The 56,960-nt window shown below is 66.2% G+C and carries 49 protein-coding genes and 1 pseudogene (2 of these 50 cut by a window edge); 21 read left to right on the forward strand and 29 right to left on the reverse strand.

All coding sequences use genetic code 11. The features are described from left to right. From B9C43_RS36950 to B9C43_RS36965, 4 genes are all read left to right on the forward strand, one after another. On the forward strand, positions 1–433 hold the 3' portion of the coding sequence (locus B9C43_RS36950; protein ID WP_084431463.1) for a sugar ABC transporter substrate-binding protein. It extends 797 nt beyond the left edge of the window; 433 of the gene's 1,230 nt are visible here — the last part of the coding sequence; its start codon lies off the left edge, out of view; it ends in the stop codon at positions 431–433. Positions 434–437: 4 nt separating this feature from the next. Next, positions 438–1,319 carry a carbohydrate ABC transporter permease gene (locus B9C43_RS36955; RefSeq protein ID WP_084431465.1) on the forward strand — a complete coding sequence of 294 codons (882 nt, stop codon included), beginning with the start codon at positions 438–440 and terminating at the stop codon, positions 1,317–1,319. Next, complete coding sequence (locus B9C43_RS36960; protein ID WP_033388941.1) at positions 1,316–2,128, forward strand: carbohydrate ABC transporter permease; 813 nt, start codon at positions 1,316–1,318, stop codon at positions 2,126–2,128. Before B9C43_RS36955 ends, B9C43_RS36960 begins: the two co-directional genes overlap by 4 nt. 68 nt (positions 2,129–2,196) lie before the next feature. Then, positions 2,197–3,843, forward strand: coding sequence for an amylo-alpha-1,6-glucosidase (locus B9C43_RS36965; protein ID WP_084431912.1), 1,647 nt, complete (start codon positions 2,197–2,199; stop codon positions 3,841–3,843). Between the two features lie 83 nt (positions 3,844–3,926). Here the strand turns inward: B9C43_RS36965 and B9C43_RS36970 are convergent, their stop codons facing one another. From B9C43_RS36970 to B9C43_RS36980, 3 genes are all read right to left on the reverse strand, one after another. Next, positions 3,927–6,803, reverse strand: a complete 2,877-nt coding sequence (locus B9C43_RS36970; RefSeq protein ID WP_084431467.1) for a glycoside hydrolase family 9 protein — start codon at positions 6,801–6,803, stop codon at positions 3,927–3,929. A gap of 86 nt (positions 6,804–6,889) precedes the next feature. Then, complete coding sequence (locus tag B9C43_RS36975; protein WP_200825865.1) at positions 6,890–7,477, reverse strand: hypothetical protein; 588 nt, start codon at positions 7,475–7,477, stop codon at positions 6,890–6,892. Then, a complete protein-coding gene (locus B9C43_RS36980; protein ID WP_084431468.1) occupies positions 7,474–9,135 on the reverse strand; it encodes a PHP domain-containing protein in 1,662 nt (553 codons plus the stop codon). Before B9C43_RS36980 ends, B9C43_RS36975 begins: the two co-directional genes overlap by 4 nt. 238 nt (positions 9,136–9,373) lie before the next feature. On the opposite strand from B9C43_RS36980, the gene B9C43_RS36985 reads away from it, so the two are divergent. After that, entirely contained in the window at positions 9,374–11,290 is a 1,917-nt protein-coding gene (locus B9C43_RS36985; RefSeq protein WP_143446862.1) for a glycoside hydrolase family 9 protein, read from the forward strand. A 24-nt stretch (positions 11,291–11,314) separates the two neighbouring features. Here the strand turns inward: B9C43_RS36985 and B9C43_RS36990 are convergent, their stop codons facing one another. Together B9C43_RS36990 and B9C43_RS36995 are read right to left on the reverse strand one after the other, a co-directional pair. Further along, positions 11,315–12,001 carry a TetR/AcrR family transcriptional regulator C-terminal domain-containing protein gene (locus B9C43_RS36990; RefSeq protein WP_235039069.1) on the reverse strand — a complete coding sequence of 229 codons (687 nt, stop codon included), beginning with the start codon at positions 11,999–12,001 and terminating at the stop codon, positions 11,315–11,317. An 8-nt stretch (positions 12,002–12,009) separates the two neighbouring features. Further along, a complete protein-coding gene (locus B9C43_RS36995) occupies positions 12,010–13,314 on the reverse strand; it encodes a cytochrome P450 (RefSeq protein WP_235039070.1) in 1,305 nt (434 codons plus the stop codon). Positions 13,315–13,391: 77 nt separating this feature from the next. Between B9C43_RS36995 and B9C43_RS37000 the strand changes: the two genes are divergently transcribed. After that, entirely contained in the window at positions 13,392–13,955 is a 564-nt protein-coding gene (locus B9C43_RS37000) for an ester cyclase (RefSeq protein ID WP_033388922.1), read from the forward strand. Between the two features lie 5 nt (positions 13,956–13,960). Here B9C43_RS37000 and B9C43_RS37005 read toward each other — a convergent pair whose 3' ends face one another. Next, entirely contained in the window at positions 13,961–15,127 is a 1,167-nt protein-coding gene (locus tag B9C43_RS37005; protein WP_084431472.1) for a PucR family transcriptional regulator, read from the reverse strand. A 280-nt stretch (positions 15,128–15,407) separates the two neighbouring features. On the opposite strand from B9C43_RS37005, the gene B9C43_RS37010 reads away from it, so the two are divergent. Continuing rightward, positions 15,408–15,815, forward strand: a complete 408-nt coding sequence (locus B9C43_RS37010; RefSeq protein ID WP_143446863.1) for a hypothetical protein — start codon at positions 15,408–15,410, stop codon at positions 15,813–15,815. Between the two features lie 119 nt (positions 15,816–15,934). Here B9C43_RS37010 and B9C43_RS37015 read toward each other — a convergent pair whose 3' ends face one another. The 3 genes and pseudogenes from B9C43_RS37015 to B9C43_RS56975 form a co-directional block, all read right to left on the reverse strand. Then, a complete protein-coding gene (locus B9C43_RS37015; protein WP_084431476.1) occupies positions 15,935–16,489 on the reverse strand; it encodes a DUF4142 domain-containing protein in 555 nt (184 codons plus the stop codon). A 133-nt stretch (positions 16,490–16,622) separates the two neighbouring features. Further along, positions 16,623–17,360: pseudogene (locus B9C43_RS37020) on the reverse strand (LLM class flavin-dependent oxidoreductase); the annotation flags it as partial. Between the two features lie 239 nt (positions 17,361–17,599). Beyond that, entirely contained in the window at positions 17,600–17,893 is a 294-nt protein-coding gene (locus B9C43_RS56975) for a hypothetical protein (RefSeq protein WP_160096939.1), read from the reverse strand. A gap of 74 nt (positions 17,894–17,967) precedes the next feature. Between B9C43_RS56975 and B9C43_RS37025 the strand changes: the two genes are divergently transcribed. Further along, positions 17,968–20,403, forward strand: a complete 2,436-nt coding sequence (locus tag B9C43_RS37025) for a tetratricopeptide repeat protein (protein WP_235039072.1) — start codon at positions 17,968–17,970, stop codon at positions 20,401–20,403. 18 nt (positions 20,404–20,421) lie between these two features. Here the strand turns inward: B9C43_RS37025 and B9C43_RS37030 are convergent, their stop codons facing one another. The 3 genes from B9C43_RS37030 to B9C43_RS37035 all read right to left on the reverse strand — a co-directional run bounded on the left by B9C43_RS37030 (position 20,422) and on the right by B9C43_RS37035 (position 22,450). Next, positions 20,422–21,567, reverse strand: a complete 1,146-nt coding sequence (locus B9C43_RS37030; protein ID WP_084431480.1) for a glycosyltransferase — start codon at positions 21,565–21,567, stop codon at positions 20,422–20,424. A gap of 82 nt (positions 21,568–21,649) precedes the next feature. Further along, positions 21,650–21,820, reverse strand: a complete 171-nt coding sequence (locus tag B9C43_RS56980) for a hypothetical protein (protein ID WP_160096943.1) — start codon at positions 21,818–21,820, stop codon at positions 21,650–21,652. A gap of 48 nt (positions 21,821–21,868) precedes the next feature. Continuing rightward, the gene (locus tag B9C43_RS37035; protein ID WP_084431482.1) at positions 21,869–22,450 is read right to left on the reverse strand and encodes a suppressor of fused domain protein; all 582 of its coding nucleotides are present in this window, start codon (positions 22,448–22,450) and stop codon (positions 21,869–21,871) included. 173 nt (positions 22,451–22,623) lie between these two features. Here B9C43_RS37035 and B9C43_RS37040 point away from each other — a divergent pair, with 173 nt between their 5' ends. Together B9C43_RS37040 and B9C43_RS37045 are read left to right on the forward strand one after the other, a co-directional pair. Continuing rightward, positions 22,624–22,950 carry a hypothetical protein gene (locus B9C43_RS37040; protein ID WP_033388908.1) on the forward strand — a complete coding sequence of 109 codons (327 nt, stop codon included), beginning with the start codon at positions 22,624–22,626 and terminating at the stop codon, positions 22,948–22,950. Between the two features lie 228 nt (positions 22,951–23,178). Then, on the forward strand, positions 23,179–25,245 hold the full coding sequence (locus tag B9C43_RS37045) for a HelD family protein (RefSeq protein ID WP_143446864.1): 2,067 nt from the start codon (positions 23,179–23,181) through the stop codon (positions 25,243–25,245). An 18-nt stretch (positions 25,246–25,263) separates the two neighbouring features. On the opposite strand, the gene B9C43_RS37050 is transcribed toward B9C43_RS37045, so the two are convergent. Next, positions 25,264–26,715: an amidase gene (locus B9C43_RS37050; RefSeq protein ID WP_084431486.1), complete on the reverse strand. Its 1,452-nt coding sequence runs from the start codon at positions 26,713–26,715 to the stop codon at positions 25,264–25,266. 143 nt (positions 26,716–26,858) lie between these two features. On the opposite strand from B9C43_RS37050, the gene B9C43_RS37055 reads away from it, so the two are divergent. Then, complete coding sequence (locus tag B9C43_RS37055; RefSeq protein WP_084431488.1) at positions 26,859–28,046, forward strand: cytochrome P450; 1,188 nt, start codon at positions 26,859–26,861, stop codon at positions 28,044–28,046. A 5-nt stretch (positions 28,047–28,051) separates the two neighbouring features. Here the strand turns inward: B9C43_RS37055 and B9C43_RS37060 are convergent, their stop codons facing one another. Beyond that, on the reverse strand, positions 28,052–29,713 hold the full coding sequence (locus B9C43_RS37060; RefSeq protein WP_084431490.1) for an alpha-amylase family protein: 1,662 nt from the start codon (positions 29,711–29,713) through the stop codon (positions 28,052–28,054). Then, positions 29,710–30,678, reverse strand: a complete 969-nt coding sequence (locus B9C43_RS37065; protein ID WP_084431492.1) for a TIGR03885 family FMN-dependent LLM class oxidoreductase — start codon at positions 30,676–30,678, stop codon at positions 29,710–29,712. The genes B9C43_RS37060 and B9C43_RS37065 overlap by 4 nt, the downstream gene beginning before the upstream one ends. A 160-nt stretch (positions 30,679–30,838) precedes the next feature. Between B9C43_RS37065 and B9C43_RS37070 the strand changes: the two genes are divergently transcribed. Beyond that, a complete protein-coding gene (locus tag B9C43_RS37070) occupies positions 30,839–32,902 on the forward strand; it encodes a glycoside hydrolase family 15 protein (RefSeq protein WP_143446865.1) in 2,064 nt (687 codons plus the stop codon). 4 nt (positions 32,903–32,906) lie between these two features. Here the strand turns inward: B9C43_RS37070 and B9C43_RS37075 are convergent, their stop codons facing one another. Both B9C43_RS37075 and B9C43_RS37080 read right to left on the reverse strand, forming a co-directional pair. Continuing rightward, positions 32,907–33,563: an SDR family NAD(P)-dependent oxidoreductase gene (locus tag B9C43_RS37075; protein WP_084431496.1), complete on the reverse strand. Its 657-nt coding sequence runs from the start codon at positions 33,561–33,563 to the stop codon at positions 32,907–32,909. Positions 33,564–33,750: 187 nt separating this feature from the next. Beyond that, positions 33,751–35,247, reverse strand: a complete 1,497-nt coding sequence (locus tag B9C43_RS37080; protein ID WP_033388891.1) for a serine/threonine-protein kinase — start codon at positions 35,245–35,247, stop codon at positions 33,751–33,753. Between the two features lie 183 nt (positions 35,248–35,430). Here B9C43_RS37080 and B9C43_RS37085 point away from each other — a divergent pair, with 183 nt between their 5' ends. Next, entirely contained in the window at positions 35,431–36,267 is an 837-nt protein-coding gene (locus tag B9C43_RS37085; RefSeq protein WP_084431500.1) for an EamA family transporter, read from the forward strand. Positions 36,268–36,273: 6 nt separating this feature from the next. Here B9C43_RS37085 and B9C43_RS37090 read toward each other — a convergent pair whose 3' ends face one another. Together B9C43_RS37090 and B9C43_RS37095 are read right to left on the reverse strand one after the other, a co-directional pair. Next, on the reverse strand, positions 36,274–36,882 hold the full coding sequence (locus B9C43_RS37090) for a DUF3159 domain-containing protein (protein WP_084431502.1): 609 nt from the start codon (positions 36,880–36,882) through the stop codon (positions 36,274–36,276). After that, complete coding sequence (locus tag B9C43_RS37095) at positions 36,879–38,006, reverse strand: FAD-dependent oxidoreductase (RefSeq protein WP_235039073.1); 1,128 nt, start codon at positions 38,004–38,006, stop codon at positions 36,879–36,881. The genes B9C43_RS37090 and B9C43_RS37095 overlap by 4 nt, the downstream gene beginning before the upstream one ends. 103 nt (positions 38,007–38,109) lie before the next feature. Here B9C43_RS37095 and B9C43_RS37100 point away from each other — a divergent pair, with 103 nt between their 5' ends. Then, the gene (locus B9C43_RS37100) at positions 38,110–38,730 is read left to right on the forward strand and encodes a TetR/AcrR family transcriptional regulator (protein WP_033388886.1); all 621 of its coding nucleotides are present in this window, start codon (positions 38,110–38,112) and stop codon (positions 38,728–38,730) included. Here B9C43_RS37100 and B9C43_RS37105 read toward each other — a convergent pair. Continuing rightward, positions 38,727–39,197 carry a MarR family winged helix-turn-helix transcriptional regulator gene (locus tag B9C43_RS37105; protein ID WP_084431504.1) on the reverse strand — a complete coding sequence of 157 codons (471 nt, stop codon included), beginning with the start codon at positions 39,195–39,197 and terminating at the stop codon, positions 38,727–38,729. The genes B9C43_RS37100 and B9C43_RS37105 overlap by 4 nt on opposite strands. A gap of 127 nt (positions 39,198–39,324) precedes the next feature. Here B9C43_RS37105 and B9C43_RS37110 point away from each other — a divergent pair, with 127 nt between their 5' ends. Together B9C43_RS37110 and B9C43_RS37115 are read left to right on the forward strand one after the other, a co-directional pair. Further along, on the forward strand, positions 39,325–40,803 hold the full coding sequence (locus tag B9C43_RS37110) for an aldehyde dehydrogenase family protein (protein WP_084431506.1): 1,479 nt from the start codon (positions 39,325–39,327) through the stop codon (positions 40,801–40,803). A 16-nt stretch (positions 40,804–40,819) separates the two neighbouring features. Then, positions 40,820–41,944, forward strand: coding sequence for an NAD(P)-dependent alcohol dehydrogenase (locus B9C43_RS37115; protein WP_084431508.1), 1,125 nt, complete (start codon positions 40,820–40,822; stop codon positions 41,942–41,944). On the opposite strand, the gene B9C43_RS37120 is transcribed toward B9C43_RS37115, so the two are convergent. The 4 genes from B9C43_RS37120 to B9C43_RS37130 are packed head-to-tail and all read right to left on the reverse strand — an operon-like array spanning position 41,904 to position 44,790. Continuing rightward, positions 41,904–42,659, reverse strand: a complete 756-nt coding sequence (locus B9C43_RS37120; RefSeq protein ID WP_033384769.1) for an IclR family transcriptional regulator — start codon at positions 42,657–42,659, stop codon at positions 41,904–41,906. The two genes, B9C43_RS37115 and B9C43_RS37120, sit on opposite strands and share 41 nt — an antisense overlap. Before the next feature lie 9 nt (positions 42,660–42,668). Then, complete coding sequence (locus tag B9C43_RS37125; protein ID WP_084431510.1) at positions 42,669–43,604, reverse strand: PDR/VanB family oxidoreductase; 936 nt, start codon at positions 43,602–43,604, stop codon at positions 42,669–42,671. Beyond that, positions 43,601–43,768 (reverse strand): hypothetical protein, encoded by a 168-nt coding sequence (locus tag B9C43_RS57810; RefSeq protein WP_200825866.1) that lies wholly within the window; start codon positions 43,766–43,768, stop codon positions 43,601–43,603. The genes B9C43_RS37125 and B9C43_RS57810 overlap by 4 nt, the downstream gene beginning before the upstream one ends. Beyond that, on the reverse strand, positions 43,765–44,790 hold the full coding sequence (locus B9C43_RS37130; RefSeq protein ID WP_084431512.1) for an aromatic ring-hydroxylating dioxygenase subunit alpha: 1,026 nt from the start codon (positions 44,788–44,790) through the stop codon (positions 43,765–43,767). Before B9C43_RS37130 ends, B9C43_RS57810 begins: the two co-directional genes overlap by 4 nt. A 216-nt stretch (positions 44,791–45,006) precedes the next feature. On the opposite strand from B9C43_RS37130, the gene B9C43_RS37135 reads away from it, so the two are divergent. After that, positions 45,007–45,912, forward strand: coding sequence for a sulfotransferase domain-containing protein (locus tag B9C43_RS37135; RefSeq protein ID WP_160096947.1), 906 nt, complete (start codon positions 45,007–45,009; stop codon positions 45,910–45,912). Here the strand turns inward: B9C43_RS37135 and B9C43_RS37140 are convergent. Next, on the reverse strand, positions 45,898–47,613 hold the full coding sequence (locus B9C43_RS37140) for an aminotransferase class V-fold PLP-dependent enzyme (RefSeq protein WP_084431516.1): 1,716 nt from the start codon (positions 47,611–47,613) through the stop codon (positions 45,898–45,900). The two genes, B9C43_RS37135 and B9C43_RS37140, sit on opposite strands and share 15 nt — an antisense overlap. 279 nt (positions 47,614–47,892) lie before the next feature. Here B9C43_RS37140 and B9C43_RS37145 point away from each other — a divergent pair, with 279 nt between their 5' ends. Then, positions 47,893–48,789, forward strand: coding sequence for an endo-beta-N-acetylglucosaminidase H (locus tag B9C43_RS37145; RefSeq protein WP_084431518.1), 897 nt, complete (start codon positions 47,893–47,895; stop codon positions 48,787–48,789). Between the two features lie 50 nt (positions 48,790–48,839). Here B9C43_RS37145 and B9C43_RS37150 read toward each other — a convergent pair whose 3' ends face one another. Next, positions 48,840–49,586, reverse strand: coding sequence for a peptidoglycan recognition protein family protein (locus B9C43_RS37150; protein WP_160096949.1), 747 nt, complete (start codon positions 49,584–49,586; stop codon positions 48,840–48,842). Positions 49,587–49,815: 229 nt separating this feature from the next. Here B9C43_RS37150 and B9C43_RS37155 point away from each other — a divergent pair, with 229 nt between their 5' ends. After that, on the forward strand, positions 49,816–52,515 hold the full coding sequence (locus B9C43_RS37155; RefSeq protein WP_084431522.1) for a PKD domain-containing protein: 2,700 nt from the start codon (positions 49,816–49,818) through the stop codon (positions 52,513–52,515). Positions 52,516–52,897: 382 nt separating this feature from the next. On the opposite strand, the gene B9C43_RS37160 is transcribed toward B9C43_RS37155, so the two are convergent. Continuing rightward, positions 52,898–53,299: a Fis family transcriptional regulator gene (locus tag B9C43_RS37160; RefSeq protein ID WP_084431523.1), complete on the reverse strand. Its 402-nt coding sequence runs from the start codon at positions 53,297–53,299 to the stop codon at positions 52,898–52,900. 842 nt (positions 53,300–54,141) lie between these two features. Here B9C43_RS37160 and B9C43_RS37165 point away from each other — a divergent pair. After that, complete coding sequence (locus tag B9C43_RS37165) at positions 54,142–54,969, forward strand: transglutaminase-like domain-containing protein (RefSeq protein ID WP_084431926.1); 828 nt, start codon at positions 54,142–54,144, stop codon at positions 54,967–54,969. A 39-nt stretch (positions 54,970–55,008) separates the two neighbouring features. Here B9C43_RS37165 and B9C43_RS37170 read toward each other — a convergent pair whose 3' ends face one another. Then, a complete protein-coding gene (locus B9C43_RS37170; RefSeq protein ID WP_084431525.1) occupies positions 55,009–55,305 on the reverse strand; it encodes a hypothetical protein in 297 nt (98 codons plus the stop codon). 272 nt (positions 55,306–55,577) lie between these two features. Between B9C43_RS37170 and B9C43_RS37175 the strand changes: the two genes are divergently transcribed. Next, positions 55,578–56,600, forward strand: coding sequence for a PQQ-dependent sugar dehydrogenase (locus B9C43_RS37175; RefSeq protein ID WP_084431527.1), 1,023 nt, complete (start codon positions 55,578–55,580; stop codon positions 56,598–56,600). 32 nt (positions 56,601–56,632) lie between these two features. Here B9C43_RS37175 and B9C43_RS37180 read toward each other — a convergent pair whose 3' ends face one another. Then, positions 56,633–56,960: the 3' portion of an MBL fold metallo-hydrolase gene (locus B9C43_RS37180; protein WP_033384754.1), read on the reverse strand. The gene runs 290 nt beyond the window's last position; 328 of the gene's 618 nt are visible here — the last part of the coding sequence; its start codon lies off the right edge, out of view; the stop codon is at positions 56,633–56,635.

Raw genomic sequence — 56,960 nt, forward strand, 5'->3', positions numbered from 1 at the left:
GCAACTGGCGAACGCCAAGAAAGCGGGCTTCGAGTACGGCGTCATCCCGATCCCGTCCCGCACCGGAGGCGTCGCGCCCGCGCCGACCGGGGGAGAATTCGTCACAGTTCCCGCGCAGCGCGACAAGGACGACGAGGCAACCGCGGCGAAGATCGCCAACTGCCTGATCAGTCCGGAGACTGTGCTGGCCACGGACACCGCGCTGACCTACGTCTCCGCGGTGCCTTCGGTCCAGGAACAGCAAATCGCCGCCCAGCCGGACCTGAAGGTCTGGGTGGACGCGGTGAAGTCCGCCAAGGGACGCACGAGCGACGGTCTCGGCACCCGTTATCCGCGGATCTCCCAGCCGCTGTGGACGGCCGTGCAGGCCGCGTTGACCGGCTCGAAGTCGCCGAAGGACGCCATGTCGGACGCCCAGGCCGCGGCGAAGTGACGCCGTGCTGCGCAAGCAACTGGCCGGCTGGGCGTTCCTGCTCCCGCTCGTGGCCTACTTGCTGCTCTGCTACGTCTATCCGCTGTTGACCAATATCGACCTGAGCATCCGCGACTACACCGTGCGGTCCTTCGTGCACGGCGGTGCGCCGCTGATCGGCTTCGGCAACTACGTCACCGTGTTCGCCGATCCCGCCTTCGGCACGGCACTGCGTAACACGGTCGTGTTCACGGTGACGTCGTTGGTGTTCCAGTACGCCATCGGTCTGGCGTTGGCCGTGTTCTTCGCCCGCAGTTTCCGGTTGTCGGCGACGCTGCGGGCGCTGATGCTGGTGCCGTGGTTGTTGCCGCTGATCGTGTCCGCGTCGACCTGGGCGTGGATGCTCAACAGCGAAGCCGGTGTGGTGAACGCGGTGCTGGCGTTCCTCGGATTCGGCACCGTGGACTGGTTGACCTCCCCGGACTGGTCGCTTGTGGCGGTGACGATCGCGAACATCTGGATCGGCATCCCTTTCAACCTGGTCGTGCTCTACAGCGGTCTGCGCACCATCCCGGCGGAGGTGTACGAAGCGTCCTCTTTGGATGGTGCGAGCCGGTGGCAGACGTTCTGGCACGTGACCTTCCCGATGCTGCGGCCCATCTCCGGTGTCACGCTGCTGCTCGGCCTGGTCTACACGCTCAAGGTCTTCGACATCATCTGGATCATGACCCGCGGCGGCCCCACCGGGTCGTCCACCACACTGGCCACCTGGTCGTACGAACTGGGTTTCGGCAGCATGCTGCCGCGCTTCGGGCCGAGCGCGGCGGTGGGCAACGTGCTGATCCTCTTCGCCGTCGCGGCAGGTCTGCTCTACGTTCGCGGCCAGCGTCACCAGGAGGCCGCATGACACGGTGGTCGTGGCGCACTGCCGTTGGCCTGCTGCTCACCGCGGTGATGCTTTTCCCGGTCTACTGGATGATCAACGTCTCCCTGACACCCGCGGACCGGATGCGCAAGTCGCCGCCGGACTTCCTGCCCACGGCACCGACGTTCGAGGGGTACGTCCGGGTGCTGAACGAGCAGTTGCCCTACTTCGGGACCAGCCTGCTGGTCGCGTCCGGCACAGCTGTGTTGACGTTGGTGCTGGCCGCGCCGGCGGCGTACTCGCTGGCGAAACTGCGCCCGCGCGGCCGGCGGCCGCTGCAGTTCGCGCTGCTCGTGGCGCAGATGATTCCCGGGATCACCATGGCGTTGGGGTTCTACGGCATCTACGTCAGCCTAGGCATCACGAACACGGTGTGGGGCCTGATCTTCGCCGACTCCACCATCGCGGTCCCGTTCGCCGTACTGATCCTCACCGCCTTCATGTCCTCCGTACCCGACGAACTGCTGCAGGCGGCACGAATAGACGGCGCGGGCGCGTTGCGCACCTTCTGGTCGATCGTGCTTCCCGTGAGCCGCAACGGGATCGTCACCGCGGCACTGTTCGCCTTCCTGTGGGCGTGGTCGGACTTCGTGTTCGCCGCGACGCTCGACAGCGGAGGCCTGTTGAAACCGCTGACTCTCGGCATCTACCGCTACATCGGCAACAACAACCAGGAATGGAACGCGATCATGGCGACCGCCGTCGTCGCGTCCGTGCCCGCGACCATCCTGCTCGTGCTGGCCCAGCGCTTCGTGGCCGCGGGCATCACCGCGGGAGCTGTCAAGGACTGACCACAGTGGAGGGTTGTGTGGACGACTTCTCGGTGCGGGAAATACCGTTCAGCTGTCAAGGGTCGTGGATGGGCATATCCCCAGTCGTCGCACTCGCTACCTACGCCGAGGACCTGCATCTGGTCTCACACCGCAACGGCATGCACGCGGTACTTCAATTGGCACCGGTGTTGAGCGGCGCGCGCGTGCCGACCGAGGTGACGGCGAACCCGGCGGAGCTGACCTGGTCCGCGGGACGCGGGCGGGTGTCGGCGGCGTTCGAGTCGCCTTCCTCGCTCAGGATTTCCGGGCACGGCTTGGGTTTGCGCATCGCCGCGGCCGATGCCACGCTGACGCCCTTCACCGGCACGTACTTCTTCCACGACCCGGTCACCTCGTCGTACGTCTTCACCTCCTACGAGACCGGTCACCGCTACAGGCTGACGTGTCTGTCCGGATCCATTCACGGGCTCGGAGTCGGCGCGCTGGGGAAAGCCGAGCGCGCGGTCGTCATCGGTGATGACGGCGGCGAATGGGAGCTCGTGCTGGAGGAGCTGACCACCGCGTGGAAACGTCCCTCCATCCACGCGCGCTTCGCCGAGGTCGTGGCGGCATCACGGCGGGCCTTCACGGCATTCACCGACGCGGTCGCGCCTTGGCGGGACGACCGGACTCCGGCCGCCGAACTCGCCTGCTACGTGCTGTGGTCGGCCACCGTCCAGCCGTCCGGGTTCATCCAGCGGCCCGCGGTGCTGATGTCCAAACACTGGATGGACAAGATCTGGAGCTGGGACCACTGTTTCAACGCCCTCGCGCTGGCTGCCGGATCGCCGGGCCTGGCCTGGGACCAGCTCCAGGTCGTGTTCGACCACCAGACCGACGAGGGGGCGCTGCCCGACTCGATCACCCACGCCGAGATCTTGCACAACTTCGTCAAACCACCCATCCACGGCTGGGCAGTGAACAGGCTGCGCGAGCGCCTGCGTGGCGGGCTGCCGGGTGCCGAGTTGCCCCGCCTCTACCGGCAACTGGCGGCATGGACGAACTTCTGGCTCGACCACCGGCGGGTACCCGGTCAGCCGTTCGCGCACTACGAACATGGCAACGACAGCGGCTGGGACAACGCGACAGTGTTCGGCGAACAGCGTTTGGTTCAGTCCGCTGATCTCACGGCCTTCCTGGTGATACAGATGAGAGAGCTGGCACGTCTGGCAGGGGAGATCGGTGACGCAGCGGCCGCGACGCGCTGGGCACGTGAAGCCGACACGTTGCTCGCCGCGATGCTTACGCACTTGTGGGACGGCTCCCGCTTCGCCAGCCGCGCGGTGGACGGCACGCCGCGCACCACGGCAAGCCTGCTCGACCTCATGCCGATCGTCCTTGGCCCGCAACTACCTGATGACGTGCACGCCACGCTCACCACGAACGTTGCCAGACACCTGACGTCCGCCGGGCTTGCCACCGAACGCCCCGACTCACCGTTCTATGAAGCCGACGGCTACTGGCGAGGCCCAGTGTGGGCCCCGGCGACGATCCTGATCGAGGACGGCCTGCGCCGAGGAGGGGCCACCGAACTCGCCGACCTTGTCAGTGCCCGGTTCCGTGCCCTGTGCGAGAAGTCGGGCTTCGCCGAGAACTTCGACGCCTTGACCGGACAAGGATTGCGCGACCGTGCCTACACGTGGACGGCCAGCGCCTACCTGCTTCTCGCCGCCGAAGCCGTTGAACGGGCCTGATGTACGTCGGTTCGTCGCCGCCACCGTCGGGGGGAGCGGCTGGTCCCGCAGCTGACTTGGGGGACCAGCCGCTCCATTGCGGATCAGCCCTTCGAGCAGGGCTGTCCGTTGACCGTGAAGTCGGTCGGCTCCGCGTGCGGCGGCGACGACGAGGCGTTGAACCCGATCTGCACCGAACCGCCTGCCGGGACGCGGCTGTTCCACGGCACGGAGGCCGCGCTCACCGCGGAGCCGGTCTGTGACCAGGCCGCCGACCATCCCTGGGTGATCTTCTGGCTGCCTGGCCACGTGAACCTCAGCGTCCACGACGCCCAGTCCGTGTTGCTGGTGTTGGTGATCGCGATGCTCGCGGACAGGCCATCGGTCCACCCGTTCGCCCGATAGGCGATCCGGCAGTACGTCGGGCCGTCCGCTTTGGTCGTCACCGGGACCACGCCGGACAGCGCGGACTTGACTCCGGCTCCGTTGCGCGCCTGTACGGCGAACCGGTAAGCCGTATTCGGTTGCAGTCCCGTCAGCGTGGCGGACGTGCCGGTGACCGTGGTGATCACGCGCTGCGTGTCACCCTCGATCGAGATGACGTCGTAGTCCTTGACGCCGCTCTCCGGGTCGTTCGACGCGGTCCAGGTCAGCGTCGCACCCGTTGCGGTGACGGCGGACGCCACCGGGGTGCCCGGCGTGGTCGGGGGTGTGGCATCGGCCGGGCTCGACTTCTCCGCGGCCCAGTTGGCGACCCACGCCAGCGCCGAGTTCCAGTTGACCGTGACCTCGTTGAGCGAGTACGCCTCGATGTGGTCCACGAAGCACTTCTGCGGCTTGCAACCCTGGAGCATGCGCGCGGCGATGGGGTCTTGCAGCGCGCTGTTGGGGCCGCCGGAGAGCGCACCGGGCGGCGCGATGGGCAGGGTCGGGTCGAGCTGGTTGGCCCAGTGCCGGTGGTGGACGTTACGCACAGGCTGTCCGCCGTACCCACTGACATAGGAGTAGCTCACCGGGTTGCGGCCGAGCAGATAGTGCAGCGCCTCGAACACGCCCTCGCGGTACTTGGCCGCGCCGGTGAAGTCGTACGCCAGCGCCAGCACCGAAGCGTTGTTGGCGACCAGACCGTTCGAGCCCCACACGTATGTGCCGTCGGGCTCCCGGTACGGCGCCGGGTAACCCTGGGACGCCATCTGGTTCAGGTGTTTGTCAGCCGTGGCCACGAATGCGGCCTTGATCGCCGCGACATCCGCCGCGGGCAGGCCAGTGGGCACGAGTGCGAGCGTGATGTCGCCAAGCGGACCGGTGGAACCCCAGTCGTAGCCGCGGTCGTCGATCGACTGTCCTTTGTAGAGCGACGAGCCGGTCACGTCCGCACGGTAGGACGCTTCGCCGGTCGTGGCGTACATCTCCGCGGCAGCCCAGTAGAACTCGTCGGTCAGCTTGGTGTCGCTGTACGCGCCGCCGCCGGTGCCGTCGTTCGGGTCGGCGATCTTGTTCGGGTTCGCCTTCGCGGCCGCGTAGGCCTTCACCGCGGCGGCGAGTGCCTTGGCCGAGAACGCCGGGTCGATGGTCTCGTAGATGCGGGCTGCCTGTGCCGCCACCGCCGCCATGTTCAGCGTCGCCGCGGTGCTGGTCGCCGACAGTCGGCGGACCTGGCTGTCCTGGTGCGGCAGCGTGGGCAGGGCGGTCCAGTTCGCGTCGTGGATCTTGTGGTGCACCATGCCGTCAGGTGCCTGCATCTTCAGCAGGAACTCGACTTCCCAGCGGGCCTCGTCGAGGATGTCGGGCACCCCGTTGGCCTTCTCCGGGATGGCGAGCTTGCCGTCGCCGAGCGCGGCGGCGTCGCCGATCAGCTTGGCGCGCTCGTAGGTGTTGAGCACCTGCCACGCCGAGATGCCGCCGTTGACGACGTACTTGCCGTGGTCGCCCGCGTCGTACCAGCCGCCGCGCACGTCCAGCGTGTAGCCGCAGTTCAGATCGGACCGGCATGGCACGTTGTTGTCGCCCTGGTTCGGCGCGACGTTGAGGTGGCCCGCGGGCCGGGCGTAGGTCGCGCCGACGTACTGCGCCTGGATCTCGATGCCGCTGCGCTGGTGGTAGAAGAACGCCAGCGAGTCGTAGCGCAGCTTTTTGATCGGATCGGCGGAGATGGCGAACGGGAAGCTGGTGTCCGCGCCGACGGTGAGTGTGTAGCCCGTCCCCGCGGTGTCGTACGAGGAGAAGTCGATCAAGTGCACCGGGTCGCCGGACAGCGTGTCGACGCCCTTCGGTGTGGTCTGACCGGTAGCGACAGTCGAGCCCGCGGAGTTCTTCAGCACCCAGGTCTGCGCTGTGGTCGCGGTGGACACGAGGGTGGCGTGCTTCGGCAGACCCGGTAGGTACGCGACCTGGTCCACCTGGACCTTCTTCGTCGGAGCGCCAGGGCCGCCGGGTGGGATGACGCCGCCGATCAGCGACACGTTGTCCACGCAGATGGCGTTGTCCGCGGCCTGTCCGCCGAGCTGGAAGGTGATCTGGCCGTTGCCCGCGTCCGGGAAGTCGAGCTCCGAGGTGAACGTGAAGGTGAACTTCTGCTTGGTGGGGGTCAGCTGGACTTCGTGCCGGGCGATCCCGCGGTACGGGCTGACGCCTTCGCCCGCGTTGGCGGCGATGGGCTGCGGTGTGGTGGCGTAGGCGTCGAATGACATCGTGTACTGCTGACCGGCTTCGAACGGCACGCCGTTCTGGCCGATCAGCGCGTCCCACGGGTTCGTCGTGCCGCCCGTGACGGACGCGCACAACTCGCCGTTGACCACACGGTTGGTCACTCCGGCGCTTGCCCACCACGGGTCGGCCGAGCCCGCGCTGAAGTTGCCGTTGACGATCCGTTCGTAGTCGGCAGCGTGGGCTGGGCCGGCGGTGAGCGCGGCCGTGACGGCGACCAAGGCGAGGGCGGCGGTGGCGTGGCGGCGCCCGCGTGCAGGGAAAAGCGATCTCATCGGGCTGGGTCTCCTCCGTCTGCTCTGACGGTTGGCGAAGCTTCCTGGGAGCGCTCCCAGAGACTCTAGGGTGACCCGTCCCCCATTTACAAGAGCGGGTTCGACTTCCCGCTCGTGCGGTCGTCGCCGCAGCACGGAGTCGGATCGGGTAGTTCGAACGGAGCCACCACGCCGGGCCCGGCCGGCGTGGTGACCAACGTGAGCACGCCGTTGATCCATTCAGGACGGACGTGGTCACGGGTGACGACGGTCGTCGACAGCTCCGGACTGGACCGGTCCGGCAGTACGAGAATTCGGTCGATGTAGGACGTCGCAACGAGTTTCATCGCGGTGACGTTGCCAGTGAGCCCGCGTACGCCGGGATATATGACCGCACGGCCGCTCGTACGCGCCGCATGTCTACCGGCCGCTACGGCGGCACCCGCGACCAGTTCGCGCGGACCGCTTTCCCGCCCGGCGCCGACAATTCCGAGAGGACGGGAATGCGCCGCCAGAACCTCGAGCATCTCGGCGACCCGGGCGGCGGGTAGCCGCAGTGAGCATGCGACGTGCGGAGTGCCTCGCCGCACGAGGTGCGTACAGGCGGTTGCGTCCTCTGGGAGAGGGAGACTGCAGAGCAGGTGATCGGCTTCGGCCAGAGTGGCCGCACCGAAGTCGACGCCGATGACGGTCACGTCGGCAGGGCCCAGATCGGGTTGGTGTAGAACCACAAGTCCCGCCACGGGTCGGCGTTGCCGAGAACGTCCATCGCCGGACCGGCCGGATCGACTTCGGCGCCGCGCAGACCGGGCGCGGTCCGATTGCCGTCAGTGCCGCGCAGACGGACGTAGACCGGCCGGTCGAGCCGACCGAGCGAGTACTTGAGGCTGACGGTTCCGCTCGCTGCCGTAGTGTCGAAGGACTTCACGACCCTGGTCCGCGGCGCGACGAACGTGTCGCGGTCGGCAACCGGGCCCGTGACGTCACCCTGGATGACATCCACTCTGGCGAGCTGCGGCACGAACTGCGCCCAGTTGGGCTGAGCAGCCAGGTCGATCGTGACGACCAACTCGGCCTGCGTGCCTCGCTTGGCGTGCAGTACGCCACCGAGGGTGGCCCAGGACTGTCCCCACCGGCCGGTCGTGCGCAGCCGCACGTCGATGCCGTCGATCAGCTGGCCGTGGTCGACCCAGACCCGGCCCGCCCTGATGCCGTTCATCACCGCGGCATAGGAGAAGTCGCTGGCGCCCACGTGGGTGCGGCTGTAGTACCCGGGCCAGAAGTCTCCTTCGCCGAGGTCGACGCTGCCGCGGTAGACCGGGTCGGCTTGCTTGCCGTCGGCCTCGTAGTTCGAGCCTGGCCCGACGGTCGCGGTGTCGGTGTACACGTGGTGCGAGTCGGAGTTCGCCGTGATCCACCACGGTTTGCCTTCGGCGAGCAGGCTGTCCCAGAGTCCACCGACGGTGGCGGTCATCCAGTCGAAACCGCCGAAGGTCCGATAGCTTTCCAACGGGTAGCCCGGGAATGACTGCGGACCGGGGCTACCGTCGTAGAGTCCTCGGGCCCGGCCCATGCCCGTCGGGGCGGCGATGCCCGCGGCCTGATGGCCAGGAGCACCTTCCATGCCGACGGCGATGTGCGGCTGGGCGTCGCGCCAGTTGCGGATCTCGTGTGGTGAGTCGATTCCTTTGCGGGCTGGGTGATTGGCCAGCATCAGTGCGTCGCGGACGGTGCGCCTGCGGACCGCGTCGGAGAGGAAGTCGATGCCCGCGATGGCCAGCGCTTCGTTGGCCGGGGTGCTCGCGGTCGCGTTGCGTACGCCGCCGTCGAACGACGTTTCGAACTGGCGCAGCAGCGCGACCTCGTTCTGTCCAGGGTGGACGAACACGGTGCCGTGCTCGGCGGCCGGGATGTTCCACTCCAGGCCCTGGAAAACCAGCGTCGAGGGAAACCGGCTGCGGGCGTCGACGATGTCCGGGTTGACCTTCTCCACGCCGATTCGCGCGTGCGTGGCGTTGCCGTGGTCGGTGATCACCAGCCAGTCCAGGCCATAGGTGTCGGCGTGCCGGACCTGGTCGGCGACACGGTATTTGCCGTCGTTGCTGTACTGGGTGTGCACGTGGTGATCGCCGGACAGCCACCGGAACCCGCCCTTGGGCGAGGCCGCGGCCGACGGCGCGCCGCTCAACACGGTGGCTCCAGCCAGGCCGGCACCGAGCAGGCCGGTTCGCCGCAGCATCGACCGGCGGGAAAGGTCGGTCGGGGAGAGCGCCTCGTCCGGCAGGGACAGGTCGACCGCGGGGGACAACTCAGCCTGGTCGTGTTCGTGCCCGTGTTCGTGGTGATGTCCCATGCGCGCCCGCTCTCAATGTGAATTCAGTTCACCTATAGCCGGGACAGCGTCCCGGTGATCGGGAAACGAGAGGTGAACGCAGCGTGGCGGCCGGGAAGACACTTGATGCGCGTTTGAACCACTTCGGGGCGGCTCGTAGTGGGCGGTCACCCGGATGACGGAGTGCCGATCGGCCATCTTTCGCTACAGTCGCTTTCTGGGAGCGCTCCCAGAAATGTTGCCGACGGTGAGGTGTCCTATGTGGACAATGTTGTCCCGGGTTCTGCCCGCGGTGCTGGTGGTGGGTCTGTCCGTGGTGCCCGCTGCGGCCAGTGTGAGCGCTGCCGCCACCTTCAACTACGGCGAGGCGTTGCAGAAGTCGGTGTGGTTCTACGACGCCCAGCGCTCGGGCCGGCTGCCTGCGAACAACCGGGTTTCCTGGCGCGGTGACTCGGCGGTGACAGACGGGCAGGACGTCGGCCTCGATCTGTCCGGCGGTTTCTACGACGCTGGTGACCACGTGAAGTTCGGGCTGCCGTTCGAGTTCAGCATGACCATGCTCGCCTGGGGCGTGGTGGAGAACCCTGCGGCATACCAGAGCTCCGGCCAGCTGCCGTTCGTCAAAGCCAACCTGAAGTGGGGAAACGACTGGCTGATCAAGGCGCATCCGCAGCCGAACGTCTTGTACGGCCAGGTCGGCAAGGGCGACGACGACCACCGGTGGTGGGGCCCGGCCGAGACGATGACGATGGCTCGCCCGTCGTACAAGATCGACGCGTCCTGCCCTGGTTCCGATCTCGCCGGTGAGGCCGCGGCCCAGCTCGCGGCGAGCTACCTCGTGTTCAAGGACAGCGACCCCGCGTACGCCGCCACACTGCTGTCACATGCCAAGCAGCTCTACACCTTCGCGGACACGTATCGGGGTGCGTACTCGAACTGCATCACCGACGCCCAGAACTTCTACCGTTCCTGGAGCGGTTACCAGGACGAGCTGGTGTGGGGCGCGATCTGGCTCTACCGGGCCACAGGCGACAGCTCGTATCTGGCGAAAGCCGAGGCGGAGTACCCCAAGCTGTCCACTGAGCCGCAGAGCACTACCCGTTCTTACAAATGGACGATCGCGTGGGACGACAAGTCGTACGGCGCCTATGTGTTGCTGGCCCGGTTGACCGGCAAGCAGCAGTACATCGCCGACGCGAACCGTTGGCTGGACTACTGGACCGTCGGGGTGAACGGCCAGCGAGTGCCGTACTCGCCGGGTGGGCAGGCTGTGCTCGACACGTGGGGGTCCCTGCGGTACGCGGCCAACACGTCGTTCGCCGCATTGGTCTACAGCGACTGGCTGAAGGCGCAAGACCCCACCCGTGCCCGCACTTATCACGACTTCGGCGTGCGGCAGATCAACTACGCGCTGGGTGACAACCCGCGCAAGTCCAGTTATGTGGTCGGTTTCGGCGCCAACCCGCCTCGCAATCCCCATCACCGGACCGCACATGGCTCATGGGCCGACAGCATCGCGGACCCCGTGACCAATCGGCATGTCCTTTACGGCGCCCTGGTCGGCGGACCGACGTCGCCCAACGACGCGTACACCGACGATCGTTCGAACTACACGATGAACGAGGTCGCGTTGGACTACAACGCGGGCTTCACCAGCGCACTCGCGCGTCTCTACGGGGAGTATGGCGGCGCCCCGCTGACGGCGTTCCCGCCGACGGAAACCCCTGATGGGCCGGAGATCTTCGCGCAAGGCGCGTTGAACCAGCCGGATGGCAACAAGTTCACTGAGGTCAAGGCGTACGTGCTCAACAAGTCGGCCTGGCCAGCACGCACGTTCACCGGTGCGCTGCGCTACTACTTCACGCTCGACGCAAGCACTACGCCCAGTCAGATTTCGGTGACCTCGCCGTACAACCAATGCGGTCAGCCTGCGGTGAAGCAGTTCTCCGGCAACGTGTACTACGTGGAGATCACCTGCTCGACGGGAGTCGCGCCGGGTGGCCAGTCCCGGTACCGCAAGGAGATCCAGTTCCGGATCAGCAGCGCTGGCACGTGGGATCCGAGCAACGACTGGTCGCGCCGCGGCCTGGCACCCAGCGGCTCGACCCCGGTGCAGACACCGAACCTCAACCTGGTCCAAGGTTCGACCGTGGTGTGGGGTGATCCGCCAGCCTGACCGTCCACAGTAGAGGGCTCGCGATCAGTGTGGCTGTGCGGCCATGGTGGCGAGGGTGTCGATCAGAATGCGTAGCCCGAACTCGAACTCCTGCTCGTGATCGCACACGGCAAGGTACGGGGCCGCCGACATGACGGCGGGCAGACCGGACGCTTCGAGGTCGGCGAGCCGGCGTCGGCTGGCCTCGGGGTTGGCGACGCTGAACGTGGGGGCCACGTTGACTTCGCGCATCAGGGTCCCGATCAGGTACGCCAGCACGGTTCGCAGTGCGTGGACCGCGAGGTCCGGGGGATAGCCCGCGGCGAGGAGTGGGCTGAGAACGGCTTCGAGGGGCGTGAGTGCGGTCAGTGACGCGAGTTTGCGGGTCAGGACGAGTGGTGCGGCGCGGGGATGTTCGAGCATCGTCGCCCGGAATTCCCGCGCCATCGTGTCCATGCTGTCTCGCAGGTCCGCTGCTGGTGACGGCGCTGGCAGGCGGGACAGCAGCACTTCGGCGATTCCGTCGAGCAGGGCGTCTTTGCTGTCGATGTGGTTGTACAGGCTCATCGGGTCGACGCCGAGCCGGCGCGCGAGTTTGCGCATGCTGACGGCCTCGATGCCCTCCTCGTCGACCAGGGCGAGGGCCTCACGCAGGATCCGTTCCCGCGACAGGACGCCACCGGAGTCCTTGGGTGGGCGGCCGCGCCGGGGTTTGGCGGCGGTGGGAGTCATCTGTCGTCCTAGGTGAGTGTGGCGGGCAGGTGCTCGTAACCGCGCAGGATTCGGGTCGGTCGGCGACTGCTTCCGGGGAGCAGGCGCAGGCCGGGGAAACGCTCGAAGATCGTGCGCAGTCCGATCTCGCCCTCCATGCGGGCCAGCGAGGCGCCCAAGCAGTAGTGGCGGCCTGCGCCGAACGAGACGTGGTCGCGGGCGTTGGCGCGGGTGATGTCGAAGGCGGCAGGGTCTGTGAAGACCTGCGGGTCACGGTTCGCGCCTGCGAGCACGGTGGTCACTATCGCCCCACGTGGCAGCGTGACGCCCGCGACCTCGGTGTCGCGCACTGCCGTGCGGCCGGTCAACAGAACCGGCGGGTCGTGGCGCAGCACCTCCTCGACCGCGTTGCTCCACAGTTCGGGCCGCTCGCGCAGCAGAGCGAGCTGGTCGGGATGCCGGGTCAGCAAAGCGATGCCGTTGCCGAGCAGGTTGACGGTGGTCTCGAAACCGGCCGCCAGCACCAGCCCCGCGGTCGCCTTCAGCTCTGTCCCGGTCAGCCCGACCCCGTTGTCCCGCGCGGCGACGAGCTGGCTGAGCAGGTTGTCCCCGGGGTGGCGACGCAGGTACTCGAGGTGGTCACCGAGCCAGGCGTCGAACTGCGCCAGCGCTGTCTCGACGCTGCGGAACGCTCGCCACCCCAGGCCGAAGTCGAGGCTGGGCGCGGCCGCCGCGCCGAAGGAGAGGACACGGCCGTGATCTTGGGGCCGGACGCCGAGGATCTCGCTGATGACAGTGACGGGGAGCAGCCCGCAGTAGGACTTGACCAAGTCGACGGGGCCGCGATGGGTGAGCTCGTCGAGGAGCTGGTTGGCGATCTGCTGGGTTCGTTCGCGCAGTTGCTCGACGGCCCGTGCGGTGAACACGCGCGTGACGAGCTTGCGGTAGCGGGTGTGGTCGGGAGGCTCGACCGCGAGCAGCGACGGGGGCCGTACCGGGTGGACGTGGTCGCTGGCCGACCACGTCACGAGTCGTCCGAGCCTTGATGCGTCGGGCATGGACGACCGGGTGCGGAAGTCGTTGCTGGACAGCAGTTCCCGGACCGCGGCGTGTGTCGTGGTGGTCCAGGTGTAGCGCCCGGGGGCGAGCGGTCCGGCGGCACGGATCTCGTCGAACAGGCCCGACAGGTCGTGCCCCTTCGTGGCGGCGGCGACCAGCCGGCCTTGGAGGTCGCCGCGTCGGGCCTCGCGCCGCATCAGTGTCCGGGGAAGTGCGTGCGCCAGGCCCCACCTGACCGCCGGCTTTGCTCTGTCGAGGACTCCGTTCAGGGTCACGTGCGGCTCCTCTCCTTGACCGACCTACAGTGTAGGTTATAGTCGGCCTACACTGTAGGTTTATGCAGGAGCAGTCGATGACAGAGTTCGACATCCCGGACACCGAGATCCTCAAAGCGCGGCAGAAGCTGGTCCTCGACCACTTCCGCGACGAGGTCGCCCAAGACTGGGACGCCACCCTGTCGACGTTCCCGCACCCGCACTACGAACTGATCGCCACCATGACGGTCCACGACGGCGACAGCGCTGTCCGTGGCTACTACCACGACACCAGAGTCGCCTTTCCCGATCAACGCCACGAGCTGATCGCGTTGCGGCACAGTGCGGACGCGGTCATCGTGGAGTTCTGGTTGCTGGGCACCCATCTCGGCCCGCTCGGGACGATCCCGGCGACCGGTTCGAAGTTCCGGGTGCGGATGACCGCCTATTTCATTTTCGACGCCGACGAGAACCTGGTGTGCGAACGGATCTACTTCGACACCGTCTCGATGCTCAAGCAGCTCATCGGCGGAGTGGACAAGAGGAAGCCGAAGAACTGGCCGCTGCTGGTCAAGCTCGTGCGTGGCTTGCTGGCCATGTCCGCCGAAGGCCCCGATCAGCGCCTGATCGACACCACCGAGCCGGACCTCCAGCCCGTCTGATCGTTTCAGCTCCAGCGTCCGGCGAGCACGCGAGCCACCACGGCGCTCAGCACGCGTACCCCTTGGAGCGAACCGGGGTCCATTCCGACGAGCTCGCGGATCCGGCGGAAGCGGTAGTCGAGTGTTCTCGGGTGGATCCGCAACGACCCGGCGGTGTTCAGCCGGTTCATGTCGTGCCGGTAGTAGGCATCCAATGTGGACACCAGATCCGGTCCGCCTGCCAGCCGCTGCGCGATGCTACGAAGCCATTCGTCGACTTGTGGCAACTGCGTGACGCCGAGTTCGACGAAGACGTCTGCCATGGTCCGCAGATGGCGTGGCACGGTCTCGACGGGCGCTTCGCGGCTGATCCGGCGCGCCAGTGCGACCGTGTCAGCCAGCGCGTGAATCCGCCCTATGGCCGCGCCGGTCGCGCACGGCCGTCCGACTGTCCGGGCGAAGTCGCGAACGAGGTCGAGAGCGCGTTCCTCCGCTGCTTCGGTGTCGCCGCAGGGGAGTAGGGCCACCAGCTCATCGGGTTCGCGCCAAGTCATCGGCACCTGATAGCGCTTCAGCAGTGCGCCGAGGATCTCCTCGCGTCGTTGGTTCGTGGGGAAAGAGGCGCCGGACACCCGCACGACCGTGATGACATACCGGTCGGCGAGTTTCACGTTGAGGCTGTCCGCGAGGCCGGGCATCACGGAGATGTCCGCGAGCAAGGTGCACGCGAGGTCTTGGACACGCTTGACAAGAGGCAGCGAGCGCTTCTGCCCGTTGAGGAAGCCCTGGTTGTAGGCGTTGTGCCCGGCCAGGGCGTTCATCGGCAGCCAGCCGATCATCTCCGTCACGTGGTCGACCGCGTCCAGGCCGGCCGCTTCGTGGATCTCTCTCAGGGTGAGAACGTCGTGCAGATCAAGCACACGTCGTCGGGCACCCAGTGAAACGCCTTGCGTGCCGCGTTCCTCGCCGAAGGCAGTCAGCATCGCCAGGTCCTGGTCAGTGAAGGGCGCGCCCTCGGCTGCGAGCACGGCCTTGCGGCGTCTGAGCAGTACCGCGAAGTCGAGCATCGCGGCGCGGGCTCGAGCGTCCTCGGCCGCTGAGCGGAAGTCAGGGAGCTCACTGACGTAGATGTTGACGGCTCGACGTGCGTTGCGGTGTGCCCGGTCCCACAGCACCTTGAAAAGCCCGTCCATTCGTTCGCCTCGCTGCTGTCACCCAATGATGGTCTTGGCGGAGAGTCACCCGTCCTACTGGACGACGACTGAATTGGACTCGGGCGGCCCTGGAGGCTGCACACCTGGCGTGCGACCGCTCGGCGGCAACCCGGGAAAGTGACAAATCGATCTTGGCCGAGCTTGCCGAGCTTCACCCGCAATCACGTAGATGTGGCCGCTGCGGCCCTGGAATGCTGACGCAACAGGCCAAAACAATGGCCAAAGAATCTCGTACCGAAATAGTATGAGGAGAATCCGCATGCGTCGACCACTTGTTGGGTCAGAATCCATGGTGGCCAAGGCGATCAAACCACTACTCATTTTAGCCCTGGCAATTGCCGCCCTCTTTGCCGCGCCTGCCGTGGCATCCGCCGCCCCGGCCGGCGGCGTGACGGCAGGCGAGGTCTCGACGGCGGGCTACGAGAGCACGCAGCACTCCGTGGATGGCATCAACGCCGTCTATACCTGCAGGTATGCGAGTCTGCCGCCGTTCCAGGTCGCCCAGTTCACGTGCACGGTGCGGTTCGGCTCCATGCAGGTGATCCTGAACTGCCAGGACGGCCGACAGGTCTTCGGTCCCATTCTGCAGGCCGTCGGCACGTACAACTTCAGTATCAGCTGCGCGCCGACCGCGTTTTCCACCTTCAGTGTCCGTGAGTTTTCCTGAACACCTGAGGAAGCATGCCGGGGCGGTCGGCCGAGAACCGCGTTGACCGTCCCGGCGACCAGCACAGAACCGCAGTTCACCGCGCCGTGAACTGCGGTTCTGTCGTGCGCGGCGCCCACTCAGCCGCTCTGTGCGCACTTTTCCCAAGCGGCAACGGCTTGTTCGAGGTGGTGGCGGAGGACCGGCTGGGCCTTGACGGCCACTTGCTTCACATCGGGTTGCTGCCCAAGCAGAATCTCCTGCTCACCAAGCGCAAGAGCCTGGACGTGAGTGATGATCGCGAACCGCAACCAAGCCATGTCGAAATCGCGCCCGCTTCGCCGCGCGAGGTCACTGAGCTCCGCGGCCTGCTCAGCGCTCGGAGCTTGCGGCAGCGGCACACCGTATCGGGTGGCAACCGCGGTCACCTCGGCATCGAGTGCGAGATGATGCGTGATCAGCATCGCGCCGAGTTCGCGCACCTGAGGGCATTCACCCTTCTGCACCGCCAAGTTGCCCGCGATGATCTCGGTGAGGTTGTTCTGGTGCGACCGCTCCAGGAACACTCGGTCCTGTTGGGACAGTTGGCGAACGCCCACGGAAACCGCTTGGGGGTCCACCGCGTGCGCGGCAGGGCTGACCAATGTCAACGCACCACACAGCCCCAGGGCTGCCAGGACGGAAAGGACCCGCATAAGTCCTCCTTGTGTCGGGTTCCATACGTCCTGAGCGTGCCGAAACCTTGACCTGCCAAGCAATCCGAGAAACGAACGATGTCATCCATGCGCAGCTCGCCGAGGAGTCCACATGAGACGGAACGGTGGACGTCTACGTGATCTGGGGTGGGCCGGCGTCGACGATCTTGAGCGACAGGTCCAGCGGGTCGAAGTGGATCAAGGACTCCATCCACCAGGTCATGCCGGCCTGGTGCAGTCCCCGCACGTCGACCGTGATGGGTTCTTCCCATGCGTGGCTGGCGTTTCCGGCGACGGCGACGGCGAAGGGCCGGTCACCGACGAGCCCGGTTTCGTGTACTGAAGCGAGAATGGTGGTCAGCTCGTCCGGTGTGAGTCGGTGGCTGTCGGGGTTGGGGAATATCCCGTCGCTGCCCGCTGCGCGGCGCAGTACCTGCGGCTTGGTCGTCGAACAGCCGACCCAGACAGGGATGCGTTGTGGCTCAGGCGTTGTCTGCGCAAGCCGGACCTGGTAGTGCTCACCGGCGTGTTCGACAGCTTCGCCAGACCACATCGTCCGCACGATCGCCAGACCTTCGTCGTACATCGCGGCACGGGTGCGTAGCTCAGCCGGTTCGCCGAACCGGCTGAAATCTCCGGACTCGTCCGAACCGAGACCGGTGCCCAGCACGAACCGCCCGCCCGACAACCGGCTGAGCGTCGCCGCGTGCCGTCCGACCACCCAAGGGCGTCGGCGGGCCAGCGGCGTGACCATCGTGCCGAACTGGATCCGTTGCGTCGCTTGGGCTATCGCGCCCAGTGTGGTCCACGGGTCCACAATCGGCATGGCCGCGGTGACGACGTGGTCCCACAGGAACACTCCATCCCAGCCCGCGTTCTCCGCTCAGCCAAGTGTGTTGCTTGCCCACCATTGGGTATTCGTTGGCTGAAGCGTCCGGCTGGCCGGGAGGTATGGCCGTGACGCTTGGCCTCGTGAGATCGCGGATCTCGCGGGCCTTGACCGAGTCGACGCCAACGTCGGGAGCAGCTATGCCTTGGGTCCACAGACATCGCCGCCGGTTACCGGGAAGTTTGTTTCGCAGTACTGTTGTCCGGAGCCATTACCGCAGTTCAGCTGGGCGGTTCCCGATCTTCGCCATCGTCGCGGCCATCGCGGTGATCGTGTTGCTGATCGTGATCTTCTGACTCGGCCCTCGCTTCTTGGCGTCCCGGGCGAGAGAGGAACAGCGACTCCAAGACGGCGGGCACGTGCTTGACGTCGGCCTTGTTCAGGGCTTTGAGCCCCAGTATCAGCTGCACCACAGATGGTGCCAGCAGGGTGGCGATCCATACCGGCCATGGCGCGCCCGCCAGGGCGCTGACAGCCAAGGCCGGCCAGCTCACGCCCGCGATTACCTTCGTCATACCGCCGAATCTCGATGATCTGCGAGGATCCTGGTGTGTCCGGGAGAGCTCAGGGACATTTCCGGGAGGCGGACGTGGCCGATTCGCACGAGAAGAAGGCGACCGCTCGCCCGGCCGAGGCTCGGCGCTTAGGGGAGTTGCTTCGCGACAAGCACCGTCGTTCCAGGCTCGTCACCCAGGTCGCGCTGGCCGCCGCGGCTCAAGTGAGCGACAGGGTGGTGTCCGACTTGTTCACCGCCGCAAGACCGGTCCCGTTGCCCACCGTCCTCGGTATCGCCAGGAAGCTCGGCGACGCCCCGGAATGGCTCCAAGAGGTCGAAGAGCAGTGGCACAGGGCCAACAGAGCTTGGCGAGGGGACTTACCAGCCCCGGAGATCTCAGGAACGCGGCGGCGGCGCTTCGGCGCTGTGCCACCGCGGGCCGGTGCGTTCCAGCGGCGTGCCGTCAGCGAAGTCCTGACTCGTGTGACTGTCCTGACCGGGCTGGGTGGAGTAGGCAAAACCCAGGTGGCCGCCGACCATGCCCATGCGCAGTGGGATGGCGAAAAGATCGACTTGCTGATGTGGATCTCTGCACGCACCCGTGCCGCTGTCGTGGACGGCTTCGCCGAGGTCGCACAGGACCTACTCGGCCATGACCCCGCCGATGGCGGCAAGGCGTGCGACCGGTTGCTGGCGTGGCTGGCCGAAACCGCCAAGCGATGGCTCGTTGTGCTCGACGATCTGCAATCCCCGGCTGTGCTGAACGGATTGTGGCCGCCGTACTCGGCCACCGGTCAGGTCGTGATCACGACGCGCTGCCGCGACGCCGCCCTGCAAGGACATCGGCGCCGGATTGTCGACGTCGAACTGTTCACCGATGCCGAAGCGCTGACCTACCTGATCGAGAAGCTCCCGGCCCGTGCAGGCAGCGGGTCCACGGAGCTGGCAGGCCTGGCCAAGGAGCTCGGAAATCTGCCGCTGGCGCTGGCGCAGGCCGCCGCGTACCTGATCAACAAGCCGCTGCTCAGCTGCGCCGGCTATCGCGCCAAACTGGCAGATCGCCGCATCACGCTCCGGGAGTTGCTGCCCCGGGAGGAGGAACTGCCCGACGAGTACGCGCAATCGGTGGCCGCCACGTGGTCGTTGTCCATCGATGCCGCGGACGAGCTCGACCCTCTGGGGGTGGCGCGCCCGATCATGGAACTGGCATCGCTGTTGGATCCCGCTGGCATCCCGACTGCCGTCTTCGCCACCGAAGCCGTGGCCAACTACCTCGACAACCGTCTGGACCGGGAGATCACAGCCGAGGACGCCACGAGTGGTCTGGAGTGCCTCCAGCGGTTCAGCCTGCTCACTCTTGACCTCGACGAGCCTCAACGCGCCGTCCGTGTGCACGCCCTGGTGCAACGTGCTGTCCGTGAATGCCTTGCGGGCCAACGGTTGGACACGACCATACTGACCGTCGCGGACGCCCTTTTCGAGGTGTGGCCGGAGATTCAGACAGTGCAGGCAGCGTTACGCGCCAACGCAAACGCGTTATGGAAGTGCACCGGTCCACGGATATGGCAGCTCGGCGTGCATCCGATACTGATCCGCGCTGCACGAAGCCTCGTTGACGCAGGCTTGTTGTCCCAAGCCGTAACCTATTGCGAAGACATCGCTCGGCACGCGACAACCGAGCTGGGCAGCGATCACCGTGACACTTTCGCGATTCGCCTCGACTTGGCCCGGAGCCGGGCAGCAGCGGGCGACTTACGCGGGGCGACGGCAGAGCTTCGCGAACTGCTGGCTCGATGCTTGCAAGTGATCGGATATCTCGACCCGGCTACCTTCGTGATCCGTGCCAACCTCGCACAGTGTCTTGGCGAAGCCGGTGATCCCGCCACCGCCACCGAGATCTTCGACGAAGTTCTCACCGGCCAAGTCGCTCTTCTCGGCGCCGATCATCCTGACACCTTGGGGACCCGGGGAAACCGAGCTGTGTACCTGGCGCAGGCAGGACATTACGACGCCGCGCTGGATGAGCTCAAAGTGCTGCACCGCGACCATGAACGGGTGCTGGGGCCGGATCACCCCAGCACCCTTCTCTGCCGCAGCAACCTGGCACGTCAGCTTGCCGCCGTCGGCTACGACCTCGATGCCAGGATCGAGCAGGAGCTTGTGCTCCAAGATCGCATCCGGGTTCTGGGACCGGACCATCCAAGCACCCTGATCACCCGGCAGGACATCGCCAACTCGAAGATCAACGCCTTCCAGGACGCCGACGCGAAGGCTGATCTGGAGGAGCTGCTCAAAGACCAACAACGGATACTCGGAAGCGATCATCCCCACACGTTCGGCACGCGACTCAATCTCGTCATGTGCCGTCTGGAATTGGACGACAGGCCGGTGGTAAGCGCAGAGCTTGAGCGACTGCTCCTCGACACCCAGCGAGTCCTGGGCAACGATCATCCGCTGACTGATCGCGTCCGGTTCCATCTCCAGAACGTCCGTAGGGGGCTGGGAGCGAGTAGCCGCTCTGTCCCTTGAGGACGGATGGGTAGCGTCTCAGTCGACCAGGTCAGCAAACCGCTTGGCCAAGTCTGCTGGACTTGGCATCTGCTCGATCTCGCTGCGAAGTCGCTTGGCCGCCATGCGGAACGACTCGTTCGTCATGATGTTGTCCAGCTTCTGCACGATCACGTCCGCGGTGGCCTCTTCGGAGGTCAGCATCAGGCCTGCGCCCGCGTGCTGCACAGTGCGGGCATTGGTCGGTTGGTCGGCGTAACCGGGAATGATCAACTGCGGGACGCCGGACGCCAGCGCGCCGAGCATCGCACCGCTGCCACCGTGATGCACTGACACGTCGACGTAAGGCCACAATTGGCCTTGCGGCACCCAACGCTCGGCCCACACCGATTCCGGCAGCGCACCGAGGTCGGCGGGATCGACCGGACCGGTGGCCACCAGCACCCGCACGTCGAGCCGGGCGAGGCCACGAATCACCCGCCTGAGCATGTCGGCCGTGCTGTAGATGGTGCCCAGCGTGACGTAGACGAGCGGACGGCCCGGTTGCTGGACGAACTGTGGCAGTTCGCCCGGTTCGCTGTAAGGGACCGGGCGCAGTTCGACGCGCTGGCCGAGCGCGAGGAAGTCCGGGCGTTGCAAGGAAGGCGGGCAGATGTCGATTGTCGGGTGCCCGAGCAGCCCGGGGTACTGGTCAGGCAAGTCCAAGCCGAGCTCTGCGGCATACGCACGCAAGTACCCGTTGCACGCATCCGGCAAAGCGCCGCGCAGTGCCCGGCCGAAGCCGTGGTTGTAGGCCGGGATTTTGGCGAGCTGAGCGGCCAGGCCGGCGCCCGGATTGCCCGGATCGTGGACCAGCACATCAGGTCGCACGTCGGCGAGAACAGGGGCGAGATCGGCGACGAACTCCCGTGGCACGACGTCGCCGAGCACCTTCCCTGCGCGGTCCAGCATCTCCTGTGGTGTGAGGTCGTCTCCCGCGATACGGACGCCATGAATCGTGGTCACCGTGGTCTGCAGCGGCTCGGAGGCGCGGACGCCGCGTAGCCCGGCGCGCTCGACCACGGGAAGAAAATCCTCGGCGGTGGCGAACAGCACCTCATGGCCAGCATCACGCATGGCCTGAGCGAACGGGATCATCGGAAAGATGTGCCCGTACGCGGACAGGGCGGAGAAGACGACCTTCATGTCACCCCATCGTAAGAACGGTTGGACACACAGGAGGCCCGGATGACGGAAAACGGCTCAGATATGCCAACTGTGTGCCACGTCACATCGTCAGCTTGTAGTGGATCGGCAACCAGATCGACAACCCGGACGCACCGAAAACCAAGTCCGGCACCAACTGCGGGCCGGTCCAGTACACGCCGGGCGGACCGAAATACAACCTGGTCGCCGACAACACCCGCGAAGGCAACCCTGGCTGCACCGTCGCGTTCAACGTGCTCGACGAATACGTGAAACCTGTCCGCGTGCTACGGCCTCGCAGTCACGTTGTGGACGGTCTGGTGATGTCGAGCAAGTCTGGGTGGGTGTTGTGCCAGTGTTCGTAGAGCAGGTCGATGTCGCGTGCGGCGAGTTCGATCTCGTGTCGGGTGATGGGTAGGAGGGTGACGATCTGCAGCTGGATGTTGTCGCTTGTGCGGGCGGTGTTGGGGTTGCGGGTGATGTAGTTGAACTTGTCGCCGAAGTGTGGGTGGATGGCGGCGAGTAGACCTTCTTTGTCTGTCCCGTCGAAGAGTTCGTCGTGGTTGTCGATGATCTGGCCGTACTCGATGCCGGTGTGTCTGAGGGTGACGTATTCACACATCGCGCCGGTGATGGCGCGGGCGTATCCGGCTTGTGGGGTATGGAGTGTGCAGGCGATTTCTTCGCCGAATGGTGTGTCGGTGTGGAGGTGGCGGAGTCCGTTGCTGGTGATGGTGGTGGTTCCGCTGCTGGTGTGGTCGAACCGTTCGAGGCTGTATTGGTGGTCAGGCCGGTCGTATGGCTTTGACTCGGTTCCGCGGTGCTCGCCTGCGTAGGTTTGCAGGTGGTGGAGTAGTGGCGCGGACTCGATCTGCTGGCGCATGGAAACTCATCCTCGCGTCGTGAAACGCGGGTCGAGATTCTCAACTTGGACGAGGGAGGGAAGCACTCACCCGGATCGGTCACGGGAAAGAAGTTGTTATCGCCGCAAGAAAACCACAAGCGGGGCTGACAAGGATGTGAAGACTCAACGGAGTCCAGAGGGGATGAGCAACTATGCGTTCAGGTATCCGGGTGACGGCTCTGACTGTCGCTTCGTCGGCCGCACTAGCCGCCGGGGTGCTCGCCATCGGCACGCCTGCTTATGCGGCCGCGTCAGGATGCGCTGTCGACCGGATGATGACGCCACCATCGCTGAAATACAACACCGGCATGGCGTTGTGCCGGACGCTCACCGGCGGATCGCAGGTTCGGGCTGTCGTCCACTGCGGTAGTACGGCGTTGCCGCCGCACTACGGCCCCTGGGTCTCGAGGGCCAATACGTGGTCCAAGTACAACTGCGGCGGCAGCGAGGCCGTACTCGTCAACTACCAGACTCGGTAGCGACCGCTACCGAGTCACGGGCAAAGGTTTCTGCGGGGCCCAGCCAAGGCAGCCACCGCATCCCATCTCTGATGCCGATCGCAGCCAGGAACCCGCGTTCGCCAGGGAACGTCGGCGCCAGGCTTGCTGTCGGGCGGCTGAGCCGAGCCGGAAGAACAAGACTGTTTCTTGGCGACTTCGCCGTGCACCCTCGATGTCACTGATCATCGAACAGCGGGGAGTTCAGGGGTGCCGAGCGGCAACGAGGTCGATCGTGAGCAGGAGTATGTGAACGCCCTGTACGCCAGGCTGGACGCGCTGCGTGCGCACGCGGCGAACCGCCTGTCCGCGGCCCGGGATGCCGATGCGGACCAGGAGACGATGGCGTTGTGGCAGGCGGAATTGGCCCGACTGGAATCCGTGGAGGACGGACTGTGCTTCGGGCGGCTGGACATGCGTGACGGGCGCCGTATCTACATTGGCCGGTTGGGCCTGTTCCAGGACGGGGATGAGGAGCCGTTGCTTCTCGATTGGCGAGCACCAGCGGCCCAGTCGTTCTACACCGCGACCATGGCCGCCGCGCACGGAGTGCGACGGCGACGACGCATCACGACCCGGGGACGTGTGGTTCTCGCGCTGGACGACGAACTGCTCGATCCGGACACCGCCGAGGATGGCGCTCTGGTCGGGGAAGCCGCGTTGATGGCGGCGCTGACCGCGGATCGAACCGGGCAGATGCGCGACATCGTGACCACGCTGCAGGCCGAGCAGGACGGCATCGTCCGCGACGGATACGCCGGAGTGCTGGTGGTGCAGGGCGGCCCGGGGACAGGCAAGACGGCGGTCGCGCTGCACCGGCTGGCCTATCTGCTGTACACCCGTCCGCATCTGCGTACGCGGGGCGTGCTGATCGTGGGCCCGAGCGAGGTCTTCCTGGACTACATCGGGCAGGTGCTGCCCGGTCTGGGCGAGCATGCGGTGGTGACACGGACAATTGCCCTGCTACGGCCGGACATCGAGGTCAGCCGCACGGACCCGCCCGAGATCGCCGAGACCAAGGGCCGGGCCGACATGGCCGACCGGATCGCCGCCGTCGTGCGGTCGCGGGTGCGCACTCCCGATGAGCCGGTCGAGGTGGAGTTTGAGCAGCAGGTGGTGCGGCTGGACCCGCATGAGTGCCGCCACGCGCTGAACATGGCTTCCCGCACGGGATTACCGCACAACCAGGCCCGGCTGGTGTTCCAGCAACGGATCGTCGAACTGCTCGCACAGCGCCTGATCGACCGGATGGAGAGTGTGGTGTTCACCGACACCGGCGAAGCCATCGACGGCGGCAGCGCCGACGGCAGGCTCAGCGCGGCCGATCTGCGTGCGTTGGCCGCCGCCGGAGTGGTGGTCGATCCGGACCATGACGGTCCGAGGCGTCTGCTTGACGAGGTCGACGGTGCCCACCTGCGCAGCGCTCTGTTGGCCGATACCTCAGTGTGCCGCGTGCTGGATGAGCTGTGGCCTCCGCTGACCGCACAGCAAGTGGTGGCTGACCTGTTCGCCAACCGGGCCAGGCACTGGAGTACGGCGGACATCCCGTTGCTGGACGAGGCCACCGCGATAATCGGCGAGACCAACGCAGCAGCCAGCAGTGGGGTGACGTTCGGGCACGTGGTCGTTGACGAAGCGCAGGAACTGTCCGCGATGGCCTGGCGGATGGTGATGCGTCGCTGCCCCACCAAGTCGATGACCATCGTCGGCGACCTCGCTCAGACCAGCGATCCGGCCGGTGCCTCGTCCTGGGATCGGGTACTGCGGCCGCACGTGCACGATCGCTGGCGGTTGGCCCAGCTCACCATCAACTATCGGACCCCAGCAGAGATCATGGCCGCCACCAGCGACCTGTTCGCCACGCACCATCCCGGCTTGCAGCCGCCCCGATCCGTACGCGCCACCGGTGAATCACCGTGGCGCCAACACGTCACACTGGCCGAACTGCCCCACATCGTCGCCGACATCGCCACCGGACACACCGACGGCCAGTTGGCGATCATCACCCCGCCGTGCCACCTCGCCTTGCTGGGGAAGGCTTTGCACCTGGCCGGACCATCCGCGATCACTGATCCCGTCGTCGTGCTGACGCCGGTCGAGGCCAAAGGACTGGAATTCGATTCTGTGCTGATCGTCGACCCGGCCGCGATACTCGCCACCCCCTTGGGCTACAACGATCTCTACGTCGCCATGACACGTGCCACCCGGCGACTCGGGATCCTGCATCCTGGCCCGGCACCGGCCGAACTGTCACGGATCCAGGAACGCAGACCTTGACCGGCAGGCCAGTGCGCCCTACTTCGGTGCCTGGAAGCCGCCGGTCTTCTGCTCGAGCAGTTCGGCCAGCCGCAGCGGGGTGCGGTCCTCGAACATCGGACCGATGAGCTGCACTCCGACCGGCAGGCCCTCGGGGGACCGGCCCGCGGGTATAGCGGTGGCGGGCAGGCCGGGCATGGTGGCCAGGCCGGCCCAGACGAGCTGGTCGAAGTACGGGTACTCGACGCCGTCGATGTCGATGCGCCGTTCCAACGGATTGGGGTTGTGGTCGTGCGGGAACGCGGGCGTCGGCGTGATCGGGCACACCACGGCGTCGAACTCGGCGAACAGCTGCCGCCAGCCGTGGCGGTGGAGTTCGCGGCGGTTGTTCGCCTCAATCCAGTCGCGGTGGCTGAACACCATGGCGCGCAGCCGCACGGCGTCAAGGCTCTGGTCGTCCGCGCTCAGTCCGGCGGTGCGGGTCCGCAGCTGCTCGTGCGATTCGATGGGAAAACGCGCAACGGAGCCCGAAATCAGCAACTGCATGTAGAGCGTCGCGGCTTCGGTCAGATCGGGCAGCAGCAGACTGTGCCGTTCGACGCGGGCGCCGCCCTCGACAAGCGCGTCGGCAATCCGGCTCACGCCCGCCCGCACGGCGGACCCGGTCGGAATGAGCGGATGCTCGTCGAGGACCAAGACCCGGAAATCGCAGAGCCGCTCGTGGCGCGCGGGTGGCAGCGTCAAGTCGTGCGCGATGCCCAGCGTCAGCGGGTCCGGTCCGGCCATGACGTCGAGCAAGAGCCTGAGGTCGCGGGCGGTGCGCGCCATCGGACCGACGACGGCGAGATCGAGGTCGACCGGCAATGCCGGCTCGGACGGCGGGACCATACCGCGGTTAGCCGCCAGTCCGAGCGTCGGCTTGTGCGCGTAGACGCCGCAGAAATGCGCGGGGGTGCGCAACGAGCCGCCGATATCGGAGCCGATGGACAGCGCGCCGAACCCGGACGCCAGCGCCGCCGCTGATCCGCCGGAGGATCCGCCCGGCGTGCGACCGTGATCCCACGGGTTGGTGGTGGTGCCGTAGATCTCGTTGAAGCTCTGTATATCTTGCAGCCCCAAGGGCACATTGGTCTTGCCGAGCACCACCGCGCCTGCGGCCTTGAGCCGCGACACCTGTACCGCGTCCTCGGCCGGTACGTAGTTCCGGTGCGGCGGCATGCCCCAGGTCGTTGGCAGCCCGGCGATGTTGTAGGACTCCTTGACCGTCACCGGGATGCCGAGCAGCGGCCGGTCCTCACCACGTGCGCGTGCCTGGTCGGCACGGTGTGCGGCCGCCCGTGCACGGTCGAAGTCCGGCACGCAGATCGCGTTGATCACCTTGTCGTCGCGCTCGATACGGGCGATCGCCTCGTCGGTCAGTTCCACCGATGTCTCCGCACCGGCGCGCAACGCGGCAACGAGCTCTTCGGCCGTCTGAAAGCTCCACTCCATGAATCCGAAGCTATTGGTCGGCCACAGAGGACACGAAATTCCGGTTCACGCAACAGCGAGCACCTTCACCGGCGAGGCCTGAACCCGAGATACCCTAGACGAAAGGAAAGCTCCCTACGGCCTGCCAAGACAAGCAGGGTGCCATGAACGTGCGTTCCTACCCGTTCGGTTCGGTGCGCGGGCTGGAGATCGACCCGATGTACGGCTGGCTGCGGGACAACGAGCCGCTGGCCCGCGTGAAGCTCCCTTACGGCGAAGAGGGCTGGCTGCTCACGAGGTACGACGACGTCCGCATCGCGCTCGGTGACGCGAGGTTCAGCCTCGCGGAGGCTGTCGTGCGGGACACGCCGCGGATGGGCCCGCAGCGGATGGGCGCGATTTTGACCGACCTCGATCCGCCGGAGCACACTCGGCTGCGGCGGTTGCTGGCGCACGCGTTCACCGTGCGCCGCGTCGAAGGACTGCGCGCGAACGCGGCACGCCTGGCGGGCGAGTTGCTGGACGAGATGGAGAAGGCCGGTCCGCCCGCCGATCTGGTGACGGCATTCGCGGTTCCGTTGCCCGGCTTGATGATCTGCGAGCTGCTTGGCGTGCCGTACGACGACCGGGACCACTTCCAGGAGCTGGCCGCCGCGTTCATGTCCATTACGGCGCTGACGGACGAGGAGAAGATGGCCAGGCTCGGTGAGCTCGCCGGATATCTGGCCGGGCTCGCCGACAAGCGTCGCGAACGTCAGGAAGACGACCTGATCAGCGCACTGGTTGTGGCGCAGGAGGAAGGCGACCGGCTCACCGCCGACGAGCTCGTGCAGCTCACGGTGTTGCTGCTCGGCGCCGGGTACGACTCCACCGCGAGCCAGATCGTGAACTCGGTGTACGCGCTGCTGACGTTCCCCGACCAACTGGAGTTGCTGCGGTCCCGGCCGGAGCTGATGCCCGGCGCCGTGGAGGAGTTGTTGCGCTGGATCCCGCCGCAGGAGGTCGCCGACATCTTGCCCCGGTACGCACTGCAGGACGTGGAGCTGAGCGGCGGCACCGTGCGCGCGGGTGAACCCGTGCTGCTGGCCAAGCATGCGGCCAACCGCGACCCGCGCAAGTTCCCCGATCCCGACCGGCTCAACGTGACCAGGGACGCCAAGGGGCAGCTGTCATTCGGATACGGACCGCACCACTGCATCGGGGCGCAGCTGGCGCGAATGGACATCCAGGTGGCGTTGACGGCGCTGCTGGCGCGGTTGCCCGGCCTGCGGCTGGCGGTGCCCGCGGACGAGGTCGAGTGGAGGACCGGTATGGCCCTGCGCGGGCCGATCGCGTTGCCAATCAGCTGGTGACGGGATCACTGTGCCGGACAAACACGGAACCAACGGCAGCCGTAACGACCGAGAGAGATCTTCGCGTGGCCGTCGCGCGAGATCTTCGTCGTACCGTCGGCCAGAAGGTCCGTCAGCACGTGCGAATCATCGAACTCCGGGAGTCGCAACGAGATGTCGACCGGTTCGGTGCCGAGGTTGTGCAAGGCGAGCACCATGTCCTCGCCGATGCTGCTGCGATGGGCCATGACGGCGGGATGCCCGGTGTCGATCACCTCGTAGTGGCCCCACGCCAGCTCAGGCGACTCGCGGTACCGCTCGATCAACAACCGGATCCAGGACAGCATTGATTCATCGCTGCGCCGTTGATCAGCGACGTTGACGTGCTCAGGGCCGTACTCTCCCTCGACCATGGGGCAGGGGAAGCGGTCACGGTCCGCGGTCGAGAAACCGCCGTTGCGGTCGGCCTTCCATTGCATCGGCGTGCGCACGGCCAGCCTGCCTTCGGCCACGAGGTTCTCGCCCATTCCGATTTCCTCGCCGTAGAACAAGACCGGGGTGCCGGGAAGGCTGAACATGAGGCTGTACGCCATCTTCGTACGCTCGACATCGCCGAGCATCGGTGGCAGACGACGTCGCAGCCCACGGTCGTAGAGCCGCATTTCTTTCTCCGGCCCGAACTCGTCGAACACCTCCTGGCGCTCGTCCTTGGACAGCTTGTCCAGGGTCAGCTCGTCGTGGTTACGCACGAACATGGCCCAATGGCCATCGCGTGGCGGTTGTGGACGCTCGCGCAGCGCCTCGGCCAGTGGGGCGGCCGAGCGGCGGGCCATGGCGAGGTAGAACTTCTGCATCGCGATGAAGTCGAAGCACATCGTCAGCTCGTCACCGACGCCATGCTGGTCACCGAAGAACTTCAGTGTGTCCGAGTAGGGCAGGTTGACCTCGCCGAGCAGGACGGCCTCGCCGTTGCGGCGGGTCAGGAACGCGCGCAGATCCGCGAGGTAGTCGTGCGGGTCGGGAAGTTCGCCTGCGTCTTGCTGACCCGCGGTCTCCAGCAGGAACGGAACCGCGTCGACGCGGAAACCGGACAGGCCCAGTTCCATCCAGAACCCCATGATCCGGGCGATCTCGTCGCGTACCGCCGGGTTGGCGACATTGAGATCCGGCTGCTGTTTGTAGAACCTGTGCAGGTAGTACTGACCGGCCTGCTCGTCGAAGTCCCAGAGGCTCTTTTCCTTGTCCGGGAAGACAATCCCCTGTGGACCGTCCTTCGGTGGCTCGTCGCGCCAGACATACCAGTCCCGGTACGGCGAATTGCGGTCGGAGCGCGCACTCTGGAACCACGGATGCTGGTCGGACGTGTGGTTGACCACGAGATCGGCGATCACGCGAAGGCCGCGGTCACGAGCCGTGCGGACGAATTCCACGAAGTCACCCAACGTGCCCAACCGGGAGTCGACGTTGTAGAAGTCCGTGATGTCGTATCCGTCGTCGCGTTCACGTGTGGGGAAGAACGGCATCAGCCACACGCAGGTGACGCCGAGGCGGGCAAGGTGGTCGATCTGCTGCGTCAATCCCAGGAAGTCGCCACAGCCGTCACCATTGCCGTCCTGGTACGTTTCCACATCGAGGCAGTAGATGACCGCGTCCTTCCACCAGACGTCGGCGGTCCGGGTCAGTCTCACGACGCATCTCCTCGCAGCTGGGGAAGTACCTTGTCGCCGAACACGTCGATGAACGCGTCCAGTTCCTGGCCGACGTGGTGCAGGTAGATCTCGTCGAAGCCGAGGTCGGCGTACTGGCGAAGCCAGTCGGCGTGCTGGTTCGGCTGCGCCGACACGTTGACCACCTTGGCGACTTGCTCGGCGGTGACGTGCTGGGAGACCACGTCGAAATGGTCGGTCATCTCCAGGTCCCAGCAGACGGGCGGCACGAACACGTTGCTGCGCCACTGTTCGTGCGCGATCGCCGCAGCGGTCTCGTCGTCAGCCGCCCAGCTGAGGTGTACCTGAAGATAAACCTTGCCGCGGCCGCCTGCCGAACGGTACGCGTCGATCATCTGCCGCAGGTGGTCGACCGGCGCGTTGACCGTGATCAGGCCGTCCGCCCAAGCAGCACATTTGCGAGCAGTAGCGACACTGACCGCGGCGCCGACCAGGTTGGGGACTTCGGCCGGCCTCGTCCACACCCTCGCCCGGTCGACGGTGACCAGCCCGTCGTGACTGACTTCCTTGCCTGCCAACAGGTCACGGATCACCTCGACGCATTCGAGCAGCCGGGCGTCCCGGATCTCCTTGCGGGGCCATCCCTCCCCGGTGATGTGTTCGTTGCTGGCCTCGCCGGTGCCCAGCGCGGCCCAGAACCGGCCGGGATACATCGCACTGAGCGTGCCGATGGCCTGGGCGATGATCGCCGGGTGATACCGCTGGCCAGGAGCGTTGACCACGCCGAACGGCAGGTCCGTCGCCTGCAACGCGGCACCGAGCCACGACCACGCGAATGCTGATTGCCCCTGTCGTTGGCTCCATGGCGAGAAGTGGTCCGAACACATGGCCGCACCGAACCCCGCAGCTTCGGCTCGCTGTACGGCCGCCAGCAGTGCGGTCGGGTGAACCTGCTCGTGCGAGGCATGTATCCCATAGACCGTCATGTCCGGTTGGTACCCCTTACCGGCCGATGCCGAACGTGCCGGGTTTCAAGTTGCGGATCGCGTGGCGGCGAGGAGACTCGAAGAGGGATCACGGAAATCGCCCTGGAGGGACGCAGTGCGGCGTCGACGGCTGTTATCCGCCTTGGTAGGTCTGTTCATCATGGTTGCACCACCCGCGCTCGGCCAGACCGGTGCGCCACCCGGCGCCCCCGGTATCAACCCCGGCTATCTGCCTGCCGACAAGCAAGGATTCGGCACGGCACGGCCGATCGACAGCCCGGTGTGGTTCACGCTCGGTCGCGGTGGGATGACCGAGACGTTCTACCCGGACCTTTCCACACCGGCCTCTCGTCGCCTGGACTTCGTCGTCACCGACGGTGAAACGTTCGTACAGCGGCTTTCGGACGTGCGAGTGCGCACCGAGCAGGATCGGTTGTCCTACCGTCAGATCGCGAATGGACGCGGCTGGACGGCAACGATCACCTACGTCACTGATCCGGCACGCGCGTCGGTGATGATCGACTTTGAGCTCCGGTCACACCGCCCGTTGCACAGTTACGTCCTCTACGAACCGACGTTGTCCGCCAAAGGCGTTGACGACCAAGGGAAATCCGTGGCCGACGCGTTGGCGGCCTCCGATGGCACCGCCGCGAGCGCCCTCGTTGCCCAGCCGTCGTTCTCCGCGACCTCAACGGGGTACCTCGGGACAAGCGACGGTTGGACAGACCTGTCCCGAAATCGCGGTCTGACGTCCCTCTACCCACAAGCAGGGCCGGGAAACCTCGGACAGACAGGAAAATTGACGGTCGACGGCGTACGCGACCGTAACGCTGTGCTGATCCTCAGCTACGGCGACAACGAACAGAACGCCCTCACGGCCGCCCGAGCGTCGGCACAGCAACGCTTCGCCGACGTTCGCCGCTCTTATGTCCAGGGCTGGAACGAATATCTGCGCGGCCTGAAGACTCCGGCCAGTGCGCGGCGCGCGATCTATGAAACGTCCCTTCTGGTCCTCGCGGCCAGCGAGGACAAACGTAACCGCGGCGCCTTCATCGCGTCGCCGTCCGAACCGTGGGCGTTCGGGACGAATCAGGAGTTGTCGCCAACACCCGGGCCGTACCACCTGGTGTGGCCGCGTGACCTGTACCAGATCGCGACGGCACTGATCGCCGCGGGAGACATGGCTGGGGCGAACCGGACCGTGGACCACCTCATCGGTGTGCAACAACCCGATGGCCATTTCCCGCAGAACAACACTGTTTCCGGTCGTCCCTATTGGACGAGCATCCAGCTTGACGAGTCCGCGCTACCGATTGTGCTGGCGTGGCAGCTGGACAGGCGTGACACAAAGACCGTCGCCATGGTCCGGCGCGCCGCCGACTTCATCATCGGCTACGAGCAGGACGGGTTCTCCGCGCCCTGGAGCCAGCAGGAACGGTGGGAGAACCAAAGTGGCTACTCCCCGGGCACGATCGCCGCGACCATCGCCGGCCTGGTGTGCGCGGCCGACATGGTGGAGCGGTCCGGTGACGCGGCAACGGCCCAACGGTATCGATCCATCGCCGACGACTGGGCGGCCCGCGTCGAATCCTGGACAGTGACAACCAACGGACCGCATTCATCGCAGCCCTACTACCTCCGGCTCACCAAAGACGGTCAGCCCAACCAGGGCACCGCGTACAACCCTGGCGACAACTACCCAGGCACAGTCGATCAGCGAACCCAGGTAGATCCCAGTTTCCTCGAACTCGTGCGGCTCGGTGTGAAGTCCCCACAGGACGCGACGATCCGCAACACCATCGCGGTCGTCGACCGGGTGTTGGGCGAAAACACGTCCACCGGCCAGTTCTGGCACCGGTTCACCAACGACGGGTACGGTGAACGCACCGACGGCGGCCCATGGGACATCGGGGGAGCACGTACGTACGGCAGGCTCTGGCCCATCTTCGCGGGAGAACGCGGCGAATACGAACTGCTGGCCGGAAAGGCGCACGCCGCCAAGGCCAGGCTGCACGCTATGGCGGCAACGGCCAACGACGGCATGATGCTTCCCGAACAGGTATGGGACCGCGAGGCGCCGTCCGGCAAACGCCCAGGAACGCCAACGACATCCGCGACGCCCCTGGTCTGGGCTCACGCCCAGTACGTCCGTCTGGCCTGGTCGATCGACGCCGGGAAACCTGTGGAACAACCCGGCATCGTCGCCGACCGGTATCTCAAGTAAGTGGCTACTCCTCGGCGAAGATCCGGAACTTTTCGGGGTGGGTGTGCAGGTGCCAGAGCTTGTCCGCGAGGATGGCCGGGTCGTGCGTCGGATGTCCCGGCTGGATCGCGCCCGGGACGATGAGTTGGCCGACCTGGATGCCCTCGCCGGTCAGGGTGTCGTGCAGCATCTGCGCGTAGGCGCTTTCACCAGCGAACGCGATCGACGTGCCCGCCACCTTCGGGTTCGGGCGCACGCCGGAACCCCCGTTGACGAACAGGATCGAGCCACGACCGAGGGATCGCATGCCCTTGAGCACATGGCGCGCGGCCGTGACCGGACCGTAGATCGAGAATTCCACGGCACCGACCAGGTCATCCACAGTGGTCTCCAGAACCGGACGGAGGAACTCCTTGTGCGGCAACGGACTGTAGACGAGCACCTCGATCGGTCCGAGTTCCTGCGCCGCTTGGTCGAGCGCGCCGGTCAGCGCCTCCCGATCGCGGACGTCGGCGGCGTACCCATCAGCGGTGAGGCCTTCGGCCCGCAGGCCAGTGGCGAGTATGGCGAGTCGTTCCCGGCTGCGGGAGATGAGCGCGACGCTGTGGCCCTCGGCACCAAAGCGGCGGGCGGCCGCGGCACCGAGGCCCGGGCCCGCTCCAACGACGGCGATGGTGGTCAATGCTGCTCCGTTCTGTTCTCGGTCAGTCGTTCACCGTGCTAGACCGAACAGTAGATCCAAATGAGCCGGGACCGCCGGGATACCGGCTCCGAGGGGGATGGACGCAGCAACGCCTTGATGGCACGGCGCTCGTCCATCGCCCGGTAACCCCCGGCAGCCTGATCAAGCGGAAACTCGAGGTCGGTGGTCAAAACGTTTGACTGCTGAGCACTGTGGACTGGTCGATCTTCCACCGGCCTTCCGCGCTGACGAGGACGTACCGGTGCCGCTCGCGGACCACTTTGCCGTCCTTGAAGTTGTATTCCACCGTAGCCTCGACGACGTTGGCACCTACCGGTGTCACACCCGAGGTGCGGGCACTTCGGATCCGGTTCCAGAAAGTCTGGTAGCCGCCGCGTCCACCGGCCGGGCTCTGCTGGTATTTGGGCGTCAGCCGGTTCCAGCCCTCCTGCAGGTTGCCAGGCATCAACGCGTAGTACTCGGTGATCACCGTGGATAACGCGGAAGGTCCGTCGTTGGGTGCAGGGTTTGTCGCGGGGGCCTGAGATGTGGCGGGTGGGGGAGTGCCTGAAAGCGTTGTGCTGGCGAATGGCCTGGTGGACACCGAAATGGCCGAGGATGCCGCGCTTGACGTGGCTGGGGGTGGTGCGGCATTGGGCGTGTTCTCGCGGTCCTGCGTCAGCAACACGGCCAGCACGGCTCCGGCCAGGATGACCAGTCCACCGGCGACCAGTAAGGCGACCCGCCGCCTGGCAGGTCTCGGTTCGGGTGGTTCTGGCTCGACGCGTTCAGTGACCGCGTCGGGTTCGTCGGCCGGCATTGTGGATTGTGGTTCAACGGTGACCGCGGCGACTGTCATGGGAGGAGCCGACCGCAGCGCCGTCAGCGCGTCTCTGACCTCTGCCATAGTCGGCCGCTGCGACGGATCAAGGCTCAGCATCCGTGTCAGAAGAGGCGTCAGCGGACCGGCTTGAGTCGGTGCGGTGACTTCGCCGGAGGCGACTCTGTGCAGTAACGCCATGGCGTTGTCGCTGGCCCCGGACGGCGGTGTGCCTTCAAGCGCCGCGTAGAGCGTGGCGCCGAGGGAATAGACGTCGGACGAGAATGTCGCGTGCTCACCTTTGGCGATCTCCGGGGACAGATAGGCAGGGGTCCCGACTACCAGTCCGCTGGTGGTCGCGCCGACCTCCTCAACCGCCCGTGAGATGCCGAAGTCGGTGATCTTCACGGTGCCGTCATGGCCGAGAAGGATGTTGCCCGGCTTGACATCCCGGTGTACCACCCCGGCCCGATGCGCGCTGTCCAGCGCGTCCGCGACCTGGATGCCGATGTCCGCCGTCTCACCGACAGACAGCGGGCCCCGCTCGGCCAGAACCTGCGACAGACTCCGTGACGGCAGGTATTCCATGATCAGGTACGAATACCCGTCTTCATGGTCGACGTCGTACACCGCCACCGCGTTGCGGTGCTGCAACTTCGCGGCGATACGCCCTTCCCGCGTGGCTCGGCGCATGGCCTCCTCGGCCTGTGACCCGGTCAGCTCGGCCGGCATCAGCAGCCGCTTGACCGCGACCTTCCGGTGCAGCCGCTCGTCGTAGGCCTGCCACACCACACCCATTCCGCCGCGTCCCAGTTTCGCGGCCAGCCGGTAGCGCCCGGCGATCAACCGGTCGTCATCGTCCACGTCATGGGGTTGCACCTGAAGATGTGCCCGAAACAACCGCGGTGCGGCTTGACGGGAGCAACGCGGCAGGAGACGGCCAAGGTGGTCGCCCATCAGGGCAAGTGCGAACCGTCGGCCGGTTTGTTCCGCAACAGCATGGGGTAAGTGAAGAACTCACTAACGGCTGCCGCTCGGAAAGGGTCCATGGCGGAACTTTTGGCACTGACCTCGGCGCTCGTGTTCGGCGTCGTCCATTTCCTGAGCGGTTTGATGGCGCGTCACGCGGACAGCTATGGCATCGCGACTGCTGGACAGTTGGGCGGCACCGTCCTGGTGCTCGCCGCCGCCCCGCTGATTCCTGCTCCACACGTCGAACTGGCGGCGTTGGGTTGGGGCGCCCTGTCCGGTGTGGGCACCGGCGTCGGCGTGGCCTATCTGTACCGCGGCTTGGCCCGCGGCCGCATGAGTACCGTTGTCCCGCTCAGCGACGTCGCTGCGGTCGCTTTGCCTGTGCTGGCAGGAGTCGCCTTGCTCGGTGACCGTCCGAGCATCTTGGCCTGGATTGGGATCGTTCTGGCGCTTCCGGCGCTCTGGCTGGTGTCGCGACGTGACGCAGTCGGTGCAACCGGTTCGGCAACGGGAACCGTCGACGGCCTGATCGCCGGGATCGGCTTCGCGTTGCAGTTCCTCGCGATTTCGAGGGTCGACCCCGCCGCCGGACTCTGGCCCATCCTCGCCGCTCGCGTGCTGGCCACCGCCACCATCGTTCCGCTGGCCCGCGCGGCACGGGCCACCTTGCGCCTGCCCACGCGACTCGTGGCACCCGCGCTGCTCGTCGGCGCGCTGGGATCCGTGGCAATCGTGCTCTACCTCAGCGCAACCCGCCAGCAACTGCTGGCTGTGGCCACTGTTCTGGCCGCGTTGTATCCAGTGATCCCTGTTGTCCTGGCGATCACCGTGCTGCGGGAACGACCGAACCGGTCCCAATTGGTCGGCCTCGGTACGGCGGGGGCAGCGATCGCGCTGCTGGCACTGGCCTGACTGGGCCTACGGCCTGGTGCGCAGGACCCGCCAGCACAAGTAGACGCAAACCCCCGCCGCGGGAGCGCCTCCCAGGAGTGTGGCGGCGATGCCGAGCGGGATTAGCTGTCCGGCCATGTACAGCGGGACCAATACCGCCGTGGCGATGGCGAACTTGGCCAGGAACATCGCCGTGCACATCTGGTATCGCCGCCGCCGCTCGCGATCACGCCGCCAGGCGGCTCGTTCACCGCGCACTGCGCCCATCACCAATCCGATGACCGGCCATCGCACCAGCATCGACGCCAGGAACACCACGGCACCGCCTGCCTGCATGAGGATGGTCGTGAGGTAGAAGTCGACCGCGTGCCCAGTGCTCCCGGCCAGCAGCGCGGACACCCCGACGACGGCCAGCCCGACCATTGGCTGCCAGAACTTGCGATCGGTGCACATCCGCACCACGGCGAACACGAACACACCGCCGATCGCGACCAGCGCGGACGTCACCACCTGTTCGGTCAACAGGTACGCGACGAGGAACAGTACCCGCGACGCGACGCCTTCGGCGACCGTGCGCCAGCCACCTACCGCGGTGAACAGGGACACCGACTTGTGGCTCAGCACCTTGAGGGTCATGCGCCCGCCTTCACCGGGGCGGGGAAGCTGTCCCGACGCGTCGTGTCCTCATAGGAGCCGATCGCGTCGAGCAGGCCGACCCGGCCGCTGTCCGCTTCGATCAAGGCCTCGCACAGGCGATGCGCATCCCGCATCGCCAGGTTGCCGCCGAAACCCGGGGCCAGGTGGACGGCGTCGCCGATCACCGTCACCCGGCTCGCGGGCCAGGCCTGCATCGGCGGGATCATCCCGATTCGCAGGGCGACCGTGACGTCCGGCCACGCCGCTGCGACGACCGGTCGAAGGGCCGAAGGAAGGTCCACAGTCAACTCATTGGCCCGGCGCCATGCCGTGACCGAACCAAGTCGCTCCTGTGTGGTGGGCAACGCCCACATGACGTAGTCCTCGATCTCGGCGACTGCGCTGGAGCGCAAGGTCGGCAGCCACTGCCGCCGTGCGGCTATGGGAGATTCGGTGAACCGCAGCACGCCTAGCACCATCATCGTGTCGCGTGTCCGCATGCTGGCGGGGCTGTCGCCGATCAGTTCGGGCAGCCCGATGTCAACGACAGCTCGCAGCGGGGTCGCGCCCATGAGCATGCGTCTGCCCGTGTCGATCACCCGCACGTGCGGCAGGTATTGGCGGCGGACAGCCGACCCGATCCCGTCCGCACCGACCAACACATCCGCGGTATCGACGCTGCCGTCGGCGAACCACGCCCGGACCGTCCCGCCGGCTCGCTGCTCGAACCGCGTGAACTGCGCCCCGAACCGAACTACGTCGTCCAGTTCCGTGAGCAACACCGCCCGCAGCAGCGGCCGGTGGACCTGCCGACCAGGCCGCGCCCGGCCCGCCATGCCGTCGGACGGCTGAGCGCCCACAACGGCGAGCTCTCCGTCCACTTCGGACAGTGTCAGGGTCTGCTCCCGCGGTCCGCCCGTAGTGGCCTCCGCCATCGCGACGTGCGCCGGAGGCAGGCACGCCCGCAGCGCCGATGCGCCGCGATCGTCGACGTGCAGGCTCACGCCCTGCGGACGTCCTAGTTCGCTGTCTCGCTCGTACACCACCACGTCGATCCCCGCCCGGTGTAACCCGTGGGCCAGTGTCAACCCGCCCAGACCGGCGCCGACCACGATCACCCTCATCCGGCCCGCCCCCTTTCTTCATCGCCTGATGAAGAACACTCTACGGACGATGCGAGCAAAACTCCACCGAGCGATGAAGAAAGAGTGTTAGGCTTCGGTGGTCATGACAGACCAAGGCACAAACCGCCGTCCTGGGCGCTGGCGATCCGGCGCGGAGAGCAAGCAGCGGATCCTGCAGACCGCCCGCGAGCTGTTCGGTCAGCACGGCTATGGCGGCACGACCGTTCGCGCGATCGCCACCGCGGCCGGCGTCGACCCGGCGATGGTGTTCTATTTCTTCGGTACCAAACAGGGCCTGTTCGCGGCCGCGATCGAGATGTCCGGAAACGTCCCGCCGGCCATCGAGTCGATCTTCACCGGCGACCTCGGCACCATCGGCGAGCGCATCGTGCGGACACTCCTGGAGAACCTTGACAAGTCCGATCGCACCCCGCTGGTGATGCTGACCAGGTCGGCGCCCACCGACGAGCAGTCCGAAACGCTGCTGCGCGAGTTCATCGACCGGGAGATCACCGACCGGCTGGCGGCGATGCTGGACACGCCGGACGCCGCACTGCGGGCAGGCATGGTCAACGTCCAGATCCTGGGTCTCGCAGTGGCGCGGTACATCGTGCGCATCGAGCCGATCGCGTCGTTGTCCATCGACGAGCTCGTCGCCCGGTTCGGTCCACTTGTGCAGCAGTGCTTGACCGGACAGGACAGTCCACCGGAAAGCCGGACCTAGTGCGGAGGATCCACGGCCAGCGCGGCGCGGCAGCGGTTGAGGTAGTCGGCGAACGCCTCACGTTCGGTGAGGTTCAGCTCGGTCACCATCTGCTCTTCCAGTGCGCGGACCGCGGATTCGTGCTCGGCGAGCAGGACCCGGCCGGCGTCGGTGAGGCTGAGCAGCAGCCGCCTGCGGTTGTGCGGGTCGCGGTCCCGCCTGATCAGCCCACGCCGTTCGAGTCCGGCGACCAGGTCGGCCATGGCCTGGGGAGTGACGAACGAGTTGCGGGCGAGCTCGGCCGATGACGACAGGCCGTCCCGCCGTTGCAACACTGTCAGCGCGGTGTACTGCAACGCCGTCACCCCGGACGGTTTGAGCAGTTCGTCCAGGTGTGCGCGAACGACCAGTTCGACCTGTTTGATCGCGTAGAGCAGCGACGGCCGGGCTGCCTGGCGATCTCGCAGTACTCGGTTGGCGTTTGACATACCAGCACTATAGATCAGGAATCTTGTCACACAAACTCCAGCGATATCAGGTCATGCCTCGTCAATCATCAGGAATCCTGTTAATGTGACCGCGGCAGCGGAGCCGAGGCGCGAAGAGGCGACTGATATGACCGCGACAGACAGCCAGGTCAGGCAGGCCGTGGTACGGCCGCAGGTGCAACCGGGCAAGTTGTTCATCGGGGGCGAGTGGCGTGCGGGCACGCGGCACTCCGATGTGATCGATCCTTCCACTGGTCGTCCGATCACAACCGTTGCGGAGGCGACGGAAGACGACGTACACGACGCTGTTCGGGCGGCCCGTGCGGCGTTCGACAGTGGACAGTGGGCGGGCATGTCCGGCCGGGAGCGGGCGCGGGTGCTGTACCGGGTGGCTGAACTGGTCCGGCGGCGCGCCGACGAACTCGTCGCCGTGGAAAGCCTGGACGTGGGCAAGCCGGTGGCGCTGTGCCGGGCTGTCGACGTGGCGACGACTGCCGGTCATTTCGAGTACTACTCGGCATTGGCGCAGTCGCTGGACGGTGCGGTGCGGGACATTCCGCTCAACGCCCACGCGTACACCAGGCGCGAGCCGCTGGGTGTGGTGGGTGCGATCACGCCCTTCAACTTCCCGTTGATCCTCAGTACGGCCAAGATCGCTCCGGCGTTGGCCGCGGGGAACACCGTCGTGCACAAGCCCGCCCCGGACACGCCGCTGAGCGCCCTGCTGATGGCGGAGATCCTGACTGAGGCAGGCGTGCCGGACGGCGTGGTCAACGTGGTGACCGGCGGTGCCGAGACCGGTGAGGCCTTGCTTCGTGACCCAGGCGTCGACAAGATCGCTTTCACCGGGTCGACCGCGGTCGGCAGGCACACTGCCGAAGTGGCCGGCGCGGCGCTCAAACCGGTCACCTTGGAACTCGGCGGAAACGCGGCGAACATCGTCTTCGACGACGCGGACCTCGACAAGGCGATCGGCGCCGTGATCAAGGCGTTCGTGTTCAACAGCGGCCAGTTCTGCATGGCTGGGCCGCGGCTGCTCGTCGCCGAACCGTTGTACGACACCGTGCTTGGCATTCTCGGTGACGCTGTGGCCGGGGTGCCGATCGGTGACCCGTTCGACGAGACGACCGTGATCGGGCCGATGGCGGGGGAGCGGCAGCTCACGAAAGCACTGGAGTACATCGACTTGGCTCGTGCCGAGGGAGCCAAAGTGGTCACCGGTGGCGACCGGCTCGATCTGAACGGCGGCTACTACTTGCGCCCCACCGTGATCGCCGGTGTGTCCGCCGATTCGCGAGTGGTCCAGGAGGAGATCTTCGGCCCGGTGCTGACTGTGCAGCCGTTCAAGGACGAGGACGAAGCGGTCATGTTGGCCAACAGCACGCCGTACGGGCTCGCGGCCGGACTGCAGACGCAGAACGTTTCCCGCGCTCACCGGGTCGCCGCGCGGCTGCGTGCGGGGATCGTGTGGGTCAACGATTGGGCGCTGCTCGATCCGGCCGTGCCCTTCGGCGGGGTGAAGCAGTCCGGGTTCGGCCGTGAGTACGGCCCGGAGGCGCTGTCCGCCTACACCACGACCAAATCCGTCGTGATCTCCCTGGACTGACTGCAGGAGGCTCCGAATGTCCACAATCACCACAGCCGCGGTCGTGGAGTCCCCTGGCGCGGGTTTCACCTTGTCCCAGGTGGAACTGGCCGACTTGCGTGCCGACGAGGTGCTGGTCCGGATGGTCGCGGCGGGCATCTGTCACACCGACCTCAGTGTCGCCAAGGGTGCGTTGCCGTTCCCGATGCCCGCCGTTCTCGGGCACGAGGGCGCAGGGATCGTCGAGGCGGTCGGCGCGTCGGTGACACGAGTCCGGCCAGGCGATCAGGTTTTGCTCAGCTACACCTCGTGCGGCCGGTGCGCGAGTTGTCATGACGGGCACCCCGCCTATTGCGAGACGTGGTTGCCCGCCAATCTCATCGGCGGTCGTCGCCTCGACGGCTCGGCCACGATTTCGCGTGCCGGCAGCGAAGTCGGCGGGCACTTCTTCGGCCAGTCCAGCTTCGCGCGGCACGCGATCGCCGACGAACGCGGAGTCGTCAAAGTCGGCCCCGGCGCGCCGCTTGATGTCCTGGCTCCCCTCGGTTGCGGCGTGATGACCGGTACTGGTGCGGTGTGGAACGTACTCAGGCCCCGTCCGGGCTCCACAGTGCTCATAACGGGTGCCGGGGCGGTCGGATTGTCCGCGGTGATGGCTGCGACGATGACACCCGCGACGAGGATCATTGTCGCGGACCGGATCGCGGACAGGTTGCGGCTGGCCAGTGAGCTCGGCGCGACGGACACGATCGACACGACGAAGCGCGATCTGGCCGATGAGGTCGGCCGGTTGACGGGCGACCATGGCGTGGACGGTGCCGTGGAGACCACCGGGAGCGCCGACGTGCTCCGTACGTCCATCGGCACGCTCGCCGTGCGCGGCACGGCGGTCATCGTGGGCGCCCCCGCGTTCGGCACCGAAGTGCCCGTCGACGTCAACTTCATGCTCCCCGGCAGGCACGTGGTGGGGCTGACGCTCGGGGACGCGGAGATCGAGTCCCTCGTGCCGGTGTTGGCAGGTCTGGTGATCGCGGGACGGCTGCCGGTCCACCGGCTGGTCACGCACTACCGGTTCGACCAGATCGGCCAGGCCGTCGAGGACGTCCTCGCCGGTGCGACGATCAAGCCTGTGCTGCGGTTCGACCCGCCAGTGAACGGCTGATGCCGCGGGCGGCCGCCCGCACCAGCGGAGCCAGCGCGCTGGGTTGGGCGTTGTCCGCCCGCACCACAAGGGAAACCGCGGCGACCACCGCGCCATCCGCGTCGTGGATCGGTGCTGCGACAGACAGAGCGTCCACAGTGACCTGCCCGTCGCTCACGGCATACCCGCAGCGGCGCACGTCGGCCAGAACCTCCCTCAGCCGCACCGGATCGGTGATCGTCTTGCGACTGTAGGCCTGCAGTGGCGCGGAAAGCATCTCCTCCTGGACATCGGCAGGTGCGTGCGCGAGCAGTACCATGCCGACTCCGGTGGCGTGCAAGGCGAACCGGCCGCCGACCCTGGTCAGCACAGGCACGGCGGCGCGACCGGCGATCCGCTCGACGAACACCACTTCGAGCCCTTCGCGGACGGCGAGCTGGACGTTCTCGTGGCTGACCTCGTAGAGGTCCTCAAGGAACGGCAACGCGGCCTCGCGCAGGACGAGTCCGCGCGGCGCCAGCGAAGCCACCTCCCACAAACGCAGTCCAATGTGGAAACGACCGTCCGGGCCGCGCTCCAACGCGCCCCACTCGACCAGTTCGAGCGCACGACGGTGCGCGGTCGGCAGCGACAGCCCGGCGCGCCGGGCCAGTTCGCTGAGCGTCAGTTCGGGCGACGCCGGGGTGAAGGCGTCAAGCAGGGCAAGGACCTTGCTCGTGACCGATCTGCCGCTCATCGTCCGCCCTCATAAGTCCAGCACCAGTTTGGGGCCGCATGCCCGTGAAACGCAGATCATCATTGTGTCGCCCGCGGCCCGTTCTGTCTCGGTGAGCAACGAGTCGCGATGGTCCGGCATGCCGTCCAGCACCACGGTCTCACAGGTCCCGCACGTGCCTTCCCGGCAGGACGAGAGCACCTGCACGCCCGCGTCCTCGACGACGGACAGGATCGACTGGTCCGCGGGCACGAGGAGTGTCCGGCCGGACTGGGCCAGTTCGACCTCGAAAGCGGTGCGCTGCGCAGTGTCCACCTTGGCGGTGAATCGTTCGACACGCAAGGCCCCGGTCGGCCACGAGGCACAGTGCCGCTCCACGGCGGCGAGCAACGGTTCCGGCCCACAGCAGTACACCAAGGTCTCCGGATCGGGTTCGGCCAACAGCGAGGCCAGGTCCAGCAGTCCGGTCTCGTCCTGGGGCCGGATGCTGACCCGATCGCCGTGCTCACGGATCAGCCTGTCCAGGAACGCCATCGAGCGGCGCGTGCGGCCGCCGTACACCAAAGTCCAGTCCGTGCCCTGCTTTTCGGCAGCGGTCAACATCGGCATGATCGGGGTGATGCCGATACCGCCCGCGATGAACAGGTAGCGTTTCGCTTCCACCAAAGGGAAGTGGTTGCGCGGACCGTCGATGCCCAGCCGGTCGCCGACCCGCAACTGTCCGTGCACGTGCCGTGAACCGCCCCGGCCGTCCGGTTCGTGCAGGACAGCGACCCGCAAGTCCGATCGGTCGTCCGGATCGCCGCACAACGAGTACTGCCGGACCATATCCGGGCCCAGCAGAAGATCGACATGCGCCCCCGGCTCCCACTCCGGCAAGGCATTCCCTTCGGGATGGCGGAGGGTCAAGCAGACCACGCCCTCGGCGATGATCTCCTTGTCCGCCACCACGACGTCGAATGTCATCGCGGTTCCCCCACGCGGTGCCCACCCGAGTGGTCGAGCAGCCAGTCCCACAACTCAACGGGATCGCACGCTTCCCGTTGAGTGCCGCAATGGCACACACCGACCAGGATGTCGCTGCCCGGCTGCCAGTGGATCCGGTACACCGTGCCGGTTGTTTCCGTCATGCCTGAGCCATCCGGCGCAGAATCCGGCGCGCCGCGAGGCCGCCGGCGTCGATGTTGATCGACAGCTCCTGGTAGCCCTCCGGTTCGGTCTGGATCACTCGTTCGAGGATGTCCAGTGCTCGCACGTCCTGCAGCACCACGGTCCGGTTGCTCTCCCGCAGGAATTCCGACACACCTTCGTCGTCGAGGGCGAAATCCCTTGCCACGGCCCAGAAATCGTGGGTGCTGTGCTCGGTCTCCGGAGTGATCGCGTACACCACCTCGACGTGGAACCCGTTGGGGTCCGAGCCGTCGGCTTGCGGCAGCACGCCGGCCGGCGCGACCCGGCTGTGCAGCAGGTAAAGGCACGGCGGGTGGTACTCGATGTCCTGCCACCGGGTGATCCGTCCGTCGATCCCGGTCGACTTGGCGTAGAACGGCGGGCATTCGGCGTCGGCCATGCGCCTGCTGACCCGGATGATCCCGGCATCCTCGTCCACCTCGGTGGTGATCGGAGTGGCCGCCACCTCGGGTGTGCCGATGTACCCGCCGTGCAGGTAAGTCTCGTGCGACAGGTCGAGCAGGTTGTCCACAAGCAAGCCATAGCGCGCCGCCAGCGGCTCCATCCCGCACACGGTGGTGTACGCCGGATCAGCCAGCCAAGGCGCGCGGGGGATCAACGAATCGTCCGCCCGATCCGGGTCGCCGATCCACACCCAGACAAAGGAATCCCGCTCCACCACGGGGTAGGCCTGCACTCGGGCGGTGCGCGGAATCCTTGCCTGGCCGGGAACGAACACACAGGTTCCGGCGCTGTCGTAAGTGAAGCCGTGATAGCCACAGACGATCGTGTCGCCGTCGAGCCTGCTCTCCGACAAAGGATAACGCCGGTGGACACAACGGTCCGCCAACGCCACCACCACGCCGTCCGTACTGCGGTAGAACACCAACGGCTCGCCGAGAACCGTTCTGGAGAACAGCTCCCGGCCGATCTCGTGGCCGTACGCGGCGACGTACCAGTGGTCACGAACGAAGGCTGTCATGAGTGGCTACCTCCAGACCGGCAATGGCTGTCCGGCAAGCATCAGCCACGGCATCGCCAACGCCGGAGCGTGGTTTTCACTCAGTGAAAGACTTTTCGCGCCTGAGGCGGCGCGTGTGCAACCGGTGAGCGCATGGTTTGTAGCCTGCCTGCCACCGAGCGTGGCATCCTGGAACGCGCGCGAGCGAAAGCATCAACTGCTGCCTGGGGAGCTGGGATGGCTGAGTTGCGGCGGTATCGAACGGTGGTGTCCGACAGCGCACTGTGGGCCGGCTTCGAGTTCCGGACCGGGGACGTGGTGATCAGCACGCCGGCGAAGTGCGGTACGACCTGGATGCAGATGTTGTGCGCGATGCTGATTTTCGACACCGCCGAGCTCCACCGCCCGCTCACCGAGATCTCCCCATGGCTGGACGCGGTTACCTATGACACCGCCGCGATCCTGGCTGAACTCGAGAGCCAGCAGCACCGGCGCTTCATCAAGACGCACACACCGCTTGACGGCTTACCGTTCGAGGCCGGGGTGACATACATCTGCGTCGGGCGTGATCCGCGCGACGCCATGCTGTCGTTCGAGCACGCCGCAGCCAACATCCATCCTGACGCCATCACCTCCGGCGGCCTCGACCCGCAGGTCAGCCAGCCGCCCTCGGAAGACCCGCTCGAGCGGTTCTGGTTGTGGGCAGATGCTGAATTCACGCCCGAATCATCGACATTCGGCGTGACCCTGGCCAACCTCGTCCACCATGTGCGGACGTTCTGGGAGCGCCGCGACGATCCGCAAGTGGCGCTGTTCCACTACGCGGACCTCAAAGCCGACCTGCCTGGCCAGTTGCGGCGTCTGGCCACCGTGCTGTCCATCGAGGCCAGCGAGCAGCGGCTCGAACAACTCGCCGCTGCGGCGACGTTCGACCGGATGCGCAAGCGGGCCGACGAGCTGGCGCCTGGCGTCGACGCGAAACTGTGGCGCAGCAACACGAACTTCTTCCGCTCCGGCACCAGCGGCCAGTGGCACGACCTGCTCGACCCGGCTGCTGTCGAGCGTTACACCGGACGCGTGGCCGAACTCGCGCCGCCCGAACTCGCCAAGTGGCTCCATACGGGCTGGTCAGGACTTCGTTGAAGGAGTGACCGACACTGGATCGGCGGCATGCCGCGGCAAACACACCGTCGGCAGGTCGAACCAACGGAGTTCGTCAAAGCTGCGCGACACGTGTGCCTGTCCACGGACATTGGACCTGTCGGCGGCGGCGAATACGCGTGTGGCGTCATCGAGATACCCAGCAAGTGCGTCCTCACCTACCGGCGCAGGGCACTGCGCGGGATCGACGTCGTACCGCATGTCGGCCAGCCGCAACTGGGGTTCAGTCGCGCGGTGGTGGCTCCACTGACCGCTCGACGGGTCGAAGCGGTAGTCGCTCAGCAACTTCCACCCGTCGTTGGCCACACGGTGCACCGCTTCGATCACGTAGTCGACGACCGTGTCGGACATCGCGTAGTTGAAGCTCACCCGGACCCAGCCAGGTTTGATCCCTTCCCTGCCTGCGAGGATCTCGTGCTCGAAGCGCCGGGAGAGATCCGGGCCGATACCGAGCAGGCGATGACCGTAGGGCCCCGCGCATGAGCAGCCGCCACGGACCTGAATACCGAACAGGTCGCTGAGCAACGTCACCACGTAGTTGTGGTGCAGCCGTTTGTCGTCTGGGCCTCGTACCATCAGCGAAACTATCGCGAGTCTGCCAGCGTCGAGGTTGCCGAGGACTTCCAGATTCGGGTTGGTGGACCAGGAATCGAGTGCGCGCCGCAGGAACGTCTGCTCCCGGTCGTGGATGACCTGCGAGCCGACCGCTTGCTGCAGGCCGAACACCAGTCCGGCACGAATCGACTCGACGATCGCGGGTGTGCCGCCTTCCTCCCGGTGCGCGGCATCACTGATGTAGTGGTGATCGGTCGTGCTGACATAGTTCACGGTCCCGCCACCGGGCACGCTGGGAACCCGATTGCGCAGCAACTCCCGGCGCACCACCAGCACACCGGGTGTGCCAGGGCCGCCGAGGAACTTGTGCGGAGAAATGAACACCGCGTCCTTATAGGACAGTTGGTGCTGCTCGCACCGGTCGTACATATGGATACTGCCGTGGGGCGCTGCGGCTGCGTAGTCCCAGAACGCGAGCGCGCCGTGCTGGTGCAGCAGGTGAGAGATCCGGTGGGCGTCAGTGACGATTCCGGTCACGTTGGACGCCGCGGAGAACGCTCCGATCTTCAGGGGCCTGTCCGCGTACCGGACCAGCGCGTCCCGCAGAACCGTTTGCGAGGGCTGGCCATCCGCGTCCTCCGGAATGGTCACGACCTCACAGATGGACTCCCGCCACAGCAGTTCGTTCGAGTGGTGCTCGAACGGCCCGAGGAACACCACCGGCCGCGCCTGCGCGGGGATCAGGTCGGTCAGTTGGAACCGGTCCTGCAGCGCGGCCGGAACGCGTAGTCCGAGGATGTCGATCAGCTTGCTGATGGCGCCGGTAGTCCCTGATCCGCTGAAGATCACCACGGTGTCCTCGTCGCCGCCTACGGCATCCCGGATCACGCGACGGGCATCTTCCCGCAATGCGTTGGTTTGCGCCGCTGTGGCCGAGGAGTCGTTGTGGGTGTTGGCATACCAGGGCAGCACCTGATCACGGATGTAGTCTTCGATGAACCCCAGCGCCCGTCCGGACGCGGTGTAGTCCGCGTAGGTCACCCGACGCGGCCCGTAGGGCCCGGCGGTCGGCTGGCCATCGCCGATGATCGACCGCCGTACCCGGCGGACCAGCGCGTTTTCCGTCATCGGCCCATGATGGGTTCTCTGGCCCGCGCGCCACAGAGGAAGCAGGGCAGACCTTGATGTACGCCTGGTCTTTCGTCGCGTCGTCGTGCTGTCAGCGGCGCCTGGGACGCGGTTCGTCCACTATGGACGATGAATGTCCCATTCATCGGGATGGCACGGTTCGGTGCGAAAGACAATTCACCGGACAGACGTACCACGCCACATGGACGATCGGACTTTCCTGCTGGTTCGCTGTTGGGGATGACCCTGCCAACCCCAGTCGACGGGAGTTGATCAACGGTGCCCAGAATTCGTCAAATCGGTGCGCTCATAGCGGCGGTCGCACTGATGACCGGCGGGACCACGGCCACAGCCGGCACGTCGAACGCGCTCGCGAAGACCGGACCGATCTCCGTGGCCTACGTCGAAGTGAACAACAACAGCATGCTGAACGTGGGCAAGTACACGCTGGCCAACGGCAGCGGCAACGTGTTCGACGTCGGTGTGATCTTCGCGGCCAACATCAACTACGACGTCGCGAAGAAGTCGGCGTACCTGTACTTCAACCCGAATGTGCAGCGTGTGCTGGACAACGTGGCCACGCAGGTCCGCCCGCTGCAGGCCAAGGGGATCAAGGTGACGCTGTCGATCCTGGGCAACCACCAGGGCGCTGGATTCGCAAACTTCCCGACCAAACAGGCCGCCGAGGCCTTCGCGAAGCAGTTGTCCGACACTGTGGCCAAGTATGGCTTGGACGGCATCGACTTTGACGACGAATACGCGGAATACGGCAGGAACGGCACCGGCCAGCCCAACGCGAGTTCCTTCGTCTACCTAGTCTCGGCGTTGCGTGCGGCGATGCCCAACAAACTCATCACCCTGTACAACATCGGCCCGTCGGCGTCACGGTTGTCGTATGGGGGTGTCAACATCGCGTCGAAGTTCGACTACGCCTGGAACCCTTATTACGGCACGTGGGGCGTGCCTAACATCGGCCTCCCCAAGTCCAGGCTCTCACCAGCGGCCGTCCAGATCAGCGCGACGCCCAGCAGCACCGCCGCCAGCCTCGCGCGGCGAACGGTGAGCGAGGGCTACGGCGTGTACCTGACCTACAACCTCGGTGCTTCCGACGTGCACACCTATATTTCCGCCTTCACCAGGGAGCTTTACGGTACCGACGCCCGTTACACCGGGTAGTCGGCCGCCGGGGCCAGTCCATTTCGGACTGGCCCCTTCGATGGCCGGGCTCAGTGGCGGCCCCGCAGGATCTCGGCCACTCGGGCACGCACCTGCGGTAGTTTCGGGGCCAGCTTGGTCCCGGGGCATTCCGTGGTGGCATCCCAATCCCGATGGACGGCCATCGTCGGCACGGTCTTGGCGAAGCCGTTGATCGGGTTGACGTAGTCGGTCGTGCCCAGTGGGTCGAGGCCGATGCGCTTGCAGAGCACCGCGGCGGTCCGGGCCAGGCTTTCCAGGGCCGCCGCGGTGGGCTCCACCTCGCTGAGGTTGCCGAGCAGGCAGATGCCGATGTTGGCGGCGTTGTAGCCCACCACGTGACCGGCGTTGACGGCGTTGAGGGAAGTGGCTGTGTCGAACACGGGCACGCAGTCCGTGCCGGAGTACCTGCCCTCGAAGACGGTCCCGTCGCGCCCGATCAGCAGCTGGTAGCCGATGTCGCCCCAGCCGTTGTCGACGGCGTGCAGCTGGTAGATGTTCCGGACACGCTGGGCCGGGTCGTCGCCGGTCCCGCCGCCCTCGTGATGCACGGTCAGCGTCTGCGCCTTGAAGTACGCAAGTGGCCAGATCTCCTGGCCGTCCTTGAAGCGCAGGTCCTCGTTCGCGCCCCAGCCCGCCCTGGTGCGCACCTTCACCGCGAGGTTCCCGCCACGCAACTCGGTGACCGACCCGCGTGGTGCCGCCTGCGCGGTCCCGGCCCATGCCAGCGTGCCTGCGACGGCAGCGGAGCCGACGAGCAGCGAACGGCGTGTGATCATGAAATCTCTCCCCTTCGTGACGGGTACCTGTCCGGCGTGCCAAGGATGGCCGGAAAACCCCGCCGTTGTCTCCGAAACGCTCATCGCCAACGGGTGAAGTGACGTATTACCGCCGTTCGGAGGGTTCAGCGGTGGCTGAAACGGGGTTGGCGCTTGGGAGAAAACCGCAAGGTGGGTTTGCCATTCTGCGGGCGTGTGGGGCTTCAGAAGTCGGCCCGGTGCCTGTGGCATGCGCTTTCGGACCAAACGCGCGCGGGCCTGGGCCGCGGCAGGTGTGGCCGTGATGTCGTTGGCCGGTGTGGTTGTCGGCGGGATGGACAGGGCGCACGAGGCGCCGCGAGTGCGGTTGCACGGCGGCTCGGCGTGGCTGGCGTCCAGCAAGGCCGGGCAGTTGACCCTGCTTGACGGTGCCTCTGCCGAGGTGGCGGCGCGGGTGGATGTCGCGGCACCCGGCACTCCGATCCACGCGTCCCAGCTGGGACCGACGGGTTATGCCCTCAACAAGTCGGACGGAACCGTGGTGCGTGTGGACGGCGCGACGCTGCTGCCTTCCCGTCCGTCGAAGCCGTTGGCAGGTGATGTCCTTCCCACGTCCCAAGCGTTGTATGCGTTGGATTCCGGTCGTGGGCTGTTGACGCCGGTCGATCCGGTTACGCTGACGCCCCGCGGTGCGCCGTTTTCCCTTGCGGCGAAGGTCTCTCCAGACGGGACCATTGTGGACAGCGTCGGGCGGTTGTGGATTCTCGATCGCGCGACTGGTGATCTGACTTGGTTCACCCCCGAAAAGGGACACACCAGGGCGGCGGCGAGCACAGCGGACAGAGCTCGGCTCACGGTGACCGATGGCCGTCCGGCGTTGCTGGATCTGGCGCGCCGCACGGCGGAACTGCTCGATCCGGATGACGGCTCGGTACAGGAATCGGCCCGCGTGGACCTCCGGCCGGACGACGCGGTCGAGGTCACCGGTTCAGCACAGCAGCAGCGGATACTGATCTCGGTCGCGTCCCGTGGGCTGCTCATGGTTTGTTCGTTTGGCGCGGACTCTTGCGCGGCCCCGATCCCCTTGGGGACCGGGAAGGCGGAGCTTGGCGCGGCGATCGAGACGGACAACCACGCGGTCGTGCCCGACTACGGTAATGGGCAGGTCTGGATCATTGACCTGGGGGCGATGCGTGTGGTCGCACGACGGCAGTTGTTCGACCGTCCGGTGCGTTTCGAGTTGCTGACCCGCGATGGCGTGGTGTTCTACAACGACCCGGACAGCGACCAGGCAGGCGTTCTCGATCTCGATGGTGGCGTGCGCGCCGTGTCGAAGTACAACCCGGTAAAACCGGGATCGGGTCCCGTCCGGGGCGAATTGGACAGCCCGAGCACTCGGCGGCAGCCACCATCCACGGGCGGCCCGCTCCGCCCCGGCACCGTGCCTCCGGTTGAGGGGGCCGGCGACTCCGCACACCAGCCACCCCCACCGGCGATCGTCCTGCCACAGGTCGACATCGTCCTCAAGCCCAGCGACAGGGGAGTGGTCGGCGAGGAGTTCGAGCTCACGGCTGTTGCCCGCGGTCCCGCCGGCCTGGCCAGTGCCCGCTGGACCTTCGGCGATGGCACGCAGGCCACCGGGCTCAGTGTCCGCCACTCGTGGGATCGTCCTGGCGAGTTCCAGATCCACCTCGCCGCGACGACGGATACTGGCGTGTCCGCCCCAGTCGCCATCGAGACCGTGACGATCGAGCCCGTGGGCACTCCACCCCGCATCGCCGCACTGACCATCAACCCCGCCACTCCGAAGGTCGGTGAATCCGTGCGCTTCGGCGCACAGGTCACCGGCCAACGCCCAGACCGCTGGGAATGGATGATCACCAGCGATCGGGGGAGTGTGGGCCGTTCGACCCGGCGGGAGTTCCAGCACACCTTCACAGCACCAGGCACCTACACCGCGACGTTGGCAGTGACGGCAAGTGGTGTGCGCGTCGAGAAATCCCAGCAGCTGACAGTCGAGCGTGCAGCGTGCCAGTGGAAAGTGGAGAAAATCAAAACACTCGCGGGATTCGGCCCGGCCAACTTCGATGTCCGTGGTACGGACAGCAACGGCAACTACTCGGGTAATGTCACCGCCTCGGCAACCCAGTCGATCTTGGTAGTGCTGTGGACCAACGGCGAACCGCGCATTGCCCGCGAATTCGCCGACTTCCAGTACGCGCACGTCGCCGACGAGAACTCAGCAGGCACGATATTGGTGAACGCCGAGGATCCTCGGACGGGTAGACAAGGCGTGTTCCTGTTCACCGGCGGTCACACCGGCAACGGCACAATCACTCAGCTACTTCCGCGCAACGGGTACGAGGCCCGCTCCGGGACCGCGCTCAACGACCGCGGTGACGTGCTGGTATGGGGAACGCGCAGCAGCGACGGGCGTGGTTTCACGATGCTCTGGCCGGCAGTTGGCGATCCGATCGTTACTGACACCACGGTCGGGGATGGCATCGACCTGGACGAGGACGGGACAGTACTGCTGTACGACGACATGGGACATCCCGGGTACCTGTGGCGAGCCGGTCAGATCATTCCGTTGGAAAGCAACGGCTTGATCGGGCACATGGCAGGCATTCGTGCCGGCAAGGCCATCCGTACGCAGTACCAAGGACCGGGTACGGACGTCCATTCCGTGCTTTATGAGAGCCCAGACGATCCACGGCCGATCGAGGTTCGTGGCACTGCGGAGGCGATCAACGCCAATGGGCTGATCGCTGGGCACAGAGACTCGTACGAGGGGCCGCCCGCAGTATGGCGCAACACTGCGTTCCTGGCCGAACTTCCGTTGCCGGACGGCGCCACTGAAATCACTGGCAACACCTTTGTCGTCGGTGATGACGAGGTGATCTACGCCAGCGCCGCCAACTACGGGCCGGTCAAGTGGACTTGTTCGTAGTGCATCGGCAGGATACTGCTACGTAACGACTCAGGGTACTTGCGCATAGCGGGCGAAGTTCGGGGGTAAGCAGCCGGTGACCGCACCGAGAATTCCTGGGGTTGCGGTCACCCTCGTCGGTCAAACAGTTGGCCGGCGAGGGCCCCATGAACTGGGATGCCCGCCGTCGAACGCCGGAAACGCAGTCACAAGCAGCCGTGCCTGGCGGACTGAACCCGTGGGTCTCGTTCCTCTTGGACAAGCCGGTGCCGCTCACCCCGGATGATGGAGTGAGCGGCACCGTGTCGCGATCCGGCTCGCGAGCCCGAGACATCCCGAACCGCGGCCCATGGCCTTCACGGCGGATCCATTATGGACAGCTGGGCTGTCGATGGCTGTGTTGTCAAGGGGACGTGGTCGGGTTACTCGGGTTTGGTGTCGTCTGGGGGTGACGCAGTGCGCGGTTGTTGCGCGGTTCGGTGCGGGTCTTGGCGTCGTCGATCTTACGGATCAGGCCATTGCGGACTTCGTTGAGCGCTACCGCCAGGCTCTGCGCCGAGGAGGTGGTCACCAGGTGCAGCCGGGTGGCGCGGCGGATCCAGCATTCCAGCGTGACTCGCTGATCCACGCCGTCGCGATCCTTGAGACTGATTTCCAGGTCGACCTGTTCGTCGCGGAAGGACCGCAGTCTCGGCTCGAGCGCGGCAAGGCGTTGGATGATCCAGTCGCGTTCGGACACATGGAATCCGGTGACAATGCGGAGTCGCTGGGCGATCACGGTGGGATCTTCCGGAGTTCCGGTCATGTGCTGCGCCTTTCTGTGCTGCCACACGCTCGGCGCGATGTTCGGTTGCCCGCCGAACGAAACGCCATTGCTGGCAGGGATGTATTCACCGGCGGGGGTGTGCGCTGGAGGGGCCCGTCAGCGTCGGTGACAAGCAGGTCCGAGATCATCTCGGCGCTCCCGCCTCTGGCCGGACTCGCCGGCCGGTCTTGTGCGCCCAAGGTGGCCCGGCTTGAGTGCCGGTGCTCGACATCCCTCAGTACTGCTCAGTATACGCTGAGATGGGCATCCATCGGCGGTTGCCGTGCACAGCTTGTCGTGTAAGGCTTCTGCGTCCGGTACCGCGTTTTCACGCGATCGTCCATAAAGGACTTTTGAGATCCCGGTACCATGAAACCGAATCGCGTTGGACACAATGGACAGGTCAGCCAGTGGACCGCTGGCGGCACTCTTGGCCGGATCCTTTTCACCGTAATCGACCGATCATGGCCGCCGAGGTGTACTGTCGGAGGTGTCGAAAGCACTTTGTATGCGAGCGGTCAAGCTCGCGTCGTTTTCGGCGACGCCCGCACCGGCCGGGTTTTCGCGGCTGTGGACGGGAGTACTGGCATGATGTCGGGACCGCGCACGCGCATCACCACTCCTCTGGCCACATTGGTCACCGAGCCGCCTCGGCACACCTTGCTTTTGAGGTTGAAGCCGAAGGCCCCGGGACAGAGCGGACCTATATGACCTATGAGCAAGGCAGATTTGCCCGAGCCGCTGCCTCGGCGCGGAATGCGGAACAGACGCGGTACTCAAGCGCGCAACCTGGGGCCGCGGATGACGCCCTGCCCAAGCCCTCCGTGCGCAGTTTCGCAGCGATGACCGAGCAGAAGAGGTGGCTGCGGATCGGGTGCGCCTTCGACTACCGGGCCGAGATCGAGACGCCCACGGTGTTCCAGGTGCAGCCCAGCGGCGGTGGTGATGTGCGTGTGGCCGGCGAGCAGTGGTCGATGCAGCCCGACGTACCGATGCGCCACTACCGCGACCTCTACGGCAATCCGTGCACGCGAGTGGTGCTGCCGATCGGCCGATCGAGCCTGCAGTACCAGGCATTCGCCGAGGTGCTGGATGTCGCCGACGACGTAGCCGAGGACGCGGCGGAAGTTCCACCGGACATGTTGCCGGATGACGTCCTTCTCTACACTCTGCCGAGCAGGTACTGCCTACCTGACATGCTCGGCGACGAGGCGTGGTCCCGGTTCGGCTCGGCCAGACCTGGATACAGTCGCGTTCGGCAGATCTGCGCGCACGTGCATGGTCACCTGAGTTTTCGATATGGCAGTTCCACTGCGATGTCCACCGCCGCGGATGTCAACGCGTCGGGGTTCGGTGTGTGCCGGGACTTCACCCACTTGGCGATTTCGTTCTGCCGTGCGTTGAACATTCCGGCGCGCTACGTGTTCGGTTACCTGCCGGACATGGATACCGATCCGGATCCGGCGCCGATGGACTTCGCGGCCTGGATGGAGGTGTGGCTGGCCGGGCGCTGGTGGACCTTCGATCCCCGCAACAACGAGCCTCGCAAGGGACGGGTACCGATCGGTCGCGGCAGGGATGCCGCCGATGTCGCGATGGCCACCACATTCGGCGGTCCCCATCTGGAGGCGATGCGGGTCATCGCGGAGGAATGTGATCGGCCGGCCTGACCGGCACGCCCGATGATCACCGGCCGCGCTGCTGTGTTCCTACTTCTCTGGGTTGACGTCAGGGATCGCCTCGGACGCGGAGCCGGTGACATCTTGTGCCGCGCCGGTCGCGGTGCCGGTGAGGTCTTGTGCCGCGCCGGTCGCGGTGCCGGTGAGGTCTTGTGCCGCGCCGGTTGCGGTGCCGGTGAGGTCTTGTGCCGCGCCGGTTGCGGTATCGGTTGCTCCCTGCGCCGTGTCGGTGAGGTTGCCAGCGGATTCCGTCAGCTCGGTGACCTTGTCGGTGGCGCCGGACAAGAGCTCGCTGATCTTTTCCTTGACGATGTCGAACAGACCCATGACGTTGACCTCTCGAGTCGGGACTTCGGCACGAACATGCGCGTGACTGTCTCGGATGAGCAGGTCTCGGCCCGGCTAGGCGGCAGATGCCCCGGTTCATCACCAACTGACACATACTGTCATAAAACGGACACTACGTGTGCAGTTCGTCGCTGCGCCGAGTTGCTCTACGCGGATGTTGCGGGCAGCGCGAACTTGATGTAAACGTTTACAGTGCACGAGGCTTCGGACCGCCGCCCGCTGCCGACTCCAGTGGTCGACAAGGAGGGCACATGAAGAAGTCCCAGATCACAGCGCTGCTGCTTGCTGTGTTCCTAGTGGCCGTGCCACAGGGTGCATCCGCGGTACCGATCGCGGCCACGGAAGTCGCGACGTCGCTGCGCGTGCCGTGGGCCGTGGCATTCCTTCCCGACAAGAGCGCCTTGGTCGCTGAGCGGGACACGGGGCGGATCCTGTCGATCAAGGGCGGTACCGTGCGCGAGGTCGCCAAGATCTCCGGCGTGCAGGTCAACGGTGAGGGCGGGTTGTTGGGGATCGCGGTGTCGCCGAAGTACACGACCGACCGATACATCTACGTGTACTACACGACTGAGTTGGACAACCGAATTGTGCGGCTGCGTCTTGGCGAGTCACCGAAGGTGATCGTCAAAGGTATCCCAGTGGCCGGAGCGCAGATCGGCGGGCGGCTGGCGTTCGGCCCGGACGGTTTCCTGTACGCCGGTACTGGCGATGCCGCCAACAGTGACAGTGCTCAGGACCCGAAGTCGTTGGGCGGCAAGATCTTGCGGATGACGCCGGACGGCAAGCCCGCTCCGGGCAACCCGTTCAGGTCATTGGTCTATTCCATGGGACACCGCAACGTGCAGGGCCTGGCGTGGGACGCCAAGGGGCGGATGTACGCCTCCGAACTCGGTCAGCAAGACCTCGACGAGGTGAATCTGATTCAGGCCGGCAAGAACTACGGCTGGCCGGAGTGCGAAGGCCCGTGCACCAACAAGAAGTACGTCAACCCACTGGTGACATGGGCGGTCGACCAAGCGTCGCCGAGTGGGATCGCGGTCTACAAGGGCAATCTGTACGTGACCGCGTTGCGCGGCGAGCGACTGTGGAAGTCCAAGATCAAGACCGACGGCACTCTGGCCAAGCCAGAGGCGATTCTCAAAGGCACGTACGGACGGTTGCGTGAGGCCGTGGTCGCGCCGGACGGAAAGTTGTGGATCGCGACGACGAACCGGGACGGCAACGGGGGCACGCCGCGTCCGACGGATGATCGGATCATCAGCACTGACGGCTGAATGGCTGTCCGATCCGGACATGCCGCCAACCATCAGGCCTGGTCGACGTTGTGAATCTCGGCCTCAATGGTGGTGTCGTCGCCGTGACCAGTCTTCACCACCGTGTCTCCGGGCAGGGTGAGCAGCCGCGACCGGATGGAGTTCAGGATCGTCGGTTTGTCGCTGTACGAGCGTCCGGTCGCCCCAGGCCCGCCGCAGAACAGCGTGTCACCGGTGAAGACGGTGCCGAGATCCGGTGTGAGCAGGCAGGTGCTGCCCGGCGAGTGCCCCGGCGTGTGCAACGCGGTCAGCGTCGTGCCCGCGACGGTGAACTGTGTGTCCTCGGCGAGGTCGCCGTCGGGCGCCGCGGCCGGGTGGACG

This window comes from Kibdelosporangium aridum (genome assembly GCF_900176515.1).
GTDB lineage: Bacteria > Actinomycetota > Actinomycetes > Mycobacteriales > Pseudonocardiaceae > Kibdelosporangium > Kibdelosporangium aridum.

Excerpts from the sequence above, each read along its gene's own strand:
- B9C43_RS37125 (WP_084431510.1), bottom strand. The coding sequence starts at position 43,604 with ATGACATTCGACGTCGTGGTGGCGGACAAGGAGATCATCGCCGAGGGC.
- B9C43_RS37055 (WP_084431488.1), top strand. The coding sequence starts at position 26,859 with ATGAACGTGCGTTCCTACCCGTTCGGTTCGGTGCGCGGGCTGGAGATC.
- B9C43_RS37155 (WP_084431522.1), top strand. The coding sequence starts at position 49,816 with ATGCGCTTTCGGACCAAACGCGCGCGGGCCTGGGCCGCGGCAGGTGTG.
- B9C43_RS37085 (WP_084431500.1), top strand. The coding sequence starts at position 35,431 with ATGGCGGAACTTTTGGCACTGACCTCGGCGCTCGTGTTCGGCGTCGTC.
- B9C43_RS37035 (WP_084431482.1), bottom strand. The coding sequence starts at position 22,450 with ATGCGCCAGCAGATCGAGTCCGCGCCACTACTCCACCACCTGCAAACC.
- B9C43_RS37000 (WP_033388922.1), top strand. The coding sequence starts at position 13,392 with ATGACAGAGTTCGACATCCCGGACACCGAGATCCTCAAAGCGCGGCAG.
- B9C43_RS36990 (WP_235039069.1), bottom strand. The coding sequence starts at position 12,001 with ATGACTCCCACCGCCGCCAAACCCCGGCGCGGCCGCCCACCCAAGGAC.
- B9C43_RS37160 (WP_084431523.1), bottom strand. The coding sequence starts at position 53,299 with ATGACCGGAACTCCGGAAGATCCCACCGTGATCGCCCAGCGACTCCGC.
- B9C43_RS57810 (WP_200825866.1), bottom strand. The coding sequence starts at position 43,768 with ATGACGGAAACAACCGGCACGGTGTACCGGATCCACTGGCAGCCGGGC.
- B9C43_RS37150 (WP_160096949.1), bottom strand. The coding sequence starts at position 49,586 with ATGATCACACGCCGTTCGCTGCTCGTCGGCTCCGCTGCCGTCGCAGGC.
- B9C43_RS37050 (WP_084431486.1), bottom strand. The coding sequence starts at position 26,715 with ATGGAGTGGAGCTTTCAGACGGCCGAAGAGCTCGTTGCCGCGTTGCGC.
- B9C43_RS37115 (WP_084431508.1), top strand. The coding sequence starts at position 40,820 with ATGTCCACAATCACCACAGCCGCGGTCGTGGAGTCCCCTGGCGCGGGT.
- B9C43_RS36985 (WP_143446862.1), top strand. The coding sequence starts at position 9,374 with ATGTGGACAATGTTGTCCCGGGTTCTGCCCGCGGTGCTGGTGGTGGGT.
- B9C43_RS37030 (WP_084431480.1), bottom strand. The coding sequence starts at position 21,567 with ATGAAGGTCGTCTTCTCCGCCCTGTCCGCGTACGGGCACATCTTTCCG.
- B9C43_RS36965 (WP_084431912.1), top strand. The coding sequence starts at position 2,197 with ATGGGCATATCCCCAGTCGTCGCACTCGCTACCTACGCCGAGGACCTG.
- B9C43_RS36970 (WP_084431467.1), bottom strand. The coding sequence starts at position 6,803 with ATGAGATCGCTTTTCCCTGCACGCGGGCGCCGCCACGCCACCGCCGCC.
- B9C43_RS37095 (WP_235039073.1), bottom strand. The coding sequence starts at position 38,006 with ATGAGGGTGATCGTGGTCGGCGCCGGTCTGGGCGGGTTGACACTGGCC.
- B9C43_RS37110 (WP_084431506.1), top strand. The coding sequence starts at position 39,325 with ATGACCGCGACAGACAGCCAGGTCAGGCAGGCCGTGGTACGGCCGCAG.
- B9C43_RS37170 (WP_084431525.1), bottom strand. The coding sequence starts at position 55,305 with ATGGGTCTGTTCGACATCGTCAAGGAAAAGATCAGCGAGCTCTTGTCC.
- B9C43_RS36980 (WP_084431468.1), bottom strand. The coding sequence starts at position 9,135 with ATGGGACATCACCACGAACACGGGCACGAACACGACCAGGCTGAGTTG.
- B9C43_RS37070 (WP_143446865.1), top strand. The coding sequence starts at position 30,839 with ATGGTTGCACCACCCGCGCTCGGCCAGACCGGTGCGCCACCCGGCGCC.
- B9C43_RS37105 (WP_084431504.1), bottom strand. The coding sequence starts at position 39,197 with ATGTCAAACGCCAACCGAGTACTGCGAGATCGCCAGGCAGCCCGGCCG.
- B9C43_RS37135 (WP_160096947.1), top strand. The coding sequence starts at position 45,007 with ATGGCTGAGTTGCGGCGGTATCGAACGGTGGTGTCCGACAGCGCACTG.
- B9C43_RS37040 (WP_033388908.1), top strand. The coding sequence starts at position 22,624 with ATGCGTTCAGGTATCCGGGTGACGGCTCTGACTGTCGCTTCGTCGGCC.
- B9C43_RS37175 (WP_084431527.1), top strand. The coding sequence starts at position 55,578 with ATGAAGAAGTCCCAGATCACAGCGCTGCTGCTTGCTGTGTTCCTAGTG.
- B9C43_RS37090 (WP_084431502.1), bottom strand. The coding sequence starts at position 36,882 with ATGACCCTCAAGGTGCTGAGCCACAAGTCGGTGTCCCTGTTCACCGCG.
- B9C43_RS37140 (WP_084431516.1), bottom strand. The coding sequence starts at position 47,613 with ATGACGGAAAACGCGCTGGTCCGCCGGGTACGGCGGTCGATCATCGGC.
- B9C43_RS37005 (WP_084431472.1), bottom strand. The coding sequence starts at position 15,127 with ATGGACGGGCTTTTCAAGGTGCTGTGGGACCGGGCACACCGCAACGCA.
- B9C43_RS37165 (WP_084431926.1), top strand. The coding sequence starts at position 54,142 with ATGACCGAGCAGAAGAGGTGGCTGCGGATCGGGTGCGCCTTCGACTAC.
- B9C43_RS37100 (WP_033388886.1), top strand. The coding sequence starts at position 38,110 with ATGACAGACCAAGGCACAAACCGCCGTCCTGGGCGCTGGCGATCCGGC.
- B9C43_RS37120 (WP_033384769.1), bottom strand. The coding sequence starts at position 42,659 with ATGAGCGGCAGATCGGTCACGAGCAAGGTCCTTGCCCTGCTTGACGCC.
- B9C43_RS37015 (WP_084431476.1), bottom strand. The coding sequence starts at position 16,489 with ATGCGGGTCCTTTCCGTCCTGGCAGCCCTGGGGCTGTGTGGTGCGTTG.
- B9C43_RS36960 (WP_033388941.1), top strand. The coding sequence starts at position 1,316 with ATGACACGGTGGTCGTGGCGCACTGCCGTTGGCCTGCTGCTCACCGCG.
- B9C43_RS56975 (WP_160096939.1), bottom strand. The coding sequence starts at position 17,893 with ATGACGAAGGTAATCGCGGGCGTGAGCTGGCCGGCCTTGGCTGTCAGC.
- B9C43_RS37065 (WP_084431492.1), bottom strand. The coding sequence starts at position 30,678 with ATGACGGTCTATGGGATACATGCCTCGCACGAGCAGGTTCACCCGACC.
- B9C43_RS37010 (WP_143446863.1), top strand. The coding sequence starts at position 15,408 with ATGCGTCGACCACTTGTTGGGTCAGAATCCATGGTGGCCAAGGCGATC.
- B9C43_RS37130 (WP_084431512.1), bottom strand. The coding sequence starts at position 44,790 with ATGACAGCCTTCGTTCGTGACCACTGGTACGTCGCCGCGTACGGCCAC.